General features: G+C 36.0%; 41 protein-coding genes and 1 tRNA gene. 23 read left to right on the forward strand and 19 right to left on the reverse strand.

Annotation, left to right across the window (positions count from 1 at the left end; genetic code table 11):
• Nucleotides 1-261: 261 nt before the first annotated feature.
• Nucleotides 262-918 (forward strand): hypothetical protein, encoded by a 657-nt coding sequence (locus Q0972_RS11055; protein ID WP_299365776.1) that lies wholly within the window; start codon nucleotides 262-264, stop codon nucleotides 916-918.
• Here the strand turns inward: Q0972_RS11055 and hypE are convergent.
• The 3 genes from hypE to hypF are packed head-to-tail and all read right to left on the reverse strand — an operon-like array spanning nucleotide 915 to nucleotide 5,307.
• The gene (hypE, locus tag Q0972_RS11060; RefSeq protein WP_299365777.1) at nucleotides 915-1,940 is read right to left on the reverse strand and encodes a hydrogenase expression/formation protein HypE; all 1,026 of its coding nucleotides are present in this window, start codon (nucleotides 1,938-1,940) and stop codon (nucleotides 915-917) included. The two genes, Q0972_RS11055 and hypE, sit on opposite strands and share 4 nt — an antisense overlap.
• 2 nt (nucleotides 1,941-1,942) lie before the next feature.
• Nucleotides 1,943-3,034, reverse strand: a complete 1,092-nt coding sequence (hypD, locus tag Q0972_RS11065) for a hydrogenase formation protein HypD (protein ID WP_299365778.1) — start codon at nucleotides 3,032-3,034, stop codon at nucleotides 1,943-1,945.
• Complete coding sequence (gene hypF, locus Q0972_RS11070; RefSeq protein WP_299365779.1) at nucleotides 3,031-5,307, reverse strand: carbamoyltransferase HypF; 2,277 nt, start codon at nucleotides 5,305-5,307, stop codon at nucleotides 3,031-3,033. Before hypF ends, hypD begins: the two co-directional genes overlap by 4 nt.
• Nucleotides 5,308-5,430: 123 nt before the next feature.
• Between hypF and Q0972_RS11075 the strand changes: the two genes are divergently transcribed.
• The 7 genes from Q0972_RS11075 to Q0972_RS11105 all read left to right on the forward strand — a co-directional run bounded on the left by Q0972_RS11075 (nucleotide 5,431) and on the right by Q0972_RS11105 (nucleotide 12,049).
• Nucleotides 5,431-5,772 carry a hydrogenase maturation nickel metallochaperone HypA gene (locus Q0972_RS11075; RefSeq protein WP_299365780.1) on the forward strand — a complete coding sequence of 114 codons (342 nt, stop codon included), beginning with the start codon at nucleotides 5,431-5,433 and terminating at the stop codon, nucleotides 5,770-5,772.
• Between the two features lie 257 nt (nucleotides 5,773-6,029).
• A complete protein-coding gene (locus Q0972_RS11080; protein WP_299365781.1) occupies nucleotides 6,030-7,793 on the forward strand; it encodes an NAD(P)H-dependent oxidoreductase subunit E in 1,764 nt (587 codons plus the stop codon).
• Between the two features lie 4 nt (nucleotides 7,794-7,797).
• Nucleotides 7,798-9,063, forward strand: a complete 1,266-nt coding sequence (locus Q0972_RS11085) for a 2Fe-2S iron-sulfur cluster-binding protein (RefSeq protein ID WP_299365782.1) — start codon at nucleotides 7,798-7,800, stop codon at nucleotides 9,061-9,063.
• Nucleotides 9,064-9,078: 15 nt separating this feature from the next.
• Nucleotides 9,079-10,533, forward strand: coding sequence for a Ni/Fe hydrogenase subunit alpha (locus Q0972_RS11090; RefSeq protein ID WP_299365783.1), 1,455 nt, complete (start codon nucleotides 9,079-9,081; stop codon nucleotides 10,531-10,533).
• Complete coding sequence (locus tag Q0972_RS11095; RefSeq protein WP_299365784.1) at nucleotides 10,514-10,984, forward strand: hydrogenase maturation protease; 471 nt, start codon at nucleotides 10,514-10,516, stop codon at nucleotides 10,982-10,984. Before Q0972_RS11090 ends, Q0972_RS11095 begins: the two co-directional genes overlap by 20 nt.
• 6 nt (nucleotides 10,985-10,990) lie before the next feature.
• Complete coding sequence (hypB, locus tag Q0972_RS11100; RefSeq protein ID WP_299365785.1) at nucleotides 10,991-11,788, forward strand: hydrogenase nickel incorporation protein HypB; 798 nt, start codon at nucleotides 10,991-10,993, stop codon at nucleotides 11,786-11,788.
• 6 nt (nucleotides 11,789-11,794) lie between these two features.
• Nucleotides 11,795-12,049 carry a HypC/HybG/HupF family hydrogenase formation chaperone gene (locus Q0972_RS11105; RefSeq protein WP_299365786.1) on the forward strand — a complete coding sequence of 85 codons (255 nt, stop codon included), beginning with the start codon at nucleotides 11,795-11,797 and terminating at the stop codon, nucleotides 12,047-12,049.
• On the opposite strand, the gene Q0972_RS11110 is transcribed toward Q0972_RS11105, so the two are convergent.
• From Q0972_RS11110 to Q0972_RS11150, 9 genes are all read right to left on the reverse strand, one after another.
• Nucleotides 12,046-13,671 (reverse strand): sulfatase/phosphatase domain-containing protein, encoded by a 1,626-nt coding sequence (locus tag Q0972_RS11110; RefSeq protein WP_299365787.1) that lies wholly within the window; start codon nucleotides 13,669-13,671, stop codon nucleotides 12,046-12,048. The two genes, Q0972_RS11105 and Q0972_RS11110, sit on opposite strands and share 4 nt — an antisense overlap.
• A 23-nt stretch (nucleotides 13,672-13,694) precedes the next feature.
• Entirely contained in the window at nucleotides 13,695-15,899 is a 2,205-nt protein-coding gene (locus Q0972_RS11115) for a GH92 family glycosyl hydrolase (protein ID WP_299365788.1), read from the reverse strand.
• Between the two features lie 129 nt (nucleotides 15,900-16,028).
• A complete protein-coding gene (locus tag Q0972_RS11120) occupies nucleotides 16,029-17,393 on the reverse strand; it encodes a sulfatase-like hydrolase/transferase (protein WP_299365789.1) in 1,365 nt (454 codons plus the stop codon).
• Between the two features lie 19 nt (nucleotides 17,394-17,412).
• Entirely contained in the window at nucleotides 17,413-18,189 is a 777-nt protein-coding gene (locus tag Q0972_RS11125) for a LytTR family DNA-binding domain-containing protein (protein WP_299365790.1), read from the reverse strand.
• 42 nt (nucleotides 18,190-18,231) lie between these two features.
• Nucleotides 18,232-20,160 (reverse strand): glycoside hydrolase family 13 protein, encoded by a 1,929-nt coding sequence (locus Q0972_RS11130; protein WP_299365791.1) that lies wholly within the window; start codon nucleotides 20,158-20,160, stop codon nucleotides 18,232-18,234.
• 81 nt (nucleotides 20,161-20,241) lie between these two features.
• Nucleotides 20,242-21,894 carry an alpha-amylase family glycosyl hydrolase gene (locus tag Q0972_RS11135; RefSeq protein WP_299365792.1) on the reverse strand — a complete coding sequence of 551 codons (1,653 nt, stop codon included), beginning with the start codon at nucleotides 21,892-21,894 and terminating at the stop codon, nucleotides 20,242-20,244.
• Nucleotides 21,884-23,956, reverse strand: coding sequence for a beta-L-arabinofuranosidase domain-containing protein (locus Q0972_RS11140; protein WP_299365793.1), 2,073 nt, complete (start codon nucleotides 23,954-23,956; stop codon nucleotides 21,884-21,886). Before Q0972_RS11140 ends, Q0972_RS11135 begins: the two co-directional genes overlap by 11 nt.
• Entirely contained in the window at nucleotides 23,953-24,777 is an 825-nt protein-coding gene (locus Q0972_RS11145) for a sugar phosphate isomerase/epimerase (protein WP_299365794.1), read from the reverse strand. Before Q0972_RS11145 ends, Q0972_RS11140 begins: the two co-directional genes overlap by 4 nt.
• The gene (locus Q0972_RS11150) at nucleotides 24,777-25,583 is read right to left on the reverse strand and encodes a phytanoyl-CoA dioxygenase family protein (protein WP_299365795.1); all 807 of its coding nucleotides are present in this window, start codon (nucleotides 25,581-25,583) and stop codon (nucleotides 24,777-24,779) included. The genes Q0972_RS11145 and Q0972_RS11150 overlap by 1 nt, the downstream gene beginning before the upstream one ends.
• A 133-nt stretch (nucleotides 25,584-25,716) precedes the next feature.
• On the opposite strand from Q0972_RS11150, the gene Q0972_RS11155 reads away from it, so the two are divergent.
• On the forward strand, nucleotides 25,717-26,574 hold the full coding sequence (locus Q0972_RS11155; protein ID WP_299365796.1) for an AraC family transcriptional regulator: 858 nt from the start codon (nucleotides 25,717-25,719) through the stop codon (nucleotides 26,572-26,574).
• Between the two features lie 6 nt (nucleotides 26,575-26,580).
• On the opposite strand, the gene Q0972_RS11160 is transcribed toward Q0972_RS11155, so the two are convergent.
• The 6 genes from Q0972_RS11160 to Q0972_RS11185 form a co-directional block, all read right to left on the reverse strand.
• Entirely contained in the window at nucleotides 26,581-27,090 is a 510-nt protein-coding gene (locus Q0972_RS11160) for an enoyl-CoA hydratase (protein WP_299365797.1), read from the reverse strand.
• On the reverse strand, nucleotides 27,087-27,605 hold the full coding sequence (locus Q0972_RS11165; RefSeq protein ID WP_299365798.1) for a hypothetical protein: 519 nt from the start codon (nucleotides 27,603-27,605) through the stop codon (nucleotides 27,087-27,089). The genes Q0972_RS11160 and Q0972_RS11165 overlap by 4 nt, the downstream gene beginning before the upstream one ends.
• Nucleotides 27,606-27,623: 18 nt before the next feature.
• Nucleotides 27,624-28,358 carry a hypothetical protein gene (locus tag Q0972_RS11170; RefSeq protein WP_299365799.1) on the reverse strand — a complete coding sequence of 245 codons (735 nt, stop codon included), beginning with the start codon at nucleotides 28,356-28,358 and terminating at the stop codon, nucleotides 27,624-27,626.
• Nucleotides 28,359-28,375: 17 nt separating this feature from the next.
• A complete protein-coding gene (locus tag Q0972_RS11175) occupies nucleotides 28,376-29,677 on the reverse strand; it encodes a ferric reductase-like transmembrane domain-containing protein (RefSeq protein ID WP_299365800.1) in 1,302 nt (433 codons plus the stop codon).
• Between the two features lie 21 nt (nucleotides 29,678-29,698).
• Nucleotides 29,699-30,466: a DUF6597 domain-containing transcriptional factor gene (locus tag Q0972_RS11180; protein ID WP_299365801.1), complete on the reverse strand. Its 768-nt coding sequence runs from the start codon at nucleotides 30,464-30,466 to the stop codon at nucleotides 29,699-29,701.
• A gap of 164 nt (nucleotides 30,467-30,630) precedes the next feature.
• Nucleotides 30,631-30,705: transfer RNA gene (locus tag Q0972_RS11185), tRNA-Pro, on the reverse strand.
• A gap of 233 nt (nucleotides 30,706-30,938) precedes the next feature.
• Between Q0972_RS11185 and Q0972_RS11190 the strand changes: the two genes are divergently transcribed.
• The 14 genes from Q0972_RS11190 to Q0972_RS11255 all read left to right on the forward strand — a co-directional run bounded on the left by Q0972_RS11190 (nucleotide 30,939) and on the right by Q0972_RS11255 (nucleotide 43,434).
• Nucleotides 30,939-32,039 (forward strand): PQQ-dependent sugar dehydrogenase, encoded by a 1,101-nt coding sequence (locus Q0972_RS11190; protein ID WP_299365802.1) that lies wholly within the window; start codon nucleotides 30,939-30,941, stop codon nucleotides 32,037-32,039.
• Nucleotides 32,036-32,491 (forward strand): cytochrome c, encoded by a 456-nt coding sequence (locus tag Q0972_RS11195; RefSeq protein ID WP_299365803.1) that lies wholly within the window; start codon nucleotides 32,036-32,038, stop codon nucleotides 32,489-32,491. The genes Q0972_RS11190 and Q0972_RS11195 overlap by 4 nt, the downstream gene beginning before the upstream one ends.
• 46 nt (nucleotides 32,492-32,537) lie before the next feature.
• Nucleotides 32,538-33,143, forward strand: coding sequence for a uridine kinase (gene udk / locus Q0972_RS11200; protein WP_299365804.1), 606 nt, complete (start codon nucleotides 32,538-32,540; stop codon nucleotides 33,141-33,143).
• Complete coding sequence (locus Q0972_RS11205; protein ID WP_299365805.1) at nucleotides 33,143-33,469, forward strand: septum formation initiator family protein; 327 nt, start codon at nucleotides 33,143-33,145, stop codon at nucleotides 33,467-33,469. The genes udk and Q0972_RS11205 overlap by 1 nt, the downstream gene beginning before the upstream one ends.
• A complete protein-coding gene (locus tag Q0972_RS11210) occupies nucleotides 33,462-34,850 on the forward strand; it encodes a methylmalonyl-CoA mutase subunit beta (RefSeq protein WP_299365806.1) in 1,389 nt (462 codons plus the stop codon). Before Q0972_RS11205 ends, Q0972_RS11210 begins: the two co-directional genes overlap by 8 nt.
• Nucleotides 34,851-34,910: 60 nt before the next feature.
• The gene (locus Q0972_RS11215) at nucleotides 34,911-35,525 is read left to right on the forward strand and encodes a hypothetical protein (protein WP_299365807.1); all 615 of its coding nucleotides are present in this window, start codon (nucleotides 34,911-34,913) and stop codon (nucleotides 35,523-35,525) included.
• Nucleotides 35,525-37,642, forward strand: coding sequence for a methylmalonyl-CoA mutase (gene scpA, locus Q0972_RS11220; protein WP_299365808.1), 2,118 nt, complete (start codon nucleotides 35,525-35,527; stop codon nucleotides 37,640-37,642). The genes Q0972_RS11215 and scpA overlap by 1 nt, the downstream gene beginning before the upstream one ends.
• A gap of 96 nt (nucleotides 37,643-37,738) precedes the next feature.
• Nucleotides 37,739-38,506: an AAA family ATPase gene (locus Q0972_RS11225; protein WP_299365809.1), complete on the forward strand. Its 768-nt coding sequence runs from the start codon at nucleotides 37,739-37,741 to the stop codon at nucleotides 38,504-38,506.
• On the forward strand, nucleotides 38,506-39,408 hold the full coding sequence (locus Q0972_RS11230; protein WP_299365810.1) for a ParB/RepB/Spo0J family partition protein: 903 nt from the start codon (nucleotides 38,506-38,508) through the stop codon (nucleotides 39,406-39,408). Before Q0972_RS11225 ends, Q0972_RS11230 begins: the two co-directional genes overlap by 1 nt.
• Complete coding sequence (locus Q0972_RS11235) at nucleotides 39,398-40,003, forward strand: DUF5683 domain-containing protein (protein ID WP_299365811.1); 606 nt, start codon at nucleotides 39,398-39,400, stop codon at nucleotides 40,001-40,003. Before Q0972_RS11230 ends, Q0972_RS11235 begins: the two co-directional genes overlap by 11 nt.
• 1 nt (nucleotide 40,004) lies before the next feature.
• Nucleotides 40,005-40,709, forward strand: a complete 705-nt coding sequence (gene dapB, locus Q0972_RS11240; protein ID WP_299365812.1) for a 4-hydroxy-tetrahydrodipicolinate reductase — start codon at nucleotides 40,005-40,007, stop codon at nucleotides 40,707-40,709.
• 158 nt (nucleotides 40,710-40,867) lie between these two features.
• Complete coding sequence (gene lepB, locus Q0972_RS11245) at nucleotides 40,868-42,493, forward strand: signal peptidase I (protein ID WP_299365813.1); 1,626 nt, start codon at nucleotides 40,868-40,870, stop codon at nucleotides 42,491-42,493.
• An 18-nt stretch (nucleotides 42,494-42,511) separates the two neighbouring features.
• Complete coding sequence (locus Q0972_RS11250) at nucleotides 42,512-43,123, forward strand: WbqC family protein (RefSeq protein ID WP_299365814.1); 612 nt, start codon at nucleotides 42,512-42,514, stop codon at nucleotides 43,121-43,123.
• A gap of 2 nt (nucleotides 43,124-43,125) precedes the next feature.
• Complete coding sequence (locus Q0972_RS11255; RefSeq protein WP_299365815.1) at nucleotides 43,126-43,434, forward strand: DUF6122 family protein; 309 nt, start codon at nucleotides 43,126-43,128, stop codon at nucleotides 43,432-43,434.
• Here the strand turns inward: Q0972_RS11255 and Q0972_RS11260 are convergent.
• Nucleotides 43,426-44,412: endonuclease/exonuclease/phosphatase family protein (locus tag Q0972_RS11260; RefSeq protein WP_299365816.1), on the reverse strand; the 987-nt coding region annotated here is incomplete at its 5' end. The two genes, Q0972_RS11255 and Q0972_RS11260, sit on opposite strands and share 9 nt — an antisense overlap.

Below are 44,412 nucleotides of genomic sequence, written 5' to 3' on the forward strand. Positions count from 1 at the left end.
GATTAACCGTTTGTGAATTCTTGGTGGGCTTTTGTTAAATGAAAATTAACCTAATATTAACAGGTTAACTTTTACTTAACAGTTTCAATAAAATCTATAGCATTTATCCATCACATTGGTTTACAAGTTTATGCTAGGGCAGAGTAACCCCAAAATCTTTGTTAAGACGCAATCAGTCTTTTGCAATTAAGTTAGATTACCTAAATTAGCTCTATCAATTAGTATAAAAGTTCAGCCCATTGATAAAATACATTAGATTAGATGCTTGTTGAGTTTACTTTAATTGCAGGTATACTCACATCAACCTTGCACGTCATAACCGGACCAGATCATTTAGCTGCCGTGGCACCTTTCGCCATTGAATCCAAAACAAAAGCTTGGAAAATAGGTTTCTTTTGGAGTGCAGGCCATATTGTTGGAATGGCAGTAATTGGATTATTGTATTTAGGTTTTAAAGATCTATTACCCGTTGAGGCAATATCAGGTTATAGTGAACAGTTGGTGGGTATAGTGTTAATTGGTGTTGGGCTTTGGGCTATTTATAAAATGTACACTTCAAAATATCAACAAAGCCTTTTACTTCAGAAATATAATGATGTAGTAGATAATCCTAGTAAGGCCAAAAGACAAAATCATTTTGCATCATTTTCGATAGGCATACTCCACGGATTGGCAGGTGTAGTACACTTTATGCTTTTATTACCTGTTTTAGGTTTTGAAAAACAATTAGACTCTATTTTGTATATCACGGGATTTTGTATAGGCATAATTTTGGCTATGACCATTTTCTCTTTTGTTATCGGAAAGGCCGCCCAACTTTCAAAGTACAGACAAAATATTTCACTCTTTAATGGAATTAGACTGGCTGGTGGTCTATTCGCTATTGTAATTGGTGTATACTGGATTTTAAATGTCTAACAGATACGAGGCAAATGCTCACCTATTAAAGGGGTGACAATACGTTTTCCTCCTATTGCACTTTGCATTACAACTTTGCCTTTATGATTATCGGTTATTTCACCTACACAAATAGCATTAGACCCTTTTACATCCTTACTTAATAGCTCAACGACTTGAGATGCTATATCTTCTTTTACAATGGCTACAAAAACACCTTCATTTGCTACATATAATGGATCCAATCCCAAAATTTCACATGCCGCAGCCACCTGTTTCTCTAAAGGCAATTTGTTTTCATGAATAACTATTCCGCTATCTGTATCTGATGCTATTTCAGAAAGTGTACTAGCTAACCCTCCTCTCGTCGGATCTCTAAATAGTTTTATTTTATGTCCAAAATTGTTTAAAAGATTTTCTATAAGAAAGTTAAGATTGGTCGTATCGCTCTCTATGGAGGACTGAAATTCTAAGCCCTCACGTTGAGACATTATGGCCATGCCGTGCTGAGCAATATTTCCACTAACAATAATTTTGTCTCCAATTTCAATCCGCTCGGCAGAAATTTTAGCTTTTGGATGTACTTCACCAAATCCTGTGGTATTTATAAAAATCTTATCACCTTTACCTCGCTCAACAACCTTTGTATCACCAGTTATAACTTTTACGCCGCACCTATCCGTAGCAGCTTTAACAGAATTAACAATTTCAACAAATTCATCGGCCTTTAAGCCTTCCTCAACAATAAATGCTAATGACAAAAATTTTGGTATCGCGCCACACATGGCCACATCATTCACAGTTCCATTTACAGCTAGTTCACCAATGTTTCCGCCTTTAAAAAATATAGGAGATACCACAAAACTGTCGGTAGATATCGCCATCTTACCCTCAATTTCAACTATTGAGCCATCATGCTTTTGACCGAGATATGGATTATCAAATGTTTTGAAAATTATTTCATCTAGTAGTTCCCTGGTCATGATACCACCGCTACCATGTCCTAAATTTATTCTATCAAATCCAAGTTGTCTTTTATCCATTCTTAATTAATAAGGTGATTCGAAAAATGATAGTATGCCGCACAAGCACCTTCAGAGGAAACCATAGGAGCACCGAGAGGATTAGAAGGGTTGCAAGTAACACCAAATTGTTTGCATTGATTTGGTTTTTTGATACCCTTTAGAATATCGCTTGCAATGCATTCTGAATTCTCGGCAACCTTTATGTTTTGGATACCAAATCGATACTCGGCATCAAAATCCCTGAATGGTTTGGTTAGAACATAACCACTATTAGGAATCTCACCTATACCACGCCATTCGCGATTTCCAATTTCGAAAATTTCGTTGATGACTGCTTTTGCCGCCACGTTACCTTCTTCTTTAACAGCTCTAGAATACTGGTTCTCTACGATATGAGTTCCTTTTTCTAACTGTTTTACCGCCATATAAATCCCTTCTACTAAATCCACAGGTTCAAAACCAGTGACGACTATTGGTATTTTGTACTTTTCTGCCAATCCATAATACGCTTCATAACCCATAATTGTGCAGACATGCCCTGCCGCTAAAAATGCATCGACATTACAAAACTCGTCATCTAAAATAGCTTCCATTGCTGGAGGTACAAGTACATGAGATACTAAAATGGAATAATTCTTTAACCCCTGCTTTTGGGCATGCAGAACCGATAGTGCATTTGCAGGCGCTGTAGTTTCAAAGCCAACGGCAAAGAATACCACTTCCTTATTTGGGTTATTCTTTGCAATTGTGACGGCCTCAATAGGAGAATACAAAATTCTTAAGTCTCCTCCATCTGCTTTAGCTTCCAACAGGCTTTTTTTACTTCCTGGAACTCTTACCATATCTCCAAAAGAGCATACGATAACATTATTCTCAAGGAGTTCGATGGCTTTATCAATTAGATGCAATGGTGTAACACAGACAGGGCATCCCGGACCGTGAATCATTCGTACATGTTGAGGCAGCAAATCCAAAATTCCATTCTTCACTAAACTATGGGTTTGGCCACCGCAAATTTCCATGATATTCCATGGTCTAGTAACACTTTCTTCAATGTTTTGCAAAAAGCGTTTTGTAGCTTCTATATTTCTATATTCATTTAAATACTTCATAAATCTGCATCTATAGTATTCAAAAAATACATCATCTGCCCTAATGATATATTCTCATCATTTGGACTTAAGTTACAATTAAAAAACAATTCAAAATCATCTTCTGCGATTTCTTTTAGCATATCTAAAAGAATAGTATTCTGAAAAACACCGCCAGAACATGCTATTCTTTTAATCCCGTTAAGTTTGGCAACACCTAATATTATTGAAGCCAGAGTGAATAAAAAGTTGCAAATGATTTGGGGTTTTTCTGTTCCCTTATCTAAATCTGATTGAACACCTTTAATAATAGCCTTGGTCGGAATATGCTTTATTATAGAAACTGTAATATACGAATGACACCTTGCCAAATCATAATCAATGACTTCATTTTCTAGCTTTATGGCCGCCTCTCCTTCGTAAGTGTTATAATCGCATATGTCTAACAAAGAAGCTACCGCATCAAAAAGCCGTCCTACAGATGAAGTTTTTAATTTGTTTTTATTTTTGAGTTCCTTGTAGATGGTCATCTCTTTTGTTGTAAACTTCTCAGAAATGCTTGGTATTTTTTCTGCCTCAAGCAAAGAGAACAAAGACAGTCTTGGCTCCTTGGCCATTTTATCACCTGCCAACCAATCAAAATAATCAAAGTGGGTTAGTCGTTGCATATTGCCATTAGAATAAGTGAAGAACTCACCTCCCCATATCTGTTTATCCTCACCATAACCCGTACCATCCCAGATCACCCCTAAAACTTCTTCAGAACTATTAAATAGGGAATGTTCGGCTAATACCGATGCAAAATGAGCTTTGTGATGTTGAATTTCATAAAGTTCAGCACCTAAAGATTCAGCCAACTCCTTACCATATAAGGTACTTTGATATGTAGGATGCTTATCAACCAAAACGACATTAGGGTTTTGCTTAAAAATATTTATAAAACCAGACACTTCCTTTACAAAACGTTCATAAACGTCATAATTTTCCAAGTGCCCTAAGTACTGGCTTATGTAAATGTAATCATTGGGCATAAACCCAATTGAACTTTTTAGATGCGCTCCCATGGCCATAACCTTTTTTTCACCTTCAATTTTTGGAGCATAATAATTGGGAGCAAAGCCTCTTGAGCGCCTAAAGAGAACCCTTTGATAAGAATTAGAACTGAATTTAATTACCGAATCATCCTGAGGATGTTCAATCCCTAGATTATGCTGAAGAAAATAGTCTGCTATAGAACCTAGCCGTTCCAATGCCTCTGAATTATCACTTAAAATTGGTGAACCACTTACATTACCACTTGTTGCTACAATAGGAAAATCTATAGCATTAGCCAATAATTGCAAAAGGGCTGAATTAGGCAACATTATCCCTAATTGATTTAGTCTTGGAGCTACATTTGACGCTATTGTATTATCGCTTCTTTCAGTTTTTGATAATATAACAATAGGCCGTTCTACAGCGATAATTTCTTTTTCAATATGAAATGGAATATCAAAATGATCTTTAAGCTTTTCTATGGAAGGATACAATAAGGCAAAAGGTTTCTCAGGGCGATTTTTTTTCTGTCTCAACTTTTGAACAACAGATGCGTTTGTCGCATCACAACACAACAAATAGCCACTTGTATTTTTAATTGCAACAATATTTCCCTGGCTAAGTAATTTTTGAACCGTACTAAATATGGCGTCATTCTCGGCAGCAATAAGATTGCAGTTGTTATCTATTAGTTTAAGCTGAATACCACAGATCTCACATGAATTAGTTTGGGAATGAAATCGTCTATTCCTAGGATCGGTATATTCATCTTTGCAAGATCCGCACATTTCAAATTCAACCATGCTGGTATGGTGTCTTTCAAATGGAAATGTTTTAGTTATAGCCCATCGAGGCCCACAATGAACACAAGTGGTAAACGGATATTTGTATCGGATATTCTCAGGATCGTTTATTTCGTTTTTACATTTATCACATATTCCAAAATCTGGAGTCAGTTGAAGATTTAATCTGCTTTCATTCTCAGATGGAATGATTTTAAAATTTCCGTAGTTTTTGTGGTTGATTTCAGATAAATAATGACCATCTATTTTAGATACAATTGGGGCTTGCTCAATAAGTGCTTTATAAAATGAAGCTATATGTTCCTTTGAAGCTTCAGCGTAAATAACAACGCCTTCCTCATTGTTAGAAACCGTACCTTTTACCTCATATTTTTCAGCTAAATTAAAGACAAAAGGACGAAAACCAACACCTTGTACTTGACCCGATATGATAATTTTTACGGTTTGAAAAGCCATTGCAATCTAAGGTGTAATAAGCAATGTAAAATAACAGCAGTAAGATATGGCATCATATGATTTTTGTCATACGTTTTATAGTAAAAAAGAGCTAAAATTGATGTATCATAAAAGATTTTAGGCATGCATGAACTGTCAATTGCCATGGGAATTGTACGTATTGCTGAAAATGAAACAGCAAAGGCAAACGGAAACAACGTAGATCTCATTGAACTAGAAATCGGAACTTTAGCAGGGATTGAATTTGATGCCTTAGACTTTGTTTGGCCATCTGCGGTAAAGGGCACTATTCTAGAAAATGCCGAAAAAAGAATAACAAAGGTAAACGGAAAGGCAAAATGTAATGACTGCAACATTGTTTTTCAATTAGATGACATCTTTGATCATTGTCCGCAATGCGGAAGCTATTCAAAGATGATTATTAAAGGTAAAGAACTAATAGTGAAGTCGCTCGAGGTATCTTAACTATCCTTATCAAATCACCCACTTTATAAATTACATCCAAAAAGTTGTATCAATTTTTAAATAAATGACTTAGGTCATGTGCATACTATTTTTTTGAATCTATTAATTTTTGGGTATGATTTTTACAATATTCTCAAAATACATGACAGAAATCATATCTTTTTTAAATGATTTGCATTTATTTTATCACGTAAATCTACGCTGTATAAGATTTGCATCAAGTTCTTTAATTAAATGATCACATAAAAACATTGATTATGGACAGAACACATCTTTTAAACGAACTTTGGGATTATCAGCTCAAATTCGGATTTATCTCCGATAAGGCTATATCAAGGATTTCAAAAAAACTAAACGTTTCGATTGTTGAAATTGAAAGTGTGGTATCCTTTTACCATTTCTTTCACCAAAAACCCACAGGTAAATATATCATCTATCTAAATAATAGTATCATCTCCGAAATTAAAGGTTATGAAGCTGTTAAAGCTGCTTTTGAAAAAGAAACAGGATGTACATTCAATGAAGATGGAGATGGCGAATTCTCACTCTTTGACACATCGTGTATTGGGATGAGCGATCAAGAGCCTGCCGCCTTAATTAATTTTCAACCTTTCACCGACCTCACACCCAACAAAGTAAAGCGGATAATTGATAGCCTAAAGCATGGTGAAAACATTAAGGATTTAGCCAGTAAAACCAAAAGCAAAATACAATACTATCCAGAAGATGGTAAAGCTATCATTTTTAGGACTTATGAAATGGGAAAAAGCATTAAGGAAGGTCTAAAGTTTTCACCTGATGACATTGTAAATAAGATTTCAAAGGCCAAATTATTAGGTCTAGGAGGCGCTTTTTTCCCAACAGGATACAAATGGAATTCTTGTAAAAACAATGAAGCAGACGCTAAATATATTATCTGTAATGCCGATGAGGGAGAACCAGGAACCTTTAAGGATCGAGCATTATTTCAATACTTGCCAGGACTGGTTATTGAGGGCATGATTTTAGCAGGATATGCCACTGGCGCAAAAGAAGGTATCATTTACCTCAGAGCCGAGTACCAATATTTTAAACACAAAATAGAAAAAATTCTAACAGAATTTAGAAAAAACAACCTCTTAGGGAATAACATTCTAGGCGTAAAAGATTTTGACTTTGATATACGCATACAACTTGGTGCTGGTTCTTATGTATGTGGAGCCGCATCAGCATTAATAGAATCGCTCGAAGGACGCAGAGGCGAGCCGCCAGTGAGAACTTGGTCTGCCACAAAGCATGGCTTTAGACACAAACCAACAGTAGTAAATAATGTAGAAACATTTGCTTATGCATCGCGAATTATTGAATTAGGTGAAGACCATTTCTTAAGCTTTGGCACAGAGGAATCTCCGGGCACTAAACTGATAAGTATTTCTGGAGATGTAGCTAAACCAGGTATTTACGAAATAGAATATGGAACACCAATTATTGACATGCTCGGTATTGAGATGAGTCAAGCAACAGCACCGTATTTCATCCAAATCAGTGGTCCATCTGGCGAGTGTATCAACAATACCGAATTCAATAGAAGAATCTGCAAAGAAGATATTATGTGTGGTGGCTCTTTTATGGTGTTTAACCGCACAAGGGATATCCTTAATATTCTTAGAAACTTCATGGAATTTTTTAAAGAAGAATCCTGTGGTGTATGTACACCATGTAGAGCGGGCAATTTCATTTTAACCGAAAAGGTAAAGAAAATCCAGCGCGGACTGTCTACCCAAGAAGATTTAGACGAAATCAAGAAATGGGGAAATATCATTAAAACTTCCAGTCGTTGTGGATTAGGAAAATCGTCTCCAAATTGTCTGTTACATGCCGTAGATAAATTCAAGGATTATTTCAATCTTAAAATCTCACCAACAAGCGAACATCTTAATGTTGAGTTTGATATGGAAGACGCTGTACAGGAATTTGATAGCTTTATAAAAGACACACAAATAAAAGACACACAAACACAATTTGACAAATTTGACAAATAGTTATATGAAACCAGTAAAGTTTAAAATAGATGGAAGGGATTGTACCGCACAGAAAGGGCAAAACCTTATTGAAGCAGCTAAAGCTAATGGCATCTTTATTCCAACACTTTGCTACTTCAAACATTTAAATCCAATTGGGAGCTGTAGAATCTGTACGATTAAAAATAATGGTAGACCAATTGCAGCATGTACATTAACCGTTGCTGAAGGCATGGATCTTGAAGTTAATTCTACAGAACTCTTAGATCTGCGCAAGGCTATTTTAGAGATGATGTTCGTGGAAGGCAACCACTTCTGCCCTTCTTGCGAAAAAAGTGGGGATTGCGAAATGCAAAACCTCGGTTATGAAACAGGGATTAGATATGCCCGTTTTCCACATCTATTTGTAGATAGACCTGTTGATGCTAGACCCGAACGTATTGTTATTAATCAAAATCGTTGTATTAAATGTAAGCGCTGTATAGAAGAAATTGAAACCAACGATGGCCATAAGGTTTTTCAATTGACCAATAGGGGAAACACAACCATGGTCTCTGTAGACTATGAACAAGAAGCCAAACTCTCTGAGCAACAGGCAGAGCATGCGATGCGGATATGCCCGACAGGATCAATACTGGTTAAAGGCAAAACCTTCGGAAAACCCTTTGGCGACAGACAATTTGATTATGCCAAAGCAAATACCAGCATTCCTTTAACAGAGCTTAAAAAGCACGTCAAAAAAACCAAAAAGAAAAAACGTGTCGCTACAGCATCGCTCGCAGGATGTTTTGGTTGCCATATGTCCATGTTAGATATTGATTTAGGGATACTAGACCTTGTTGATATCGTAGAAATTGACAAGTCACCGTTAACCGATTTAAAAAAGTTTGACGAACGTTGTGATATTGGTTTAATTGAAGGAGGCTGCTGTAATACGGATAATATAGAAGTTCTTAGAAAATTCAGAAAGCATTGTGATATATTAATCTCTGTAGGTGAATGTGCCATTTGGGGAGGTGTCCCGGCAATTAGAAACACCTTACCATTAGAAGATTGCTTAAAAGAAGCTTACATCGATTCTTTAACAAGCGAAGACAATGAAACCGTAATTCCAAACCATGAGGATATACCCAAAATACTGGATAAAGTATATTCCAATCATGAAGTGGTAAAAATAGATTACCACATCCCTGGTTGTCCGCCTAATGCCAACCATATTTGGAACGTTGTGAAGAATATTCTTTTTGAAGACGACTATTCTATAACCTACCCAGAATTCAAATATGACTAGTTTAAATGTTTTGAAATGAATAATAGAAAAATAGTTATAGAACCTGTAACCCGTGTAGAAGGACACGGAAAGGTTACCATTAAATTAGATGAAAATGGCAAAGTAGACAATGCCTTTTTGCATATTGTAGAGTTTAGAGGTTTTGAAAAATTTATTCAAGGCCATCCCTATTGGGAAGCACCAGTACTCGTACAACGTCTATGCGGAATTTGCCCAGTGAGTCACCACCTCGCTGCTGCAAAGGCCATTGACCAATTAGTAGGTATTGATCCAGATAGCTTATCGCCTATAGCCACTAAGTTGAGACGCTTATTGCATTATGGTCAAGTATTCCAATCACATGCACTACATTTCTTTTATCTGGCCTCTCCAGACTTATTATTTGGAGTAGATGCACCAGCAGAAAAGAGAAACGTTGTTGCGGTTGCAACAGAGAATAAAGAATTGGCCAAAAAAGGCATTTTAATGCGAAAATTTGGTCAGGAAATGATCAAGGCACTTGCCGGAAAGAAGATCCATGGTATACTGGCCGTTCCTGGTGGTGTCCATAAAACCTTTATGCCAGATGAACACGATTATTTCCTTAACGGAAAACAAATACCCAACATTGATACTATGATTGAATGGAGCAAAGAAATTGTAGACTTCATGAAATCATATCATACAGAAAATTCTAAATGGATAGATAGCTTTGCAAGATATCCTTCAAACCATTTAAGCTTAGTAAATAAGGAAACGGGGGCATTAGAACTGTACGACGGTCGCCTTCGCTCAATAGATGCAAGAGGAAAAGAGTTAATGAATATTGCTGATATTGAGTATAGTTATCACTTCAAAGAAGCTGTGGAACCATGGTCCTTTCTTAAGTTTCCTTATATGAAAGATTACGGAAGAGAAAATGGTTGGAATCGTGTCGGACCACTTGCTCGAATTAATACATGTTCTCATATTAATACGCCTTTGGCCGAAGCTGAACGTAAAATTTTTAAAGCCTATACAAAAGATTTTCCAAATAATATGACCATGCACACGCATTGGGCACGATTAATTGAAATGTTGCATTGTGCTGAATTAATGAAAGAATTACTGTTGGACGATGACATTATGGGTAACGATTTGGTGAGAAAGGGTACCACTAGAAACAAAGGTATTGGAATTATTGAAGCACCACGTGGTACATTAATTCATGAGTACCATACCGACGATAAAGGATTGATTACTAAATGTAACTTAATTGTATCTACAACTCACAATAATGAGGCAATGAATAGAGGTGTAAGAGCCGTTGCAAAACAAGTTCTCAATGAAAAGCCCGAGATTACAGAACCAATGCTCAATCAGATAGAAATAGCGATTAGAGCCTACGACCCTTGTTTGAGCTGTGCAACGCACGCTTTAGGACAAATGCCCCTAATTGTTCAGTTAGAAGACTATCAAGGTAATATTATTGATGAAAAAGTTAGATCATAAAACAATTGTCCTAGGCATAGGAAATAACGGAAGGCAAGATGACGGTCTAGGCTGGTCTTTTTTGGATCTTCTTAAGGAAGATGAGTTGCCTTTTGATATAGAATACCGCTACCAACTTCAAATTGAAGATGCAGAACTTATCTCAAGATATGACAACGTGATCTTTGTTGATGCGTGTAAAACTGAAACTGAAAAAGGTTATCAATTATACCAATGTCTTCCAGCTGATAATTATAGTTTCAGCACACATGCTTTGGCTCCTGAAACAATTTTGTATCTTACTAATAAATTATATAACCATCTTCCTAATACCCAAATTTTGGCAATTCAAGGCGTAAATTGGGAGTTAGAAATGGGACTAAGCCCTGTAGCGGCTGATAATTTAGTAAGGGCTTATCAACACTTTAAGAATAATATATTGTCTAATGATCTAGTCTTAAATAAAAACTAATAAGATATGTGTGGAACTTGTGGTTGTGACACGAATGGAAACGGCGTTGTCATTCAAAATCCAAAAGAAATAAAAACCCATAGTCATGAGCATCATCATGACGGGCACTCTCATAGTCATGAGCATCATCATCATCATGAACATCATAATGAGAGAACCGTCATTGAGGTAGAACAAGATATCCTTCATCAAAATGAAATCATGGCTGCAAGAAATAGAGGCTTCTTTGATGCTAAGCATATTTTTGCGCTCAACTTAGTGAGTTCGCCGGGATCGGGAAAAACGTCTATACTTGAACGAACGCTTACCGATTTAAAATCTGAAGTACCATTCTATGTTATTGAAGGTGATCAAAAAAGTATGAATGATGCCAATAGAATTGATGCTTTAGATATTCCTGTAATTCAAATCAATACGGGGAAAGGATGCCATTTGGAAAGCGATATGGTCTATGAAGCCATTCAGAAACTAAACATGAAGGATCATTCAATCCTAATGATTGAAAATGTTGGCAACCTTGTCTGCCCTTCCATGTTTAATTTGGGGGAATCCAAAAGAGTCGTAATAATAAGTACTACGGAAGGTGAAGATAAACCCATTAAATATCCTGATATGTTTCACTCCTCGGAGATCTGTATCATAAACAAAATAGACCTTTTACCTTATTTAAACATTAATGTTGAAAAAATTAAAGAATACGCCTTGCGGGTAAATCCAAACCTCATTTTCTTTGAGATATCAGCAACTACTGGTGAAGGAATGGATCTATGGTATGATTGGCTAACATCTAATTTAAAACAATAAGAAGAAATGTGTCTTTCAATTCCTGGAAAGTTAGAAGAGATTTCCTCTTATGACGACGACATATTCAGAACAGGAAAAGTATCCTTTGATGGAGTTATCAAAGAGGTAAGCCTGGCACTAGTCCCTGAAGTAAAGACAGGCGATTATGTTTTAGTACACGCTGGTGCTGCTATTAGCATTATTGACGAAATTGAAGCAAAAAAAACCTTTGAACTCTTAAAAGAGCTAGATGAATTAAATGATCTAACACCAGAAGATTAATACCACCCCAGCGATTTTAATCGCTTAATATCTTTGTCTATCCAATCTTGGTTTAAGCTATCGGAAGCATCTTCGTATTGTACTCTTAGTTCATCTAGGCGTTTGTGCATTTCGGCCTGGACCTCTTTGTAATCAGCATTACCATAGACATTATTAAGCTCTTGTGGATCCTCCTTTAAATCGTACAGTTCCCAAGCCTCGGTATCGTAATAAAACCGAATCAGTTTATAGCGCTCTGTACGAACACCAAAATGGCGCTTTACCATATGGATTCCTGGATACTCAAAATAATGATAGTACAAAGCATCGCGCCAATTTGTATTATCACCATCAAACAAAGGCACTAAACTTAAGCCCTGCATATCTTCTGGTATAGCAACTCCTGCTACATCCAAAACTGTTGGTGCAAAATCTATATTTTGTACTAAATCACCATTTAAACTTGATGGCGCAATTAGTTCAGGATATCTTATTAATAGTGGTGTTCTAAAGGACTCCTCATACATAAAGCGCTTATCGAACCAACCATGTTCTCCTAAGAAAAACCCCTGATCCGATGTATAAACCACCATCGTATTCTCCGCAAGCTGTTTTTCATCTAAATACTCCAATAAGCGTCCAATATTTCTATCAACACTTTTTATAACTCCCAAATAATCTTCCATATAGCGTTGATATTTCCATAAGGTCAACGCTTGCCCCTTAGGCGAATTTCTTAAAAAATCTTCATTGATCGGTCCATAAACTTTTTGCCACTGTACCTTTTCGTCTTCATTGAGTCGATTAAAACGTTCTTTATAAGCGCCTTTGTACCAATCGAGAAATTCTTCATAATTCAATTTCTCCAAAATCTCAGGTGCAACTTTGTTATCTGCGCTTAAGGCCATATGGTCTGCAATGCGCATTTCGGCTTCAACAGACGCTTTACTCTTGGTTTTGTATTCATCGAATAAGGTTTCTGGCACTGGGATCTTTTTAAACTTAAAATCCTCTAAATCGTGCATTGATGGCCACCATTGTCTATGTGGCGCCTTATGATTATACATCAGCATAAAAGGCTTGGATGTATCCCTAAGCGAATCGAGATAGAAAATAGCCTTATCAGTGACAACATCTGTAACATAGCCCTTTGTTTTTATCTCTCCTTTAGGTGTTAATAATTCTGGATGATAATAATGCCCTTGATCTGGTAGCACTTCCCAATAATCAAAACCTTTAGGCTCAGATTTTAAATGCCACTTGCCGTATATGGCAGTTTCATAGCCTTCTTTTTGAAGCAACTTAGGAAAGGTAACTTGTGTCGTATCAAAAACATCCAAATTATCGCGCACACTATTAAGATGGCTAAACTTTCCTGTTAACGCCACAGCTCTACTTGGGGAACATATAGAATTGGTGACAAACGCTTTTTTAAACAACATCCCTTCTCTTGCCAGGCGGTCTATATGCGGAGTTTCTATCAATGTGTTATCATAGGCACTTAGAGCTTGATAGGCATGGTCATCCGTAATGATAAAAACAATATTTGGCTTTTCGTTTGACGTGTTTTTTTGCTCATTCTTTTTGTCTGTCTTACAGGCAAAACAAAGAAATAGTATCAGTATAAAAGGTAATCTGTTCATAAAAACATATATTGATGATTAGATTAATCTAATTTGTTTGTCATTTTGAATTCTAATTTCCCACCATTAATAATTTGGTCGAAGGAAATCTTATGGTCTTCAATTAAATTATCGTTCATGAAGACACTATCAGTAAAGTTATTGTTTTCTGAAAAGTTTTCAGTTGTCATAGAAAACTTTTTCCCATTTGCCAACTGTATTGTAGCTTCTGAAACTTGAGGTGCACCTATAACAAATGTTCCGTCAGAAGAATTTACTGGGTAAAAGCCTAAAGTAGATAAAATATACCAGGCGCTCATTTGCCCACAATCGTCATTGCCAATCATGCCATCAGGTGTGTTGTTATGAAATTCCTCCATGACACGTTTAATATATTTCTGACCCTTTTTGGGTGTATGGGAAAACGCATACAAATACAAAATATGATGACTGGGCTCATTACCATGTGCATATTGCCCAATCATAGCTTCTTGGCCTAAAAACTTATTTGGGTTTAGAGCTTCTGTCGTAAAAAAGGTATTAAGATGGTTTGTAAATTCGGTTGTTCCCCCAAGTAGTTCTATCATCCCGTCAACATCATATTGCGCTGGTGTCCAAAAATATTGCCATGCGTTAGCCTCCGTATAATCCCCTGGATTGTTTAAAGGTGATGTCGCCGTCAATGGATCAAAAGGTGTTCTAAAATGGCCCTGTGTGTCTTTTCCTCTAAAGAGTTTTGTTTCTGGATCGAATAGATTTTTATAATAATTGGCACGTTGTGTAAAGGTGGTATATATGGTTGAATCACCAAGCTTTTTTGCCATTTGCGCCACAGCATAATCGTCAAAACCACTTTCTAATGTTCGTGAAACTGATTCATTATCAAGTTTATCAAACGGATAATACCCATATTGATTATACAATTCCCAATCGGAATTTATATGACTTTCTGTGGAGGTTTCTACCATAGCTTGCAATGCTTTTTGAGCATCAAAACCTGTAAACCCATTGTTATAAGCTGACAATATCATTGGGATGGCATGGTTTCCAATCATACAATAGTTATCTTGACCCCAAGCTGTCCAAATGGGTAAAAAGCCAGCAGCATCATGATGCAATAACATTGAGTTTACAATACCATCAATTCTTTCTGGTGCAACTATTTGTAATAATGGAAAAGCTGCTCTATAGACATCCCAAATGGATAAAGTTGAATAATACGCTTTATTTGGAGCCGTAGCAATTTCATCATTCGCTCCGCGATATTTACCATCCACATCGGCTATGTTTGATGGTTGCAAGAACAAATGATACAAAGAGGTATAAAAAATTTCTTTTTGCTTTTTAGGAGCTTCAATTTGAATGCGATTTAAATAATCATCCCAAGTGGATTGGTTATGGGATTTCACAGCTTCAAAATCCCAGTGCGGAATTTCGGTCACTAAATTGAGTTTTGAGCCATCAACGGAAACCGAGGATAAGGCTATTTTTACTTTAAGTTGTTTATCATCTTTCAGCTTAAATGCGGCATCATACTTTGGGGCCTTGTCATTTTCAGCCTTTGGTAATTCTTCAATACTCGAGAATGGTTCACTGAACTGGATTGTATAAAAGTACTTTCGTTTTACCCAATTATCGGTTAACGCATATCCTGAAATTGTGCTGTCGTTTTCAATGGTTACTTTGCTATCTAACACCAATCCTTTTTGACTATTCTCATCAAACACAAAACGTAGGCCGTGCTGAAGATTAATAAATACATGAGCTTCTCTTGACGGAAATATATATTGATGAAATGCGACGCGTTCTGAACAGGTTAATTCTACCTTCACTTCATCTTTTTTAGTTAGAGCATAATAACCAACCTCAGCTTTTTCAGTGTTCTTAAAATAGCTATTCCTTAAAGCCTCTTTTTCTTTTGAATAGGGCAATAACAGCACATCACCCATTTCGTTAATACCAGTACCACTAAACCTAGTTTGAGAAAATCCAAGCAATAACGTATCTCTATATTGATAACCACTGGTGTGATTCCATCCATAATCCTTATTGTCTGGCCCTGGTTGTACCATACCGAATGGCATAGATGGTCCAGGAAAGGTATGACCAGTACCATCAGTGCCAATAAACGGATTTACTAATGCTCTGTTAGTACTGAGGTCGGTTTTAATATCGTCTTGATGATTTGTTTTTTCGTTTTTGCAGGATAGAAAAAGAGCAATGGTTAAAAGTAAAAGACAGTATCTCATAATTTATATTTATTTGTCACTTCGAGTGATTCGCTTAAGGCGAATCGTATCGAGAAGTTTTAAGTTCTCGATACAATCACACTAAGGTGTGACCACTCGAAGTGACCATTGTTTTTATTATTTATAATTTTATTTAGTCCGTTCTTCCTTCCAATTCTCAATTCTCTGCTGAAACTCCTTTACCTTTTCTGGATTAGCCTCTGCCAAATTATTATCGTTCCTTGGATCTTTATTCATGTCGAATAACCCAATGGTCTCCGTAGTGAGATTCCATTGAAAAAACCAATCATTCGTCCTCGCCCAATAGGCTTCAATCTTCATACCCATCATATCCTCTTCCGAACGCATTTGGGTGGCTTTTCCTATAATGATATCCCTATCGGTCTTATTGGTGTTTTCTATTAGAGCTTTATAGGATTTTCCAAAATAATCTTTGGGCACCTCGACATTGATATAATCTAAAATAGTGGCTGGAATATCGGCACTATGCATCAATGCTTTAGATTTGGCGTCTGCTTTGATTTTATCTTTCCATGAAAAGATTATTGGAGTTCTAAAGGATTGATCATAAACAGATAATTTACCTTTATCGCCACCATTGTGCCAACGCAAGGAGTCGTGTCGAAACTCTTGATGTGGTTCCTGTTCCCAACCATTATCATTCACATAAACAAATAGCGTATTATCAAACTCTCCTTTTTCTTTTAAGTACCTCACAAGTTCACCCACTCCATCATCAAACCAAGTACAATTGGCATAATAACGCTTGGCTGACTCCGTCATGTCCTTGTCCTTATAAATATTATAATACTTATCTGGAGCATCAAATGGATAGTGTGGTAACTCTGGTGCAAACCAGATAAAGAAGGGTTGCTCTTTGTATTTCTCTATAAAATCATAAACAGGTTGCATCGTAGCTCTAGCTAATTGCCTGCCATCACCTCCCATAAATTGTAAGAACCAGTCGTCATTTTTCTTATCACCTTTTTTCCAACCTTTGGTCATACCTTCATCAAAACCACCATTTTGATAGTTGAATTCCCACCATTTTCCGCCTTGAAAACTTTTATAACCTTGTTTTGCCAGTATTCTTGGAAGCGTTTCAAAATGCAGCATCGCATGGTGTTTAAAACCAACGATCGAATCTTCAGGTATTTGTCTTTCCTCTATTAACTTTTCTACATATTGCTCATGGTTTATAGGCAGCGTTCCCGTCATTAAGGTTTGTAAAGATGGTCTGCAATGGTTTTGTGGCACATAACCTTCAGTGAATAAGGTTCCACTTGCCGCTAACTTATCCATGTTTGGTGTTTGTACATAATCGGCGCCCATAAACCCAAAATACGGATAGCCTTGGTCATCGCCAACTAATAGAATAATATTGGGGTTATCTTCAGTCTTTTGAATCTGCTCACTTTCAACTGTTTTTTTAGCGTCTTCCTTACAAGCTACTAGTGTTACTAGCAGTACAAAAAATAGTAGTATTTTTTTCATTTTTATAAAATTTTAATCTTTAATAATAGCCGAGTTTTAGTTTTACTTTCTCTTTATATTTTCTACCTATAGGTATGGCGATTCCTTGTAAATTGATTTGTGTAGGCGAAAATGATGTGATATGCCCAATGGATACAATAAAAGACCTATGGACTCGTAGAAATCTCTCGGCAGGCAATAGTTCTTCCATCGCAGAAATGCTATTGTAACTCGTAATTTCTTTATCTGTCGTTTTTACTTTTACATAGTTTTTTAAGCTCTCAACAAAAATAATGTCCTTTAAAAGTACCTTTTGTAATGCCTTGCCTTTTTTTAAATAAATAAAGGCTTCATAAATATCTTTAACCAGCTTTTGATTCTCTTCTTCAAGCCGCTCGGCCTTTTTCTGTGAGTTATTCCAAAACTTATACAATGTATAAGCAAAAGGAAGGATCAGTGCCAAGTTGACATCAAGTAACGTATTCATAAATTCCGTTACTTTAAAATAATGTTCGCTTCTATATGGCAAATGACGTCCTTCAACTATAAATAACATGACCACACGTTGCAGTATGGCAGATAAGAAAAGAAGCAAACTAAACCATACAATGAACTTGATATATTTTTTCTTTAAAAAGAACCTAGGAATCAATACATATAAAGTGCCATAAACCAAGAACATTCTTGCAGGAAGACTCCATAATTGCACCATAAAATTCCTATAATAATTATGGTCGTATGTCCCCCAGATTACTGAGAAAAACAACGTAAAGGCAATCCAGTATAAAGCATGTATTCGAAATGCTTTATTTGACATAAATCTAAGGTTCATAACTTATTCGTGGGATTACCCTCTAATTTAGTTAGATTTTATTAAAACGGATGCCTTAGGTTCAATTTTCAATTTAATGGCTTTGTTATCTTGTTTTACATCAGCATTATTTAAAACATCTACATATGGGCCCGAAAACTTCACCTTAACACTTACATTAATAGTTTTGTCATCAGAATTTATAATCGTAATAACTTCGTTGTTTTCGTCATATCTAGAATAGGCTAACACTTTATCGGAATCTGATATCGACAAAAACTCAATTTCGCCATATGCCAATACTGGATGCGCTTTCCTAATTTCGATTAGTTTTTGATGATAGTTGAATAAATCATTATTAAAGACTACTTCATCAACTGGTCTTTTTTGGTCAAAAGGATGAGCTGTTTCATCTTCAAAAGTATAGTCTGGCCAGATTAGTGGTTTCCTACAAGACGGGTCGTCTGCGCCCCACATTCCCATTTCGTCTCCTGCATATATGTGTGGTGAACCTATATAAGTGTATTGTTGAACCAATAAGAGTTTTAATATTTGATAAGTATTAGCATCTGGCTTGTGAATTTTGTATTCAGGATTTTCGTGAACCTTGCAGTAATACTTGTATTTGTTCTTATTGAACAACGATGTTAAAACTCTAGGGGTATCAAAACCACCTGTATAATTCATCATGGCGTAATTGTTTGGCTTTCTCAAATTGCTTCTAAAGAAATTGAGACTATCTATATATTGGTTTACCGATATTTCATTTGGCGATTTGTTGAGATAATGGCGTGTTGCCCTATACCATCTGTAGTTCATCACGGCATCAAAAATATCGCCTCTTAAAAAAGGTTCTGGGTCTAATAATTTATCTGGCCATTGCTCCCACCAAATTTCACCTAATAAATACGCGTCAGGATTGATGTTTCTTACGTGCTTTCTAAAATCCCTCCAAAACCCAAGCGGTGTTTCTGCAGCTACATCTAAACGATAACCATCAACACCATCGGATACATCGCCATCCTGATTTGGGTCTAGCCAACGACTAGCTACATTAAAAATATGTTGCTTTGCAGAAGCATCGTAGATATTCCCCTCAAATGACGTTAGACTTATGGACGCATCTTGTTTTTGTGTTTCTCTTATTTCGGGCAAGGTATGTACACCAACCCATCCATGATACTTAAACTCATTTTCCTCGGTTTTGGGATCGTCAAAATGTTCTACCCAATACCAATCTTTAAATTTAGAATTCTCCTGATGTTTTAATACATCCTTCCATGCCCAAAATGTATTTCCTGTATGATTCCACGAGTAATCTAAAATCACCCTTATCCCTCTTTCATGAAATGCTTTAATGACTTTTAAAAACAGTTGATCTGCCGAAGTCATCTGCCATGTACTAGGATCGTCTGGAATTTCAGAAGCCATTATTTTTTTGTCACCTTCAGGATCCGGTCCAAAATTGACATCGATATGCCGCCAGTTTCTTGCATCATATTTATGAAGTGAAGGAGAATCGTTTAAGGGTCTGAAATAAATCGCCGTAATACCTAAGGAATCAATATAATCGATCTTGTCTAATACACCTTGTAAATCACCTCCATACCTGCGCATTTGCACTTTATCTACAAACTTATGTGTTGGATTACCGTAAAAATCTTTCCTTCCATCTAGTTCCGAAAAAAACGGATCCGCTTTATACCAGTCTTGTGTCCATGGTGTAATTTTCCATGAATCTGGGATTTTTCCTGGGAAAGTACCTATAATATCTTCAGCAGTAGGATCATTTGTTTTATCCCCATTCCTAAATCGTTCTACTGCTATTTCGTACCAAATAACATTTTTTGACCATGCTGGCGGATTAGAAAACTCAGTACTATTGCCCGCCACATCAATGTGTTCAGGTTTTGTTTCTGAATCTTTGCATGCTACAATTAATAACAACCCAAAAAATACAAGTGCGTGTTTTTTCATTTTAAAGATTTATGTATGCTGTAATTTATAATGCATTATTTAATCTTCAAGCTATTTTATACAAACGACAGCCTAAATAATTCATAAAACACTTTTAGCAATTAACATCCCATAACCTTTTAGAACGATTTTATCAGAATCAATAGTTGCATTTTGACCATATACAATCTCTTCAAGTTTGTAATGACCGTCTTTATTTAGGCTTATTAATTCTTCAGATGTATTAATAATTACATAACGAACTTCATTTTCGAACTGACGTTTAAAAGCAATGATGTTCTCCTGATCTACAAAAAATGGTTCATAAGTCCCTTGTTGAAATGCTCTGTTTTGTGTTCGAATAGAAATTAGTGCTTTGTAATGATGCCAGAGAGAATTCTTATCCTTTTTTTGCGCTTCTAAATTAAGCGTATTAATCGCCTCTGTATTCCAGAACGATTGCTCCCACCATTCGCCTGTATCTTTATACCATAGGGCATTACCTAATGTCGTTTTGTCTGCTGTCCAAGGAAATGCTTCTCTTACAGGAATGTGATTGGCATCACTTCCCCATTCACTAGTCTGCCCAGTTAATCCGAGCTCTTGTCCGTAATAAATGGATGGTACGCCTGGTAACAAAATGTTTAATACTGCAGCAACACGTTTTTGGCCTTCATTATTATTCACCACCGAAGCCCACCTTGCTGTGTCGTGGTTTTCTAAAAAGTTAACCGTAAACGTACTATCCGTAAATTTCGACATGCTTTCCTTAACGACTTTATGAATACGATTTGGATCCATTTTTACACCATTTGATGTAGGATCTATATACATATCGTGCGTTCCTTCTTCACCTGCAATAGCAAACCGAAGTGGAAAACTGAAAGCTGCATCTGCACCACTTAGGCTTACCATTTTCTCGCCGTACTCGTTCCAGTTGGATTGTTCACCCAAAACAAAAATATTAGGATTAATTGCTTTACATTCTTTGAAAATTGGTTTCCAAAAGTCTTGATACATATTGGTAAAAAGTCCTTTATAATCAAGATCGTCCATAATATGGTCTATTCTAAAGCCATCAACACCATCATTAAAGTTGCCATCTTTGTTTGGATCTACCCAGTAAGTGTAAAAATCTGTCATCCATTGTTTTACCGTTTCATTATTTAAATCGAGAAATACAATATGGTGCTTATCACCTGGCCAAGCTGTAAAATCGTGTAAAGGTGATTTAGAAGGCATAAAAATCTGTTCAGGATAATGGTTTAAGCTATCCGAATAGTAAATGAAATCGGAATATTCTGAATCTGGATTTTTATAGGAATCATCAAACCATATATTACCGCTCTGTGCATATTGGGTTTCCATATCCATTAAAAACTTTAGTCCCTTCTTATGAACAGCTTTTACGAAATTGATGTAATCTTCTTTTGTTCCATACTCTTGATCTATGTTTTCATAATTGGTTGGAAAATAGTTATGGTAAAACCCAGATTCGTACAATGGCGTAAACAAAATCGTTGTAACTCCTAATTCCTTTAAATAATCTAATTTTTCTACAAATCCATTGAGATCACCATGTCTATCACCATTGCTATCATAAAAACTACGTTGCATTACATGGTAAATGACTTCGTCATTCCAATTAATTAGTTCATTTACAACTGTTGGTTCAACATTTTCAGATTTTTGATGTTGTTGACAGGAACTGAAAATCAGAACGATACATAAAACAATTAAAGATTTATTTTTCATTGGTCTCGTTTTTTGGAAAGGTGACACGTCTTAGTACTGTTTTTCCTATCGGAACAAGTTGAACATTGATGCTATTATTTGAAGCGTCAAACAATTCCCCTTGAAGTAATAATTTCGCACCATAGAATGTGGCTTCGTTTAAATTAGATTTAAGATTAAAGTTTGTAGTTTCATTTAATGTCAAACCTTCGTAGGACTTATTCTTCGGGAAACAATAGTAATCCCTGAAACCATTCTCATACTCTTTTATAGTTTCCTCTATATGCGGAATTTCTAAAGCATATACCAATGGGCCTTTTTGTAAATAGACCTCGTCATTATTGGCTGAATGGACTTTAATTTCATTTTTAAAACGTACTGTCAAAGTATCTTGGTTACGCCATTCTTTTGATATCATATAATAGCCATTCTCAAAGCCTTCAAAAACACTTTCATCTTCTATTCCGTCTGACCATTTTGGTTGTCGCACATAGAATTTAAACGTTTTTGGAGTGTCCATTGAAAATTTAAATGTCACCTCATCAGACATTGGGTAATTGGTAATTTGTTCAATTGAAATTTCAGATTCATCAACTTTTATAGTTAGCCTTGAAGGGCCAAACATAGTCACAGCAATACCGTCTTCTTTTTTCATCCACATTTGCTCTAGAAAATAAGTGAAATTTCTGCCATAATTGGGTACACAGCACACAGCTGGCTCAGAATGTGTTGGCGAGTATTTATAACGTGGGTCTTCTCTAGATTCGCCATTCTCATGGTGATGCCCATCTAACACATAACAATTATCCGTTTTGCCATAAGTAATGGCTGTACCTTCTTCATTTCTAAAACCTAACATACCATTGTAGGTCAGTTTTTCAGCGGCATCAGCAAAGTCGACATCCCCTGTTTTTTGAATTAAACTTCCGTAAGAATTGCGCAATTCTAACATAGTACAATACTCACTACCTGTATGTGTTGGATGCGCTTCTAACTTTGCAATCCATTCGTTACCATGACCTGCACCACTAGGCAAAATACAAGGTTCTAACTTTGCCAACATATTGTCATAAGCGGTTTTAAGCTCTGGATAGCCCGTATTATAATACGCATTGGCCATCGTACGGATATGCTCATAAGTGTGCACAGCATGACCTTCGAACATTGAATCTTTTTGTACTAAGTACGGATAGCGCAAATCGTTAAACGATCTATTAATAGAATAGGTTGAAAATGCCTTATATAAATAAGTCGCATAATCTTGATACGCTTGATTTTGAGTAATTCTGAATAAGGTTTCACAAACATCCGTAAGCATTAGGCCGTGGGTAACACCCCCAAAAGCATTCTTTAAATAAAATGGGTTTTTTGAACGTTCCCCATAATTATCCATAGTGACTTTCATTCCCTTTTCTACAGCTTCTAAAACGGCTTTATCATTAGTAAACTCGTAGTAGGCTAACATAGTTCTAAACGCGGTAGTTTGCGCCCAAAGTTCGCCATTGGACCCTTCGTGTTGGTATCGTAAATTGGGCTTGTAAATGCCTATATAACCATCTTTGTCTTGCGAAGCCAGTAGGTTTTTGACAATAGCATGGGATTGCGCTATCGCTTCTTTATTATCAGTTAAAAATGCGTGCCTTATAAAACCATCCCACCAGTTGCCTATGGTTTCAGAATTCCACCACATAATAGACTGTTCCCATTCTGCTCCTGTAAGTACTAAATCACCCATTTCTGGAACGTCCTCTAAGCCTCCACGTCTGGCAGAATTGTATATATCATCTGATGCTATACCTGGATACAACTCATCCAAAGCACCAACGACACCAGTTTCAAGATCGTTCTTCATCATATTTAGAATCCAACCTTTAGGCTTTACACTCCCAGTTGGAAACTGCTCGAATTTTGGTTGTAAGGGATTTTCAGGATTTTTAAAAAATGTCAATTGATCGCTATCATCGATTATGGTTTCAGCGACCTTATTTACATTTTCGGAAAAATTTTCGCCCTGTGAGTTTTTATCTTCTTTCTTACATGAAGAAAGGGCTAATATGCAACCTATAATGACAATTCTATTCATGTTAAGTGGGTTTTAAGGTAATCTTTCATCTTTAAATTTATGGCTTTCTGATTAGCTAGGGGGTTTTTGGTGAATGGTTCTTCTGGCATATAGGGAAAAGGCCCAAATTCTGGTGTAATCGTAAATTGATATTTTCCGTTATGAAGCCTTATTATTTGCTTCCACCAGTCTAAATACTGCTCAAGATAGGCTTCCCATTCTGGAGCAAATGGGTCATTAATCTGTGGCGTTTGCTCAAAACCTATCCTAGCATGAAGATGTTGAATGTGCAGAATTACCTTCGCAATAATATCTTCTTGATTTTGAAGCATAGATTCTGAAACCACACACCAATGGGATAAGTCGCCTACAAGTTTTATTTCTGGAAACTTTTCTAAATATTTTAATGTTGTTAACGCATGAAATGTGAAGCGACCTCTATGTATCTCATGATATACTGGAATATTGTACTTCGCAGAAAAGTTTTCAACAGTTTCGATGATTCTGCAATTATCATCAAAAGAAAAATAATCGCGCCCAGTATGCGAGTTGATGAAATTAGGTTGGTAATGCACGAGGTTTTCCAGTCGCTTTATCACACGTTCTAGATAACTACTTGGAGTTTCTGGCTGTAAACCTAAGACTTGTTGCAATACACAAATAAAATCTGGGTTTTGTTGCCTCTCCTTGTTAAGTGTATCATAGAAGGCGGTTTCAAATATAGCATCCTTAGGAACATTAATCTCAATACCATCAAAACCATTAGTTTTAACGATATTGAGAAATGCTTCTAAATTTAATGCTTCACTTCCCCAAAATGGATATAGAAACCTTAATTGCATTAATATAAAACAGGGTTTATTGGTGTATTAATAACCTCTCCTACTTTAGCGCCCGGACACCAGGTTTCCCAATCATTCTCTTGACCCGAATTTGTTGGTTGTTTTAAGGTCATATCCTTATCCATATAAATTATGGTCATTACTTTTCGCATCTGGTCCGTAGTGTTGGCACCTGCACGATGGAATACCCAACCTGAGTGAAAACTAATCTCTCCTGCATCAAAGGGTTCAATAACGTGTTTAAAATCGGTAACCTTAAGTCGCTTTTCTATTTGGGTTTCGCTATCATCACCAATTGACAATTCTCTTCCCTCCATAATCTCATGACTCCCTGCGCTAAATTCTAAAGGCCCCATTTCTAAGGGTGTTTTTTGTAAAGGTATCCAAGCTGTAATGGTCTTATCTGTTGATAAGGGCCAATAATGCTGATCGGCATGCCATGGCGTAATGCCACCACCAGCTTCTTTAAATAAGGCTTGATCGTGGTACAAACGCACACCATCCACTTGCATTAGGTCTGCCGCTATTTTTGCAATACGTTTACTGAAAATCAAATCTTTAACAGCTTCATCTTTTGTCCAGAGATTAAAGAGCTGAAGGAAAGCTTTTCCATAAGTGGTACGTTCCTCTAGCGGTTGATCTTCTTGGTTTAATTCATTAACGCGTTTTGAAATCACACCATTAAAGTAATCTAAGGTGTCCTTATCTAATACATTCTTTAACTTAATGTAACGATGCTTTTGGTAGAATGCAATTTGTTCATCCTTTAATGTGTATAACTCGTCCAATACTGTTTTTGTTTCCATAGTCTTTATTGATTGTTTACACCACAAAATTATCTCGACCTATTTAGATTATTTTTTTAGATTTTAACCACAACTATGCGTATTTAAACATTTTTTAATTAATTTTAATCTCATATAAGTTTATATAAAGCATATGAGACCAGAATTAGAACAACTTAACATCAAGAACTCTGAGCAGTCTTTCCGTTTTTTTCAAATGGAACTCGATGCTTTTGTTCCTTTTTGGCATTATCATCCTGAACTAGAACTTACATTGATAGTAAAAGGTGAAGGTACCCGCTTTGTTGGAGATTCTATTGAGCCTTTTTCTGATTTTGACTTAGTGCTACTCGGAAAGAATTTACCACACCATTGGGTAAGTGTTAAGGAAAAACCAATAGTAACTCAAAAAACAATTATTTTTCAGTTTAATGAAACTATCTTTGATGGTTTTAAAGAATGCCAACATTTTAAAGCTTTTTTTGATTTGGCCTTAAAAGGTATTCATTTCAAAAATCCTTCAGAGTCTATCGTAAATAGAATTCTAAATTTTGAGTCTTTGACTGCTTTAGAACAACTCACCTCTTTGATGTTGTTACTCCAAAAACTATCAGCTCATGCGAATAAAAAGCTATTAGCTTCAGAATCCTATTCCCATCTAAGCAAAAAAAGCTTTACTGAACAAAAATTCTCGGAGGTGAATAATTACATTTTGGAACATCTTGATAAAAAACTAAGTGTAGATCACATGGCTGAAATTACGCATATGGTACCTCAGTCGTTTTGCCGTTGGTTTAAAAAGCACTCCGGGCATTCGTTTATTAACTTTCTGAACCGAACTCGTATTGAAGTATCTTGCCACTATTTATTAACCTCGACTGAATCCATTCAAAACATTGCGTTTTCTTGTGGTTTTGAAACCATAAGTCATTTTAATAGAACGTTTAAAAAAATTAAAGGCTTTAGTCCATCACACTTTAGAAGAAAGGATAGAAACAAAAAAGTTACATAGAAGGTTTTATATATGACTCTGGGTTGTGTCAGTAGGTTTGCCTACTTTTTTTAAGCTTAGATTTGGCTTAAATGAGCCTAAGACCAGCTCCACAATTAGCGGTAGAATATTTAATTGCCCTATAAACTGTTCTTTATGTTCTTTCTCTAAAAATGTTTCGCTAATACTTCCGGTTGGAATAGATTCTTTAGCTAATGCCACTAGCTCTGGCATCATTGGCACTAAAAACACAAAGGCGTTTATCGTTAAAAATGCTACAGCAATAAACTTAATCTTTAACCATGTAGGTTTCTTTTTGAAAGAGATATACAACAAAACATCTGATATCACCTTTAATGCTAATCCTGGTAATATTAGTATGTAAGCGCTCTGTTCCTTGTAAACATAAACATTGTGAATAGCTTCTATGTCAGCATCTTTAAAAATGATTCCGATTACGATATGAGACAGAATACCACCAACATACGTGATGGTTCCTATCTCTTGTATAAAATCAAGGGCTTTATGATATCTCATATTCTACGTGAAAAGACTAGTAGTGATATTCCACCTAAGATTACTAAAATACTTGCTGTCAATAGACCATCCATAACATTATCCATCGTTGCCATTAACAGAATAAACCCACCTATAAGATTTACAGCTCCAGCAATAAGTCTACTCATGAGAATTCGCTTATTAATTTTATGTTTAGAACTTAACACCGTAAACGCAAAAAGTAATTCGAATAATCCATAAGCCACAATAAAGTATGTAGTTGTCAGTAGAAATGACTCCAAAGAATTTACTGATGATCCTACTATAACTCCATAAATGATAAGGCCTACGCCTTGAGCCATATGGTATTGATTTGCCACCTTAGGAAGCTCTTTGTGTTTAGAGAATAGAAAACTACCAATCCCTGCTAAAACCATACATATCGGCATTACAATTTTTGATGTTTGAACTCCTAATTGGTCCGAAAAGAATAAGGTAAGTCCCGCACATATCATCATAAGACCACTAAAGGCCAAATACATTGTTTGTTTCATCTTTATATTGAATTTTAGTTAGTGTAGCTCTCCTTTTTCACCATCTACCCATCGTTGCATCATGACTCTTTGTGCAGGTGTTTGCTGTGTGCCCCCTGCCAAAATATCCAGAAATCTATCCCATAGATTTTTCTTTTGAGTTGCTTCTTTTTTAATGGCTTCATAAGCTTTCATATACTCATCTGAATATTGATGTGCTTCTTCTTTAGAATACTTAGGTGGTATATTTTTTAAGATAGTATCGGTGAGTTCGTCTACCTCATCAGGACTATATGACTCAATCATTTTTAGCTGAATGCCACATGCACTTGCTTCATTCTGAATTCTATCATGAGAGTTGTATATTTCTGACCAGATGGATTTCCAATGCTCCAATTCATTTTCTGGTAAAGAGGATTTCCCAATGGTTTCTAAGTCACTAAGGTTTGAAGCAATATTTTTACTGAACTGTAGATGCTTTTCCCAACCTTCCGAAATACCTACCGAGTTTTTAGATTTTATTTTATCAATCGCCGAATTCAAAATCACTTTTAAATGGCCAAGGTTATCCATATACTTATTAAACTCCGATAGCCATTGGTCTTTTGTACTAAGGTTTGCATACTTTTTAACTAAGCTGGCTGCCTCCTTTAAATTGCTCTGAATAATAGACCCTGCTTTGTTCATTGCAGTCCAGTTATCACTTGCCGAAATTGCTAAATGACGTATTGACACAACAGCTTCAATGACTGGATTAAAATTTTGTTCTTCCATATTATTTATGTTTAGTATTATCTAAATGCAAATTCTTCATCGTAAATGTGCTTTTGCTTTACACCTTCCATTTTGAGTTGCGTTGTAATGTTCTTTTTTAAAGCTTCTGGTCCACAGATGAGATAGGATTTTTCTTTTGGCTCTCTTAAGCTCAAATCTTCGACCGAAATATGTCCTTTGTCTGCAGAATCCCATAGGACAAATTCGAATAATGGGTTTTTAGTTTCAAGCTTTTCTAACGCTTCTTTATAAGGGGCTTCACTTTTATTATTTACACACCAAAAGAGTGTTACTTTATTGGTATAGTAATCCTTGATAAGTGAAAGAAATGGTGTAATCCCAATACCACCAGCAATCCAAACCTGTTCTCTTTCTTTTGAGTAACTACTTGAAAACCTACCATAAGGACCTTCTACCATTACTTCATGAAATGACTTTAATTCTGAGACTAACTTGTTGGTATAATCCCCTAATCCTTTAATGGTAATCTTTAGGTTGTCATCGTGTGGATGGCTACTTAATGTAAAAGGATGCTGTTCTCTTTTACTTATGGATGGAAACATGAAAAATGCGAACTGACCAGCTACATATTTTAGCTGTTCTGTTTGAGGTTCCATTTCAATCTCAATAATCTCATTACCTAGCTTCTTAACTGACTTTACTATATAAGTCAGTTTTCTATTAAAAAACCCAAATAGGAAAGCTTTATACATCCATGCACCTACACCCACGAAAGCCATTCCAAAAACATACACTCTAGTAATTGGCAGCTCTTTTACCAAACTATCTACTAGAATACCATGAACGACTCCCATGACATAGAAAACTCCCATGAGTTTATGGAAATTAATCCATTTATGATATTGGATCTTCTTCTTAAAAATTGGTGCCGCAGAGAGAATTACACCAATAATGATTAAGATGAATGCATAAAACCCAAGTGGCTTTCCTACATTGAACGCTACTAAATCTCTAGGAACAACGATAAAGTGAGCCAGCAAAAGAAATACAGCGATAACCCCCGATCTTCTGTGAATAAGATACATTTTGTCAAGACCACCGAATAAGTTCTCAACCCATTTGACTCTTGTGGCCATTAAAAAATTGAATGCAAAAACGGTAACTACCCACGAAGAGAATACTTCTCCCAATATACGATGTGGGTTTTTCCATGATGTATTAGTGAGCTCACCAAATAGCATGGTGTCTGAAGAAACTTCTTTGAATGAACCATTATAAGAGTATAAATCAATAGCCCAAAAAATGAAGTGAATCCCTACTACAATAGGGAAGTAAATTTCTTGTTTTAAGACGCGCATAGGAATAAGTTTTGGGCAAACTTACCTATGCTTCATATTTTTTAATTGTATAAATTGGTCATTCTTACCTTTGTATAATTGGGAAGGTGTTTTGCCTGTGTGTTTCTTTACTTCTCGTATAAAATGAGCCTGGTCAAAGAATCCTCTTTCCGGAAAGAACTCACCATCTCTTATTTGAAAATATGACCTGTAGCACTTTTGAATGTTAAGGTATTTTTTGAGTGATACACCTATATACTTACTTAAGTAGCGGTTTATTTCTCTTTGAGACCAGTAAATTTGAGAAGCTACTTCACCTGCTTTTATATCTTCATATTGGCTATATAAGAACTGACTTAGTCTAAGTCGGTTAGATTTTATCTCATCTTCTCTTGGAAGTCGTTTTAAAATGATATGCTCAAGCTGTTCGACTACTTTGGGAAATGTGGTGAATTCCATTTTATCAACATCAAAGTATTCTGTTTTTAGTTGTTCGACAGAATTTAATATCGATTTGATTTCCCCTCTTAAAATATATTCAGGTGCAATAACTTTAAATCGAATACCATATGTAATGATTCTTGGTTGGACCACAATGTCTATTTCTTTAGCCCAAAGCCCTGTTAAAAAATAGGCGGTTATTTTACCATCCAATACCTGAATGATTAGCTTAAAATACGCATCTGGACAAATCGTGATTTCTTCGGACCTATCAGATTCGTTACGCGCTTCAAAATAAGACGCCACATAATTCTCTAAAGCTTTGGATGGATATAATTCTGAATATTTATGTGTAAGACTTATCGACATATTTTGATACAAAATTGCGCAACCTATCATTAATAGTCAATTAATGATTGTATAAATTGGTCATTCACTACCATCTGTTCCACTCTCAAAATAGCAAAAAAACTACAAAACCTTGTAAATCATAGGATTTACAAGGTTTTAGTTTAAATCAATACTGATTCTAGTCGGGGTGGCAGGATTCGAACCTGCGACCTCCGCGTCCCAAACGCGGCGCGATAACCGGGCTACGCTACACCCCGAAAACAGCTGATGCTGAAAAAAATCATTATTTAAAATCCCAAGTCTCAAAACAACTCAATCAATTGAGTAGTCCGAAAACTGGGCGGAGTCTATTTTTATAGATACTCCCAAAGAAAGAGTTAACTTATGAGTTAGCTGACTTTCAAAAATCGGATTGCAAATATAGACTTTTTCTTTAGAAACCAACAACATTTTTCTAACTTTAGAATCTAGTTTTCAATTGAGATTAAACATGAAATTAAAACTCCCTATTATCTGCCTAATTCTGATTAGTATCTTGACCTGTGCGCAAGACAAAAATCCTACCAATACTGAAAACGATTACAAAATTGTGGTCCCTGAACTAAACATCCCGTGGGGATTTACCTTTCTGCCCGACGGCTCTATGTTAATCACCGAAAAAGCAGGTGAACTCATTCATTATAAGAATGAAAAAAAAACTACAATTTCCGGATTACCAGAAATTTATGTTAGAGGGCAAGGTGGTTTTATGGATGTTGTGCTTCATCCTAATTTTGAAGATAATAACTTAGTCTATTTTTCATATGCGTCTTCTGAAGGTGAAGGAAACGGAGGAAACACCACAATTGCCAAGGCCAAACTAGAAAATACAAGTCTTAAGGATTGGAATGTTTTATACAAAGCCGAGCCCAATACGAGACGTGGACAGCATTTCGGATCTCGTCTTGTATTTGATAAGGACGGTTATTTATATTTCACCATTGGAGATCGTGGAGATAGAGAAGTTAATCCTCAAGACATCACTAGAGACTGCGGAAAAGTCTATCGCATTAATGATGACGGAACTATCCCAACCGATAATCCCTTTTTTAATAAGGAAAGCGCCAAAAAAGCTATTTACTCTTACGGACACAGAAATCCACAGGGTATGACATTGCATCCAAAAACCGGAGCTATCTGGACACATGAACATGGCCCAAAAGGTGGAGATGAAATCAACATTATCGAAGCTGGGAAAAATTATGGCTGGCCAGTAATTAGTTATGGCATTAATTACAACGGAACAAAATTTACAGATATAACCGAAAAGGAAGGTATGGAGCAACCACTACATTATTGGGATCCTTCAATTGCCCCAAGTGGCATGGCTTTCATTGACAGCGATAAATATGGTGATTGGAATGGTAATTTGCTAATAGGGTCACTAAAATTCCAGTATTTGGATATGTGCACCCTAAAAAACAACAAAGTTGTTAAAGAAGAACGCTTGCTCAATAGACTAGGCAGAGTAAGATGTGTAGAACAGGGACCTGATGGTTATATTTATGTTGGCATAGAAAATCTAGGAATCGTTAAACTTATAAGAAAATGAAAAGATTGCTTAAGCTTACATTAGTTTTTATGGTTGTGTTGTCTTGCAACCCAAAAGAAAAAAAGAAAACAAAAGTTGATTACCCGGAAAAAACATCATTCTCGTCTCTAAGTCCAGATTTAAAAGCAAGTATGGAAAGAGGTAAACTGGTCTATGACGATTTATGCCTTACCTGTCATATGGCCAATGGAAAAGGAGCACCAGGAGCTTTTCCGCCTTTAGCACAATCCGATTATTTAAAGAATTATCAAGAAGAAAGCATTAAAGGGATTAAAAATGGCATGAAAGGCGAAATGGTTGTCAATGGCATTACTTACAATAGTATAATGACACCCTTAGGGCTTTCTGATGAAGAAGTAGCTGATGTAATGAACTACATAAACAACAGTTGGGGTAACAAATATGGTAAATTAATTACTCCCGAAGAAGTGACAAAAGTCATTAAAAACTAGCTCTAATTGGCTAACTTTGCACAACTAACTTAATCTAATATTTCTAATGCTAATAATTGGAATAGCTGGTGGAACAGGATGTGGAAAGACAACCGTTGTGACCAAACTTCTCAACGAACTACCCGAAGGTCAAGTTGGCGTTATTTCGCAGGATTCTTACTATAAAGACACATCACATTTAAGCTACGATGAACGCGTTAATATAAATTTTGACCACCCACGCTCCATCGATTTTGAATTGTTAGTAAATCATCTTAAACAGTTAAAAAAAGGAAAGCCCATAGACCAACCTGTATACTCTTTTGTGAAACATAACCGTACAGGTGACACTATTAAAACAAAACCCAGAAAGGTAATGATCGTAGAAGGCATCTTGATTCTTACCAATCCTGAAATACGAAAACTGTTTGATATAAAGATATTTGTTCATGCAGATTCCGATGAGCGCTTAATTCGTCGCTTAAAGCGAGATATATCTGAACGGGGAAGGGATATCGATGAAGTACTTACGCGATATCAGAACACACTAAAACCCATGCACGATCAGTTTATTGAACCCACAAAAGAATATGCAGATATCATTATTCCGAATAATAGATACAACACGGTAGCAGTAGATATCGTTAAAACCATAATTAACGAACGTTTATAATGGGAATTTTTGACAAAAAATATTTAAGACCGTTTAAAAACATTTATCTTTTAGTGTTCATAGTTTTTGCTGTTTGGATGTTATTTTTCGATGCACATTCACTACTCTTTCACAATGAATTAAATACAGATATCAAGGAGTTAGAATATCAGAAAGAACACTATAAAAGTGAAATGGAAAAGGACAATAAAGCCATAAAGGAATTAAGTACAGAAGAAGGCATTGAACGGGCAGCAAGGGAAAACTATTATATGAAAAAACCTGACGAGGATATATATATCATAGAATACGAAGACAGTATAGCAAAACAAAAAAAAGATGAGTAAATCATTATTTAACGAATTTGAAGGTGTATCTTCAAAAGCCTGGAAACAGAAAATACAAGTCGATTTAAAAGGCGCCGACTATAACGACACACTTATCTGGAAGACCAACGAGGGTATCGATGTTAAACCATTTTATCATTCTGATGAATTTGAAGCCTTAGCAAAGGTATCTGCCAACAAAGCTACCCAATGGAAAATTGGTCAACTTATCGAAGTTGATAATGTTAATGAAGCAAACGCAAAGGCTATAGATGCCATTGAAAGAGGAGCTGAAAGCATTATATTTCAGATTTCATCCCAAGAGATTTCAATAGACGAATTGTTTAAGAACATCGATTTAGAAAAAATCTCCGTAGAATTGAAATGCGGTTTTCTTTCTACCGATTTCCAAAATAAAATTCACAATGTTATTTCGAGTCGAAGCGAGAAATCTCAAAATAGTATTACAGTGCATATAGATATCATAGGCAATCTGGCCAAAACAGGCAATTGGTATCTCAACCTGTCAGAGGACCACTCAAAGTTTGAGGCTATAGTAAAACATACCAACCAAGTCTCAATTAACTCAAGTCTTTACCAAAATGCAGGTGCCAATGTTTTACAGCAATTGGCCTACAGTCTTGCACATGCTAACGAATACTTAAACCACTTTGACAACGTCATGTCGAACGAAGCGAAGCAAACGCTTCAATTCACCTTTAATGTCTCCGTTGGTTCAAACTATTTCTTTGAGATAGCTAAATTAAAAGCCTTAAGACAGCTTTGGGCAACCTTAGCTTCAGAATATGCTATCGATACAGACTGCAGAATAATCGCTACACCAAGTAAACGCAATAAAACGATTTATGATTATAACGTTAATTTGCTTCGTACAACGACAGAATGCATGAGTGCCATATTGGGAGGTGCAGATGTGGTTTTTAACTCACCTTACGATAGTCTCTACCATAAACCTAACGAATTTGGAGATCGTATTGCCAGAAATCAACTTTTGGTATTAAAGAACGAAAGCTATTTCGATAAAGTCAATAACCCAACAGATGGGGCTTATTATATTGAGAGCTTAACACAACAGCTAGCAGAAAAAGCCTTAGCACTCTTTAAAGATATTGAAGCTAATGGTGGCTTCTTAAAACAACTAAAAGAAGGTACCATACAACGAAAAACCAAAGAAAGTGCAGCTAAAGAACAGGTCGATTTTGATGCTGAAAAACTAGTGTTACTTGGTACAAATAAGCACCCAAATCCTACTGATAAAATGAAAGATGAGTTAGATATTAGCCCATTTTTAAAGGTTGAAAAGCGAAAAACAATTATTGAACCAATTATTGAAAAAAGACTATCTGAAGAATTGGAAATAAATCGATTAGATAAAGAATAAAACTCATTATAGATAAAACCTATAGTTTTGATTCGTGGAATATTAGTCATATTAATTCTAATGGCGATGTTAATTAGCTGTAATAGTACAAATAAGAACAATAATCCAAATTTGGATGGTGAATATTTTTACTCTGAGCCTTCCAATTTAAGCTATTACATCCCTCAAGGATTTAAAGATGCCTATGTAGAGACAGAAGTTGAGTTTGATAGCTTAATCGCAACTATCTATCATGAAGAAATAAAAGAAAGTTTAAAACTTTTTTATTTTTCTGATTCCTATTCCGGTCCCGATGCGTTAGGTGCATATTATTTGTACAAAGAAGATTCTTTAAATTATACATTTTTAGTTATAAATGAAACAGAACATATTAGGCTGAATGATAAAAATATGGAGTCTTTTATAGCTCTCAGGAATGCTAATATTAATAATGTAGCTGGAGATTCCACAATCACTATAGATCTGACCGATGATAAATTCACAAACCAAAGTCATCATCAAATAATGACAACGAGAGGAATAACAACCGTTAATGACGATTCATTTTATTGGGAATATTTCCTTGTTTCACAATTTTTACAAACCTATTCTGTATTTACAAGATCAAATACCGAGTTTAACTTTAAACCTTATATCCATACTGTTAGATATGGAGATAAAACAGCCATTGAGTAATGAGAAAAAAACTTCAAAACATAGCACTTAAAACTTTGGATTATAAACCCGAAGTTCAAAAAAATAATTTTCATACTGCAGAAGACATTGATGTAAAATCAAATTATTCTAAGGACGATGTTAAAAACCTTGAGCATTTAGATTTTGTAGCTGGCATTGCGCCAAATCTTCGCGGTCCTTATTCAACCATGTATGTACGCAGACCATGGACCATAAGACAGTATGCCGGATTTTCTACCGCAGAAGAAAGTAATGCCTTTTATAGACGAAACTTAGCAGCAGGGCAAAAAGGCTTGTCCGTAGCCTTTGACTTAGCCACGCATAGAGGTTATGATTCAGATCACGAACGCGTGGTTGGTGATGTAGGTAAAGCAGGCGTTGCTATAGACTCTGTCGAAGATATGAAAATCCTATTCGACCAGATTCCATTAGATAAAATGTCGGTATCAATGACCATGAACGGAGCTGTACTTCCAATTATGGCCTTCTACATTGTTGCTGCGGAAGAACAAGGTGTAAAACCAGAGCAATTGGCTGGTACTATTCAAAATGATATTCTAAAAGAGTTTATGGTGCGTAATACTTACATTTATCCACCTACGCCATCTATGAAAATTATCTCTGATATTTTTGAGTTTACAAGTCAAAATATGCCAAGATTCAATAGTATCAGTATTTCTGGATACCATATGCAAGAAGCCGGTGCTACTTGTGATATTGAATTGGCATATACCCTAGCAGATGGTTTAGAATACATTAGAAAAGGATTGGGTGCCGGCATGGATATCGACACCTTTGCACCACGATTATCCTTCTTTTGGGCCATTGGTATGAATCACTTTATGGAGATTGCCAAAATGCGCGCCGCTCGTATGCTATGGGCTAAACTTGTTAAACAGTTTAATCCTAAGAACCCAAAATCATTGGCTTTAAGAACGCACTCGCAAACATCAGGTTGGAGCTTAACGGAACAAGACCCATTTAACAATGTAGCACGAACTTGTATCGAAGCTGCCGCTGCCGCTTTTGGAGGCACACAGAGTTTGCATACCAATGCCTTGGATGAAGCCATTGCACTTCCTACGGATTTTTCGGCACGCATAGCTCGTAACACACAGATTTATTTGCAAGAAGAAACGCATATTACCAAAACGGTCGACCCGTGGGCAGGTAGTTTTTATGTAGAAAGTTTAACCAATGAAATCGCTCAAAAGGCATGGACACTTATTGAAGAAGTGGAATCATTGGGCGGCATGACTAAAGCGATTGAGGCTGGCATTCCTAAATTGAGAATTGAAGAAGCCGCTGCACGTAAACAAGCCCGAATTGATTCTGGCCAGGATGTTATTGTAGGTGTTAATAAATACCAACTCAAAGAAGAAGACCCGCTTCATATTTTGGAGGTTGATAACCAAACCGTACGCAATCAACAAATAGAGCGCTTAAATCAAATTAAGTCATCTCGAAACAACCAAGATGTTACTGCGGCATTATCAAAATTAACTGAAGCAGCAAAGACAGGTGAAGAAAATTTATTAGCTTTAGCAGTAGATGCAGCGCGTAAACGTGCCACTTTAGGTGAAATCAGTGATGCTCTAGAGGCTGAGTTTGGACGTTATAAAGCACAAATTAAATCATTTAGCGGTGTGTACAGCAAAGAAATAAAAGACGATTTAAGCTTTAAGAAAGCTAGAGAGTTAGCCGACCAATTTGCAGAGCAAGATGGTCGTCGCCCTCGTATTATGATTGCCAAAATGGGACAAGATGGGCACGACAGAGGCGCTAAAGTGGTGGCTACTGGTTATGCTGACGTGGGCTTTGATGTGGATATTGGCCCGTTATTCCAAACACCAAAGGAAGCCGCTAAACAAGCTGTAGAAAATGATGTTCATATTTTGGGAGTATCTTCATTGGCAGCAGGACACAAAACTTTAGTACCACAAGTCATTGAGGAATTAAAAGCTTACGGTAGAGATGATATTATGGTCATTGTAGGTGGCGTTATACCTAAGCAGGATTATGAATATTTATTCGATGCTGGAGCCGTGGCAGTTTTTGGCCCAGGGACCAAAATAAGTGATGCTGCCATTCAGATCTTGGAAATTTTGATTGATTAAAACACAAAAATACTAACAAAAAAACTGTTAACAACTTCAATTTTCAAAACCCATAATAAATCGTATTTTTAAGCCCTCAACAAACCAAATCATTTGATGGGTAAAATCATAGCCATTGCTAATCAGAAAGGTGGTGTAGGTAAAACTACGACATCTGTTAATTTAGCCGCTTCTCTTGGTGTTCTCGAGAAGAAAGTCCTACTCATAGATGCCGATCCCCAAGCTAATGCCAGTTCTGGGTTAGGTATCGATGTCGATGCTGTACAAATAGGCTCTTACCAAGTGTTAGAACACACGAAATCTGCAAAAGAAGCCATTACAGCTTCAAACGCACCAAATGTTGATGTTATACCAGCACACATTGACCTTGTGGCTATTGAAATAGAGTTGGTAGATAAAGATGAGCGAGAGTATATGCTTAAGAAAGCCATAACTGATTTAAGATCAGAATATGACTATATCCTAATAGATTGTGCACCCTCTTTGGGATTGTTAACTTTAAATGCCTTAACGGCTTCAGATTCAGTAATTATACCTATTCAATGTGAATATTTTGCATTAGAAGGGCTGGGCAAATTGTTAAATACTATTAAAAGTGTACAAAAAATCCACAATGAAGCGTTAGACATAGAAGGCATGCTGCTTACCATGTTCGATTCTCGTTTACGTTTATCGAATCAAGTTGTAGAAGAAGTACAAAAGCATTTTAGCGATATGGTATTTGAAACCATTATACAGCGCAATGTAAGATTAGGCGAAGCACCGAGCTATGGTGAAAGTATCATTAATTATGACGTAAGTAGTAAAGGCGCGGTAAACTATTTAAATTTAGCGAAAGAGCTGATTAAGAAAAATGAATTGTAATGGCGAAAGCTACTAAGAAACAAGCACTGGGACGAGGACTTTCAGCACTATTAAAAGATCCAGAAAACGATATTAAATCTGCTGAGGACAAAAATGCCGACAAAGTTGTTGGCAATATTGTTGAGCTTGATATTGACAGTATAGACGTAAATCCTTTTCAACCAAGGACCAATTTTAACGAAGATACGCTAAAGGAATTGGCGTCTTCTATACGCGAGTTAGGGGTTATTCAACCCATTACGGTTAGGAAACTTGCATTTAATAAATATCAGTTAGTTTCTGGTGAGCGTCGTTTTAGAGCGTCTAAATTAATTGGATTAGAAACTATACCGGCTTATATAAGGATAGCTAATGACCAAGAGTCTCTAGAAATGGCTTTAGTAGAAAATATCCAACGCCAAGATCTAGACCCTATTGAAATAGCACTTTCCTATCAACGACTAATTGACGAAATTAACCTAACACAAGAGCAAATGAGCGAGCGTGTAGGTAAAAAGCGCTCAACCATTGCTAATTACCTACGTTTATTAAAACTCGACCCCATCATACAGACTGGTATGAGAGACGGTTTTATTTCTATGGGTCATGGTAGAGCCATGGTGAATATTGAGAATCCGATCGACCAGCTCGAGGTCTATGAAAAAGTCATTAGTAACAAACTTTCCGTAAGAGCTACCGAACAGTTAGTGAAAAAACTAAATTCTGATACCGATTCACAATCAGAAACTACACCAATTGAAATCCCTAAACACATTAAAAAAGGTGTGAAAGAATTTTCAGAATATTTTGGCCATAAAATAGAGGTCAAGATCGCCAAGAACGGTAGTGGCAAAATCACAATTCCTTTTCATTCTGAAGAAGACTTCAATAGAATCAAAAAATTAGTGCAACGTGCTAAATAAAAGCAAAATTTTTCTTTTACTGTGCTTATTTTCAGTTACATTTTCATTTTCACAAAAGGAAAAAGACAGTACGAATATTGCTCTAGATAAAGAACTGGTCGTAATAGAAAATCAAGTTTTTGAGAAAAAGGAAATTGATCCGTTAAGACCCTCAAAGGCAGCATTCTATTCTGCCATATTACCTGGCGCAGGACAGGCTTACAATAAAAAGTATTGGAAAATCCCAATCGTGTGGGGAGCTATTGGTACTGGCGTATACTTTTACTTAAGAAACGACAGTCAATTTGACCGTTACAGAGATGCCTACAAAAGACGTTTAGCTGGCTTTACAGATGATGAATTTTCAGATGCAAATGGAAACCCTCTTATATCTGATGATGGCTTAATACGTGCACAGCAACAGTTTAGACGTAATAAAGAAATTTCTTTGCTAGTTACCATAGGCTTGTATGCCTTAAATATTATTGATGCCAATGTTGATGCGCATCTGCTTCAATTTAATGTGGATGAAAATCTGAGTTTAAGACCACACTACCAATTCAACCAAATGGAAAACTCTTCTGATTTGGGACTAACGGTTAATTTCAAATTTTAATATGAATATCGCACTATTAGGATATGGCAGAATGGGAAAGAGTATTGAAATCATAGCTCTTGAGCGCCATCACGATATCGTATCGAAAATTTCTGATGCTTCCGCTGACTTTGATTTTTCCAACGTTGATGTGGCTATAGATTTTAGTGTGCCAAATGCAGCCGTGACCAATATTAAAAAAGCACTGGATGCCAAAATCCCTATAATATCGGGTACTACTGGATGGCTGGAGCGCTACAATGAAATTGTTGACTATTGTAATTCTAAAAACGGCACTTTTCTGTACGCTTCTAACTTTAGTTTAGGCGTCAATATTTTTTTCGAAATCAATAAAAAATTGAGTGCACTAATGTCCACTGTTGATGGCTATACTACTGCAATTGAAGAAATTCATCATACCAAAAAATTAGATGCACCAAGTGGTACGGCTATTACTTTGGCCGAACAAATTATTGAAAATACCAATTACAACGATTGGACATTAGATGCGCCAAAACCCAACGAAATCCCTATCGAAGCGAAGCGTATTCCAGATGTACCTGGCACCCATGAGATTACTTACAAATCAGACATTGACACTATAAATATTAAGCACACGGCACATAGCAGACAAGGTTTTGCCCTTGGAGCTGTTATTGCCGCAGAATGGATAAAAGATAAAAAAGGGGTATTCACTATGCAAGATGTGTTACAAATTAATGGCTAATGTTGAATGAAAATAAACTGTCTGCACATAAACACTTGTAAATCTTTGTTAAATGAAGCCGATGAATTAACTAGGATTTTTATTTCATCAAGAAAAACTGCAAATTTGAACCTTAAAAATTAATCAATTGTCATTAGACAATTATCATTATATAGATTATGACTTGGACCGAGTGGTTTATTTTTTTACTCATCATACAGATTATTCATGGCTTAGGCACATGGAAACTTTACGTTAAAGCTGGTAGGCAAGCTTGGGAAGCCTTTGTTCCTGTTTACAATGCCGTTGTACTCATGAAAATCATTACTCGTCCATGGTGGTGGGTCATTTTAATGTTTTTACCAATTGTTAACCTCATTATGATTCCTGCGGTATGGGTTGAGACTGCAAGGGTATTTGGCAAAGACACCAAATTAGATGCATTAATCTGTATCATTACTTTAGGGTTTTATCTATACTATTTGAATTACATGGCCGATGTTAAATATGTTGAGAATAGAAAGCTAAAACCAAAAACTTCAGCAGGTGAATGGATCACTTCCATTTTGTTTGCTATTGTGGCAGCAACCATTGTACATACGTATTTCTTTCAACCATTTGTTATTCCGTCGTCATCGTTAGAAAAATCTTTATTAGTGGGTGATTTCCTAATTGTAAGTAAAATTCATTACGGTGCAAGAACACCCATGACTACAGTTGGCGCACCAATGGTACATGACACTATTCCTGTGTTAAAGACAAAATCTTATTTGTACAATGATCACTTCGAAAAAAGGAATACATCCTTAATAAATAAACTACAGCTCCCCTACTTTAGACTTCCTGGGTTTGAAAAAGTAGAGCGTAATGATATCGTAGTTTTCAATCAACCTGCAGATACGTTGTTGGATATGAACAATTTTAATCCAGACCGTAATTACTACAAACCCATTGACAAAAAAACCAATTTGGTAAAACGTTGTGTTGGCTTACCAGGAGATAATCTAGAAGTTAGAAACGGTTACGTCTTTATTAATGGTGTGCAAAACGAGTTACCAGACAGGGCAAGACTTCAGTTTTCTCATGATATCGTTTTTAAAAACCTTCCTTTAGGCTCTAATCGAGATTTTGCAAGAGTTCAAGCGATTTTGAAAAAGTATGATATCACTGATGGTATTGGTTTTAATGAAAATACACAAAGCTATACGGTACAGGCAACGCCACAAGCTGCTAAGAAAGCTGAAATACATCCAAATATTCAATCCATAACATTTTCTTCAGATGACAAAGGCATTAGAGACGACCGTGTCTTTCCCCATGACGCAAATTACAACTGGAACTACAATTACTTTGGTCCTATTTGGATTCCAAAAGCTGGTGAGACAATAGAATTAACCACAGAAAATTTACCGCTATATAAACGTGCTATTGGTGAATACGAGGGTAATACCGTTGTTACCAGAGGCAACCAAATCTTTATCAATGATGAGCCAGCAAACTCATATACGTTTAAACAAGATTACTATTGGATGATGGGTGACAACCGCCATAATTCCATTGACGCCAGAGCTTGGGGATTTGTCCCTTATGATCATATTTTCGGGAAACCTGTTTTTATTTGGATGAGTATAGATGGCATTAATGATGGTATTAAGAACTGGAGCTTTAGATGGGATCGGATTTTTACCACTGTGAGCGGTACTGGAGAGCGCAGATCTTATTTTATTCCATTTTGGGTAGTAGTCATTGGTATTTACGCTTTTACGAAATGGAGAAAGAAAAAGAAAGCTAAGCCATCTTCTTAAAGCCTTAGATTAAAAGGTATGGATTGCCTTATACTTCCTACGTATTTCCCAAACATAGCGCATTTTGTCGCTATGGTTAATACAGATTTGGTCTATTTTGAAGTTTGTGACAATTACCAAAAGCAATCCTTGAGAAATCGTACAGAAATCTATGGCGCAAATGGCAAAATGGCTCTAACCGTTCCTGTGAGCTACAGCCAAAAAAACAGACAACTGTATAAAGACGTAAAGATTGCCAATGACGATAATTGGCAATTGCAACACCTTAAATCGTTACAATCTGCCTATAGCATGTCTCCTTTTTTTGAATATTATATCGATGATTTAATGCCTTTATTCGAAAGGCAATTTACATATATTCTAGATCTTAATTTGAAGTGCTTTGAGATATTGATTGAACACATGCAAATTGATATGTCGACCTCTAAGACTGAGGTTTTTGAGAAGATACCCAATAACAAGATAGATCATAGATTCATCGCAAATCGAAATTATGAAATCACCTCTTTTGATTATTACACTCAAGTATTTACCGAAAAACATGGTTTTATTTCTAACTTAAGCATTTTGGATTTACTATTTAATGAAGGCCCAAATACAGAATTATACCTGAAACAACAAAAATTATAAACATGCTCAGGTTTTATATTCATTATGGTTTACATTTCGTTTTACCATTAGCAATAGCACTTTTTGTCTTTAGAAAGAATTGGTTGAAAGCTTATCTGGTAATGCTCTCTGCTTTTATCATCGATTTAGATCATTTATTGGCCGACCCTATTTTTGATCCCAATCGTTGCAGTATTAATTTTCACCCGCTCCACTCCTATTATGCCATTGCTGTTTACCTAGTGCTTATAATACCAAGGTCAACACGGATTTTTGCCATTGGCTTATTGGCGCATATTATTGCAGATGGTGCAGATTGTTTGTTAATTTAGTTTCAAGGTAGCTTTTATAGGATAATGGTCCGAAAGCTTCACATCTGAATATGTTTTAAAGCCATTGACCTCAAAGTCTTTATCGGCGAGTATAAAATCGATTCGTAACGGAAAAAACTTAAAATCAAAGGTCTTACCAAAGCCATGACCAGCTTCTTCAAACGTATCCCGTAGATCTTCGCCTAAAATTTCTTTATAAATATATGAATAGGCCGTATTGTTAAAATCTCCGGTAACGATAGTTTTATAAGGACTTTGGGATTTATGCTTCATGAAAAGTTCTACTTGGGATTGCTGTGCTTTAAATGTTCTTCCTACTTGTTTAAAGAGTTGACTGGATGTTTCTTTCTTTAGGTTTTCAACATCAGGATTGATTTTTGAAGATTCCAGATGCAAGGTATATACTCTTATCGTATCTTTTTGCTTTACAATATCAACAAAAATGGCATTGTTATAGGTGTTTGGAAATTCTAAAGATCCAGAATTAACAATAGGAAATTTAGAAAATATAGCTTGACCTCCTTTCACATTTGGATCTTCGGATAAGGCGTTGAAGTTGAAATAACCCTGCAAATCAATTGGATTCCCTTGTCTATATTCTTGTAGACATATAATATCAGGCTGTTCAGTTCCTATAAATTGAACTATTTTCTCTTTCACATTCTTGATGGGTAACCATTCAAAACGATTAAAGAGCCGTACATTAAACGACATTATAGACACATTATCAGGATCTTCAATCATAGTAGAAGAAGAGAACTTATAGAGCGACCCTACATAATTCCAGCCAAAGAGCAGAACGATTAATGACAATAATAGCTGCCTTTTTGCCCGAAAAACCCAATACACAAAGAATAGAACATTTAGAATGATTAATAAAGGTACACCTAAACTCAAAACAGATAACGTTGCAAAACTTTTGGGCGGCGCATAAGGCAAGAGGTAAGAAATCAATAGCAAGAATGCCGCCAATGAATT

This window comes from Winogradskyella sp., assembly GCF_028282165.1.
Lineage (GTDB): Bacteria > Bacteroidota > Bacteroidia > Flavobacteriales > Flavobacteriaceae > Winogradskyella.

Excerpts from the sequence above, each read along its gene's own strand:
- Q0972_RS11085 (WP_299365782.1), top strand. The coding sequence starts at position 7,798 with ATGAAACCAGTAAAGTTTAAAATAGATGGAAGGGATTGTACCGCACAG.
- Q0972_RS11110 (WP_299365787.1), bottom strand. The coding sequence starts at position 13,671 with ATGAACAGATTACCTTTTATACTGATACTATTTCTTTGTTTTGCCTGT.
- Q0972_RS11140 (WP_299365793.1), bottom strand. The coding sequence starts at position 23,956 with ATGAATAGAATTGTCATTATAGGTTGCATATTAGCCCTTTCTTCATGT.
- Q0972_RS11120 (WP_299365789.1), bottom strand. The coding sequence starts at position 17,393 with ATGAAAAAAATACTACTATTTTTTGTACTGCTAGTAACACTAGTAGCT.
- Q0972_RS11090 (WP_299365783.1), top strand. The coding sequence starts at position 9,079 with ATGAATAATAGAAAAATAGTTATAGAACCTGTAACCCGTGTAGAAGGA.
- Q0972_RS11145 (WP_299365794.1), bottom strand. The coding sequence starts at position 24,777 with ATGCAATTAAGGTTTCTATATCCATTTTGGGGAAGTGAAGCATTAAAT.
- Q0972_RS11125 (WP_299365790.1), bottom strand. The coding sequence starts at position 18,189 with ATGTCAAATAAAGCATTTCGAATACATGCTTTATACTGGATTGCCTTT.
- Q0972_RS11165 (WP_299365798.1), bottom strand. The coding sequence starts at position 27,605 with ATGAAACAAACAATGTATTTGGCCTTTAGTGGTCTTATGATGATATGT.
- scpA (WP_299365808.1), top strand. The coding sequence starts at position 35,525 with ATGAGAAAAAAACTTCAAAACATAGCACTTAAAACTTTGGATTATAAA.
- Q0972_RS11055 (WP_299365776.1), top strand. The coding sequence starts at position 262 with ATGCTTGTTGAGTTTACTTTAATTGCAGGTATACTCACATCAACCTTG.
- Q0972_RS11255 (WP_299365815.1), top strand. The coding sequence starts at position 43,126 with ATGCTCAGGTTTTATATTCATTATGGTTTACATTTCGTTTTACCATTA.
- Q0972_RS11225 (WP_299365809.1), top strand. The coding sequence starts at position 37,739 with ATGGGTAAAATCATAGCCATTGCTAATCAGAAAGGTGGTGTAGGTAAA.
- Q0972_RS11215 (WP_299365807.1), top strand. The coding sequence starts at position 34,911 with ATGGCGATGTTAATTAGCTGTAATAGTACAAATAAGAACAATAATCCA.
- hypE (WP_299365777.1), bottom strand. The coding sequence starts at position 1,940 with ATGGATAAAAGACAACTTGGATTTGATAGAATAAATTTAGGACATGGT.
- Q0972_RS11115 (WP_299365788.1), bottom strand. The coding sequence starts at position 15,899 with ATGAGATACTGTCTTTTACTTTTAACCATTGCTCTTTTTCTATCCTGC.
- Q0972_RS11075 (WP_299365780.1), top strand. The coding sequence starts at position 5,431 with ATGCATGAACTGTCAATTGCCATGGGAATTGTACGTATTGCTGAAAAT.
- hypF (WP_299365779.1), bottom strand. The coding sequence starts at position 5,307 with ATGGCTTTTCAAACCGTAAAAATTATCATATCGGGTCAAGTACAAGGT.
- dapB (WP_299365812.1), top strand. The coding sequence starts at position 40,005 with ATGAATATCGCACTATTAGGATATGGCAGAATGGGAAAGAGTATTGAA.
- Q0972_RS11135 (WP_299365792.1), bottom strand. The coding sequence starts at position 21,894 with ATGAAAAATAAATCTTTAATTGTTTTATGTATCGTTCTGATTTTCAGT.
- Q0972_RS11230 (WP_299365810.1), top strand. The coding sequence starts at position 38,506 with ATGGCGAAAGCTACTAAGAAACAAGCACTGGGACGAGGACTTTCAGCA.
- Q0972_RS11095 (WP_299365784.1), top strand. The coding sequence starts at position 10,514 with ATGAAAAAGTTAGATCATAAAACAATTGTCCTAGGCATAGGAAATAAC.
- hypB (WP_299365785.1), top strand. The coding sequence starts at position 10,991 with ATGTGTGGAACTTGTGGTTGTGACACGAATGGAAACGGCGTTGTCATT.
- Q0972_RS11105 (WP_299365786.1), top strand. The coding sequence starts at position 11,795 with ATGTGTCTTTCAATTCCTGGAAAGTTAGAAGAGATTTCCTCTTATGAC.
- Q0972_RS11195 (WP_299365803.1), top strand. The coding sequence starts at position 32,036 with ATGAAAAGATTGCTTAAGCTTACATTAGTTTTTATGGTTGTGTTGTCT.
- Q0972_RS11190 (WP_299365802.1), top strand. The coding sequence starts at position 30,939 with ATGAAATTAAAACTCCCTATTATCTGCCTAATTCTGATTAGTATCTTG.
- Q0972_RS11130 (WP_299365791.1), bottom strand. The coding sequence starts at position 20,160 with ATGAAAAAACACGCACTTGTATTTTTTGGGTTGTTATTAATTGTAGCA.
- Q0972_RS11080 (WP_299365781.1), top strand. The coding sequence starts at position 6,030 with ATGGACAGAACACATCTTTTAAACGAACTTTGGGATTATCAGCTCAAA.
- Q0972_RS11170 (WP_299365799.1), bottom strand. The coding sequence starts at position 28,358 with ATGGAAGAACAAAATTTTAATCCAGTCATTGAAGCTGTTGTGTCAATA.
- Q0972_RS11150 (WP_299365795.1), bottom strand. The coding sequence starts at position 25,583 with ATGGAAACAAAAACAGTATTGGACGAGTTATACACATTAAAGGATGAA.
- udk (WP_299365804.1), top strand. The coding sequence starts at position 32,538 with ATGCTAATAATTGGAATAGCTGGTGGAACAGGATGTGGAAAGACAACC.
- Q0972_RS11210 (WP_299365806.1), top strand. The coding sequence starts at position 33,462 with ATGAGTAAATCATTATTTAACGAATTTGAAGGTGTATCTTCAAAAGCC.
- Q0972_RS11155 (WP_299365796.1), top strand. The coding sequence starts at position 25,717 with ATGAGACCAGAATTAGAACAACTTAACATCAAGAACTCTGAGCAGTCT.
- Q0972_RS11250 (WP_299365814.1), top strand. The coding sequence starts at position 42,512 with ATGGATTGCCTTATACTTCCTACGTATTTCCCAAACATAGCGCATTTT.
- Q0972_RS11180 (WP_299365801.1), bottom strand. The coding sequence starts at position 30,466 with ATGTCGATAAGTCTTACACATAAATATTCAGAATTATATCCATCCAAA.
- Q0972_RS11175 (WP_299365800.1), bottom strand. The coding sequence starts at position 29,677 with ATGCGCGTCTTAAAACAAGAAATTTACTTCCCTATTGTAGTAGGGATT.
- lepB (WP_299365813.1), top strand. The coding sequence starts at position 40,868 with ATGACTTGGACCGAGTGGTTTATTTTTTTACTCATCATACAGATTATT.
- hypD (WP_299365778.1), bottom strand. The coding sequence starts at position 3,034 with ATGAAGTATTTAAATGAATATAGAAATATAGAAGCTACAAAACGCTTT.
- Q0972_RS11205 (WP_299365805.1), top strand. The coding sequence starts at position 33,143 with ATGGGAATTTTTGACAAAAAATATTTAAGACCGTTTAAAAACATTTAT.
- Q0972_RS11160 (WP_299365797.1), bottom strand. The coding sequence starts at position 27,090 with ATGAGATATCATAAAGCCCTTGATTTTATACAAGAGATAGGAACCATC.